Origin of the sequence: Streptomyces sp., from assembly GCF_036524955.1 — a bacterium.
In the GTDB taxonomy this organism is placed as follows: Bacteria; Actinomycetota; Actinomycetes; order Streptomycetales; family Streptomycetaceae; genus Actinacidiphila.
Genome location: NZ_DATDBG010000140.1, coordinates 1 through 52,533 on the forward strand (window position 1 = coordinate 1; position 52,533 = coordinate 52,533).

The window sequence follows — 52,533 nt, forward strand, 5'->3', positions numbered from 1 at the left end:
GGGCTGACGCCCGAGCTCCTGGAGTGGGCGGCCGAGGAACGAGGCCACCCGCACAAGGAGCGAGCAGGAAGACCGACCGAAAACGCCACAGGGCTGACGCCCGAGCTCCTGGAGTGGGCGGCCGAGGAACGAGGCCACCCGCACAAGGAGCGAGCAGGAAGACCGACCGAAAACGCCACAGGGCGCTGTCTGCGACCCGCGTGGGGTGACCGCGCGGGTCCGTGACCCGCGCAGCCGCCTCCCGCAGCAGGACGGCGCGCCCCGGAACCCCCGCCCTCACAGCACCCGCCCGCCGTCAGTCCTCCCGCCGCACCTCGAACAGCAGCGCCTGCTCCGGGTTGAGCGTCGGCATCGGCACCCCGGCCACCGCGAGCACCGTCCCCGGCAGCGTCACCCAGCCGTCGACGGCCGCGGCGAACCAGGCCGGGCCGCCGTTCTGGTGGAAGGAGGGCAGGCCGAGTTCGGTGCGGACCCGCACCCGGTAGGTCCCCTCCGCCGCGAGACCGGGAAGCCGTACCCGCCCCGACTGGGCCTCGGTCGAGGTGGCCACCCGAGCCCAGCAGTAGAGCGCGGCCGTGCCGTCGTAACCGACCACGCCGTGCAGCAGCGTCGCGTCACCGGCCAGGTCGGCGCGTACGGTTCGGCCGCCGTGCAGCAGCGGACGCAGCTCCCGGTACAAAGCGGTCCAGGCGGTGAGCCGGGCCAGCTCCTCCGGCGTGCACCGGGTGATGTCCTGCTCAATGCCCGGGTGGCCGAAGAGCGCGGTGGCCAGCCGGAAGGTGTCGGTGCTGCGCCGCGCGGTGGTGTGGCTGGGCGAGGCGCCGACGTGGGCGCCGACGAGCTCCGGCGGCAGCAGTTGGCCGGTCCAGCGCTGGATGGACTGGCGCTCCACCGGGTCGTTGCAGTCCGAGGCCCACACCCGGTCGGTCCTGGCGAGGATGCCGAGGTCGATCCGCCCGCCGCCGCTGGCGCAGCTCTCGATCTCCAGTCCGGGATGCCGCTCCTTCAGCGCGTCCAGCAGCCGGTACACCGCTTCCACCTGGGCACGTGCCACGGGCCGGTCGGAGGCACCGCGCACCGCCTCGTGCAGTTCCCGGTTGTGGTCCCATTTGAGGTAGTCGATGGCGTACTTCTCGACCAGCGTGTCCAGGGCGCGGAGCAGGTAGTCCGACACGTCGGGGTTGGCCACGTCCAGGACGTGCTGGTGGCGGGCGGCGGGGCCGAGGCCGCCGGCCGGGCCGAGCACCCACTCGGGGTGCTTGCGGGCCAGGTCGGAGTCGAGGTTGATCATCTCCGGCTCGAACCACAGGCCGAACTCCATGCCCAGCGACCGCACATGGTCCACGAGCGGGGTGAGCCCGCCGGGCCACACCTCCGGGTCGACCGTCCAGTCGCCGAGCCCGGCGTGGTCGGAGCGGCGTCCGTTGAACCAGCCGTCGTCCAGCACGAACCGCTCGACGCCGACCTCGGCGGCCCGGTCGACGAGCCGCAGCAGCCGGTCGAGGTCGTGGTCGAAGTACACCGCCTCCCAGCTGTTGAGGATCACCGGGCGGGGCCGGCGCGGATGCGTCGGCCGGTCCCGCAACAGCGTGTGGAACCGGTCGGCGAGCCCGTCGAGGCCCTCGCCGGACCAGGCGAAGTAGCAGACGGGCGTGCGGTAGCTGTCGCCGGGAGCGAGCCGGACCTCACCGGCCCGCAGCAGGTCTCCGCCGCCGAGCACCGAGGCGTGGGTGCCAGCGCCCTCGGGCAACCGCTCGACCAGGTAGCGCTGATCACCGCTCCACCCGACGTGCAGCCCCCACACCTCGCCCTCGCGGAACCCGAAGCCGGGCACGCCGACGGCGACCAGATACGGCGAGTCCAGCCCCGGCTTCCCGCGGCGGACCTCGCGGCTGTGGGTGCCGTACCGCAGCGGACCGCGCTGCGGGGAGCGCTCGCGGCTCCACTTGCCGGTGAAGTCGAGGATCTCCCCCGCCCGGCGGGGCAGCGGCAGCAGCGTGGTGACCTGCGCGAGGTCGTACGGCGCCGGGTCCGCCTCGGCCTGGCGGGTGATCTCGGTCCGCACGCCGAGCACGCCGGACGGCTCCAGCGTGTAGGTGACGGTCACATCGAGTCCGGCCGCGCCCTCGGTGAGGGAGACGGACAGTTCGCCGCCTTCGGCGTCCTGGCGGTACGAGGTGCCGGTCGTGGTCAGCCGCGGCGCGCTGGTGGTGCCGTCGAGATGGCCGTGGTGGGCGGGAGTGCCGGACCAGCCGTCGGCCTCGGTGGGCCAGATGGTGAAGGTGCGCGGAACGTCGAGCGAGTTGTTGAGCAGGGCGGGCTCGGCGGTCAGGCTCAGGGCGGCGCGGTCCGCGTCGGACAGTTCCCCGAGGTCCGCTCCCCAGTGGAGGACTCTGGGCACCGGCTCGGTGAGTTCCACGACGAAGCAGGTGCCGGCCGCGCGCAGGGAGACGATCCGCGGGGTGTCAGGCATACGGGGTCCTTTCCTCTTGTCCCGCCCGCCGGACGAGGGTCGGTGCCGCGGGGGCTCGTCCGGCGGGCAGGATGTTGTTGTCGGATGTGTCGTGTTCGATTATCGGTCGCCGATGGTCGCTGGGGCAGCCCTTCGGGGCATGGCCGTGCCCTCGCTCCGCACCGAGGACGGGAAGAATGTACCGGTCTGCCGTCATCGCGGTTTCGCGGGACTCGGCGCAGCGCGCTCGCCCGCCTTCGACGAAGGCACCGGTCGGGCGGCGCCTGCCCGACCGCGAAGCCGGGACGGCGATGGCGGAGCAGGGTGCACGCGGGGAGCGGCGGACCGGCCTGGAGCACGCGCGTGCCGGCTGGGCGCGGCGGGTTCCGGGGCGGCGGGGCCGGTTCCGGGGCGGACGTGCGGCTCGGGCGGTTCACCGGGGACACCCCCGTTCCTGGACGGCGCGAGCCAGTACGCGTACGGGCGGCAGACCCACCTCAGCGTCGGCGTGGTCGCAGGCCGGATGCGGCGGCTTCCGACTGGAGGCCCCCGAGGGCGTGCGCTTCCTGCTCAGGCCTCAGCTGCTCACCGCCGAGGCGGCGGCCCGCCTCGATGCGCAACCGCCGCAGCGCGGGGACGAGGTGGAGGCGGTCCGGACCGAAACGGGGGTACGAGGGCCGGCGGCCGGGCGCGGAAAACGGCTGGGCGCGGATGTGGCGGACGGGTACGGTTCCCGGCGTGAGCCGATCTTCACAGAGCGCAGCCGGACCCGTCACCGCCGACGACCTCGACCTCGCGGTACGCCTCTCGGTCGACGCGTTGGGCCGGGCGCCGGACGCGGGGTGGGACGGTAACGCCGGCTCGCTGGAGTGGACCTGCTGGGAGACGGTGGAGCACCTGGCCGACGACCTGTTCGCGTACGCCGTCCAGCTCGGTCCCCGCAGACCGCCGCTGACCGGCGAGGTGCCCTTCGTCTGGGAGAGCCGCAGGACCGGCGGCCCCGCCAACGCCGTGCACGCGGACCGGGCGGCGGGCCCCGCCGGCCTGCTTCAGGTGCTGGAGACGTGCGGCGCGCTGCTGGTCGCGATGGTACGGACGACCCCGCCGGACGTCCGCGCGTACCACGGCTTCGGCGTCTCCGACCCCGAGGGCTTCGCCGCGATGGGCCTCGTGGAGACCCTGGTGCACACCCACGACCTGGCCGCCGGGCTGGGCCTGGCCTGGACCCCACCGGCCGATCTGTGCGCCCGCGCGCTGGCCCGCCTCTTCCCGGACGTCCCGGCCGGCACCGGCCCCTGGCCCACCCTGCTGTGGGCCACCGGCCGCGCCGGGCTGCCGGGCCGTCACCGGCTGGAGACATGGCGCTGGGACGGCACCCCGCGCCGGTGAGCGACCAGGCTTCGCGGGGCTCCCGCGTCCCTGCCGCCTCACCCGGGCAGCGCCCGCGCCGCGCGCGGGTCGAGCAGCCCGGCCAGCAGGTCGCCCTGCTCGACCACCCGCCCGGGCACGTCCGCGACGGTGAAGACCAGTTGCTCCGGATCGCGGGCGGCGGCCACCTCGTCCCAGGAGACCGGTGCCGAGACGGTCGGCAGGTCGCGGGCGCGGACGGTGTAGGGAGCCGCCGTCGTCTTCTTCGCCGAGTTCTGCGACCAGTCGATGAAGACGCGTCCGGTGCGGTCGGCCCTGGTCATCCGGGAGATCACCCGGTCGGGGTGGCGGCCCTCCAGCTCCTGCGCGACGCGCTTGGCGTAGTCGCTGGCCGCGTGCGGGCTCGCGTCGAGCAGCGCGGCGAACAGGTGCAGGCCCTTGGAGCCGCTGGTCTTCGCCCAGGTCTCGATGCCGTCCTCGGCGAGCCGTTCGCGCAGCAGCAGCGCGACCCGGCAGCAGTCGATCACCGTGCGGTCCTCGCCGGGGTCCAGGTCGATCACCAGCCGGTCGGCGGCCTCCATCGCGCCCGCCCGCCACTGCGGGGTGTGGAGCTCCACGCAGGCGAGATTGCCCGCCCACATCAGCGTGGCGAGATCGTTGACCTGCACCTGCTCCATGAACTCGCCGCTCTTCCTGAGCGTCTCGGCGACGGTCACCCATTCGGGTGTGCCGGCGGGCGGCCGTTTCTGGAAGAAACGCTGGCCGTCCACGCCGTCGGGGGTGCGGACGAAGCTCACCGGCCGGCCGCGGGTGTACGGCAGCAGGACGTCGGCCACGCTCGCGTAGTAGTGCAGCATCTCGGCCTTGGTGGTACCGGTGCGCGGCCAGAGCACCCGGTCGAGGTGGCTGAGCTTCAGCCGGCGGCCCTCGATCTCGGTGATCGGCATACGATAAAAGTCTCATAGGCAGACAAAAAGGACACGTCATGCGCAGCGTCTGGTCGGGGAACCTCGCTTTCGGCCTGGTCTCCATCCCCGTCAAACTCGGAGCCGCCGTCTCCAGCCACAAGATCGGCTTCCGCCAGGTCCACCTGCCCGACCTGGGCCGCGTCCGCTACCAGAAGACCTGCGAGGTGGACCACAAGGTCCTGTCGGCCTCCGACATCGGGCGCGCCTACGAGACCCCGGACGACCAGTTGGTGCCGCTCTCCGACGACGAGCTCCAGGCACTGCCGCTGCCCACCGCCAAGACCATCGAGGTGCACGGCTTCCTCGACACGGCCACGGTCGACTCCATGCAGCTCGACACGCCCTACTTCCTCGCGCCCTCCTCCCCCGCGGCGAACAAGCCGTACGTCCTGATGCGCGAGGCGCTCTCCCGCTCGGGCAAGGCCGCGGTCGGCAAGTTCGCCATGCGCAACTCCGAGCATCTCGCGCTGATCACGTCGCGCGACGACGTACTCGTGCTCCAGACGCTGCGCTGGCCGGACGAGCTGAACTCCGCCGCGGAGGCGGCTCCCAAGGGCCGCGTCAACATCAGCGACAACGAGCTGCGCCTCGCCGACACCCTCATCGACGCGCTCGGCGAGGCCGACCTCTCCGCCTTCCACGACGAGTACGCCCAGGCGGTCGAAGCGCTGGTCACCGCCAAACTCGAGGGCGCGGAACTCCCGCCCGCCGGCGAGGAGGCGGCGGGCGGCCAGGTCGTCGACCTCATGTCCGCACTCGCCGCCTCCGTCGAGGCTGCGAAGAGCGGCGCGGCGCCCGAGGGACAGGCGCCCTCGGAGGACGCCACCGTCACCCGGCTCCGGCCCACGGGCCGGAAGACGGCCGCGAAGAAGACAGCGAACGGTCAGGGCGCGGACCGGAAGAAGGCGCCTGCGAAGAAGGCAGCGGCGTCCGCGAAGTCCGCCACGTCCGGTTCCACACCCTCGAAGCCGTCGACGCCGAAGTCGTCCGCGCCGAAGTCGGACGTTTCGGCGCCCGAGCCCGCGGCACCGGAGTCCGCGGCGAGCAAGAAGACCGGGGCGAAGAAGACACCCGCGAAGAAGACAGCGGCCAAGAAGACGGCCTCGAAGCGCCGGGCCGGCTGACCGGCGGCCGGGGGCCGGCGTTTTCTGAACGGCGTGTGAAGCCTACGCCCGCCGAGGGCCGCGAACCGGGATGATCCGGGATCTTCCGCCGATGCGTTCATTGACACGTGCCGACGCCGCTGCCAGCGTTACGTGCCAGGCCCGGCCGACTCCGGCCGCCGTGACGAGGCCGTGTCCACCTCCCTGGTCAACCCGCCCGGGCTGCCGCTGACCAACTCCTGGCCGGGACCGGACCGCCCGCGGGGATTTTCGGCGGGCGGTCCCCGGTTGTCCTTGTCGGTCGCGACGACGTCGGTCGCGACGATCAGTACGGGTACCGAACGGAGAACACCGCGACCATGTCGACCAGCCTTCAGCCCCCGCCCGAGCCCAGTGGCCCGGGCACGGCGGAGCCGCACGTCCTGGACAATGCCACGTGGGCCGCGCTGACCGGCCCGCACCGGCATCTCGCCGAGATCGTCGGGGCCGCGGCCCGGTACCAGCAGGACGTCTCACCGTTCGTGGCGTTGGCCGACGCGGAGGACCCGCGGTCGTGGGCGGACCTGGCCGCCCTCGTGGGGCCGGGGAACTCCTTCGCCCTGGCAGGGGTGCCGACGCTGCCCGAGGGATGGGCGACCGGCCAGACCGGGCAGGGCGTGCAGCTCGTGGCGACGAAGTTGCGGGACGAGCCGGACCCGGAGGCCGAACCGCTCGGCCCGGCCGACGTGCCGGAGATGCTGGACCTCGTGGCGCGGGCCCAGCCGGGACCGTTCCTGCCGCGCACGATCGAACTCGGCGCGTACTACGGCATCCGGCGGGCCGGAAAGCTGGTCGCGATGGCCGGTGAGCGGCTGCGCCCGCCCGGCTGGACGGAGATCAGCGCGGTCTGCACCGACGCCGAGCACCGGGGGCGCGGCCTGGCGACCCGGTTGGTCCGTCATGCCGCCGCCGAAATCCGGGAGCGCGGCGACACCCCGTTCCTGCACGCGGCGGCGTCCAACACCGGCGCGATCCGGCTGTACGAGTCGATGGGCTTCACCCTGCGCCGTGGCACCCTCTTCCACTTCCTGCGCGTCCCGGGCGGCATTGCGCGGGGCGCGGACGCGGGCTAGCGTCACAGGCCGAGGGACTGGTGCGGTGCGGACCTGGGGGGGGTGACAGCGGTGTGTGCGACGCGCGAGGCAGCGCATCCAGGAAACCACGGCGCAGCGCCTGTCGTCGGCCCCACCGCGTTACGCACGCTCACACCCCGCGGTCCGCGCGTCCGCCTCCACCGGCGCCAGCACATCGATCTCCAGCGGGTGGCGGGCGCGCTCTGTCGCCGCTGACCCGGTTCTCTCCCGCGACCCGACCCCGCCCCGCACGCGCCGACGCCGCTCGGCGTACGTCCCGCTCGTACGGGCCCGCGGTCGTGTCCGCCTCCGGTCGACCGAGAAAGGCGCCCCTCGTATGTCCGCATCCCCGCCCCCGCTGCATCTGGCCGTCGCGCTGAACGACGCCGGCTGGCACCCCGCCGCCTGGCGGGAGCCCGGCGCCCGGCCGCGCGAGCTGTTCACCGCCGCCTACTGGACCGACGCCGTGCAGGAGGCCGAGCGCGGCCTGCTCGACTTCGTGACGTTCGAGGACTCCCTCGCGCTCCAGTCCGCCGACCCCTCCTTTCCGGACGACCGCACCGATCAGGTCCGGGGCCGGCTGGACGCGGTCCTGGTCGCGGCCCGGGTCGCCCCGCTGACCCGGCGGATCGGGCTGGTCCCGACGCTGGTCGCCACCCACACCGAGCCGTTCCACCTCTCCAAGGCGATCGCCACCTTGGACTATGTGAGCACCGGCCGCGCCGGGTTGCGGGTCCAGGTGGCCGCGCAGCCGTACGTGGCCGCGCACTTCGGCCGCCGCGAACTGCCGCCGTTCCGCTTCGAGGACTGGCACGAGCCGCGGGTGCAGGAGTCGGTCGCCGAGCTGTTCCAGGAGGCCGCCGACTACGTGGAGGTGGTCCGCCGCCTCTGGGACAGTTGGGAGGACGGTGCGGAGATCCGGGACGTGGCCACCGGCCGGTTCGTGGACCGCGCCAAGCTGCACTACGCCGACTTCCAGGGGCGGCACTTCAGCGTCAAGGGGCCTTCGATCACGCCCCGTCCGCCGCAGGGCCAGCCCCTGGTGACCGCGCTCGCGCACGGCAGCGTCGCGTACCGGCTGGTGGCGGGTTCGGCGGACGTCGGCTTCGTGACCCCGCAGGACGCCGGGCAGGCGGCGGAGATCGTCGCCGGGATCCGGGGCGGGCAGGCGGCGGCCGGGCGCGCCGGCGAGACCGTGCACGTCTTCGGCGATCTGCTGGTCTTCCTCGGTGAGAGCGCTGCCGCCGCGCGAGCCCGCCGGGAGCGGCTGGACGCGCTGCTGGACGCGCCGTACGCCGGCGACGCCCCGGTCTTCGCCGGCACCCCGGCCCAACTGGCCGATCTGCTGCTGGAGTTGCGGGAGGGCGGCCTCACCGGGTTCCGGCTGCGTCCGGCCGACGCCGACCACGACCTGCGGGCGATCGTCCGGGGGCTGGTGCCGGAGTTGCAGGACCGCGGGGCGTTCCGCCGCCGCTACGAGGCCGCGACGCTGCGCGGTCTGCTGGGTCTCCCCCGGCCCGCCAACCGCTACGCCCGTGCGGGCGCCTGAAGGAAGGACCGGACACCGCCATGAGCAGCACGCCCAAGCAGATCCATCTCGCGGCCCACTTCCCCGGCGTCAACAACACCACCGTGTGGAGCGACCCGGCGGCCGGCAGCCATATCGAGTTCAGCTCTTTCAGCCACTTCGCGCGCACCGCGGAGCGCGCCAAGTTCGACTTCCTGTTCCTCGCCGAGGGGCTGCGGCTGCGCGAACAGGGCGGGCAGATCTACGACCTGGACGTGATGGGCCGCCCCGACACGTTCACGGTGCTCGCCGCGCTGGCCGCGGTCACCGACCGGATCGGGCTGACCGGCACCATCAACTCCACGTTCAACGAGCCCTACGAGGTGGCCCGGCAGTTCGCCAGCCTGGACCATCTGTCCGGGGGCCGGGCGGCCTGGAACGTCGTCACGTCCTGGGACGCGTTCACCGGCGAGAACTTCCGGCGCGGCGGCTTCCTCGCGCAGGGCGACCGCTACTCGCGGGCCGAGGCGTTCCTGGGCACCGCACGGGAGTTGGCCGACTCCTGGCGCGGCGACGACATCGTGGCCGACAAGGAGTCGGGACGCTTCCTCGCCGATCCGGCGGCGGGCGCCTTCCGGCACAAGGACGAGCACTTCGACATCGCGGGCCGGTTCAACGTGCCGCGCAGCCCGCAGGGCCGGCCGGTGATCTTCCAGGCGGGCGACTCGGAGGAGGGCCGCGAGTTCGCGGCCGCCTCGGCGGACGCCATCTTCAGCCGGTACGCCACGCTGGAGGCCGGGCAGGCCTTCTACCAGGACGTGAAGGGCCGCCTCACCCGGCACGGCCGTACCCGCGACGAGTTGCTGATCCTGCCCGCCGCCACCTTCGTACTCGGCGACACCGACGCGGAGGCCCGGGAGCGGGCGCGGGAGGTACGCCGGGCCCAGGTCAGCGGGCAGACCGCGATCAAGCTGCTGGAACAGGTGTGGAACCGGGACCTGTCCGGGTACGACCCGGACGGCCCGCTGCCCGAGGTGGACCCCGATCCCGGGGAGCACACCCTCGCACAGGGCCGGGCGAGCGTGCGCCAGTTCCGCGACCCGCTGGCCACCGCCCGTGAGTGGCGGGCGCTCGCGGAGGCGGAGGGGCTGTCCATCCGCGAGCTGATGATCCGCAACGGTGCCCGGCAGACCTTCGTCGGTTCACCGTCGACCGTGGCCCGCGCCATCGACGACGTCGTCCAGGCCGACGCCGCCGACGGCTTCATCCTCGTCCCGCACATCACACCCGGCGGCCTGGACGCCTTCGCGGACACTGTGGTGCCGCTGCTCCAGGAACGCGGGGTGTTCCGGCAGGAGTACGAGGGTCCGACCCTCCGCGACCACCTGGGCCTGCGCCGCCCGACGCCCGGAGCGGTGAGCGGAGCGCCGGACCCGTGGACAGCGTGAGGACGAACGCCGGCGGGCGGCAGCGGCCGTCGGCGGCCAGGTGGACCTCGGTCGTCAGCCCCGGGTCCGCGAACGGAACCCGTCGGCTCATCCCGCGAGCCCCCGCGCCGCCGCCCTCCGTACGGCGTGCACCGGCGCGGGCCCCGGCACTCAGTCCCGGAACGTCTCCAGCAGCCGCAGCCAGATCTCGCTGATCGTCGGGTACGCGGGGACGGCGTGCCAGAGCCGTTCGACCGGCACCTCCCCCGCGACCGCGACGGTGGCGGAGTACAGCAGCTCGCCGGTGCCCGGGCCGGCGAAGGTGACGCCGATCAGGTGCCCGCGGTCGAGGTCCACGATCATCCGGGCCTGGCCGCGGTAGCCGTCCGCGTACAGGCTCGCGCCCGCGACCTGCGCGAGGTCGTAGTCGACCACCCTGGTCCGGCGGCCCGCCTGCTCGGCTTCCCGGGCGGTCAGGCCGACCGAGCCGACCTCCGGGTCGGTGAAGACGACCTGCGGGACGGCGAAGCTGTCCGCAGTGGCGACGTGCGCACCCCAGGGGCGGTCGTCCAGCGGCTCGCCCGTGGCCCGGGCGGCGATCACCGCACCGGCGATCCGGCCCTGGTACTTGCCCTGGTGGGTGAGGAGGGCGCGGCGGTTGACGTCGCCGACCGCGTACAGCCAGCCGTCGGCGACGTCCGTCGCCCGGCAGGTGTCGTCCACCCGCAGCCAGTCGCCGGGGGTGAGTCCGACGGTCTCCAGGCCGAGGTCGTCGGTGTGCGGGGCGCGGCCGGTGGCGAACAGGATCTCGTCGCAGGCCAGTTCGTCCCCGCCGTCGAGGCCCACCCGCACCTCGCCGCCCTCGCGGGCGACCGAGGCCACGGACACCCCGAACCGCAGGTCGACCCCGGCCTCCGCCAGCGTCTCGGCGACCAGTTCGCCCGCGAACGGCTCCATCCGCGGCAGCAGCCCCTGCCCCCGTACGAGCATCGTCACCCGCGCGCCCAGGGCCTGCCACACGGTGGCCATCTCGACCGCCACCACTCCGCCGCCGACCACCGCCAGCCGCCCGGGGACCTCCTTGGCGCTGGTGGCTTCCCGGCTGGTCCACGGCTTCACCTCGGCCAGGCCCGGCAGGTCGGGCAGGGCCGCGGTGGTGCCGGTGCAGACGGCGACCGCGTGCCGGGCGGTGAGCCGTACAGTCCCACCGTCCGGGGTCCGCACGGTCACCTGCCGGGGACCGTCGAGCCGTCCGTGGCCCCGTACCAGATCGACGCCCACCGACGTCAGCCAGCCGACCTGGCCGTCGTCCTTCCAGTGCGAGGTGAACTCGTCGCGGCGGGCGAGGACGGCCTCGGCGTCCAGCGGTCCCGCCACCGCCTGGCTCGCGCCGGCTACCCGGCGCGCGTCGGCGCGGGCGATGACCGGTCGCAGCAGCGCCTTGCTCGGCATGCACGCCCAGTACGAGCACTCGCCGCCGACGAGTTCGCTCTCCACGACGACCGTGCTGAGCCCGGCGGCCCGGGTGCGGTCGGCCACGTTCTCACCGACCGGTCCCGCTCCGATGACCACCACGTCGTAGGTGCGGGGTGCGTCGTTCATGGTGGCTCCTGTGCTGCTGTCGCGATCGGGCGGGGGTCCGTGGCGGCCCGGACGCGTCTGTCCCCGCCCCCCGTCCCTGATTCGGACCGAGGTCACGCGGATGCCGCGACGGGCGCCCGGCGTCATCGTAACGACCGCGTCTGACGGAAGGAGTTCGCGGTCGGCACGGTCCGTGTGGCGTGCGGAAGCCGGCCGGCCGGGTGCGGGAACCGCCGCCGGGCCCGACCCGTCACCGGCGACGTAAGATCACGTCAGGGCGCCGAGGGGCGTCGCAGGAGGTGACCCGTGGGTGAACTCGTTCTGGTCCGGCACGGCGAGACCCAGTGGACCGTGACCGGGCGGCACACCAGCCGCACCGATCTGCCGCTCACCCCGAACGGCGAGGAGCAGGCGCGCGCTCTGGTGCCGCTGCTGACCGGCCTGCACATCGCGTACGCGCTGACCAGCCCGCTGGAACGGGCCCGGCAGACGGCGAAACTGGCCGGTCTCGGCAACGCGCTGGTCGATTCCGACCTGCGCGAGTGGGACTACGGCGGATACGAGGGCGTGACCACTCACGACATCCGCCGCGAGCGCCCGGACTGGGATCTGTGGACGGACGGGGTGGTACCCGGCCCCGACGGCCGTCCCGGGGAGACCGCGGCGGAGGTCGGCGCGCGGGCCGACCGGGTACTCGCGCGGATCGGGGCGGCGTTGGCCGACAACGGGAGCGGCGACGTGGTCCTCGTCGCCCACGGGCACTTCCTGCGGGTGCTGACCGCCCGGCGGCTCGGCCTGCCGCCCGCGGACGGCGCCCTCTTCCAGCTCGCGACCGGTACGGTCAGCCGCCTCGGCCTGGAGCACGGGCGGCCGGTGCTGACCGAGTGGAACCGGCTGCCGTAGGCGGCGGTGAGGGGCAGGTCCCCGGCCCGCGCGGCTCCCCAGCCGTGCCGGTGCTCGCCGGTACGGGGCCTGAGCCGGTACGGGCTCTGAGCCGGTACAGGCCCTGAGCCGGTACGGGGTCCTGCCTCGTGGCGGTGCTCGGCCGGTACCGGTCCTCACCCGGACGGATCTCCACATGAGGCGGTGCGGGCAGCGCTGCGCGGAGACTGGGGCCACGGCTTCCAGGAAAGGACGCGGCATGGCGTTCCCGTACCGCAAGGATCTCGGGCTGCTCGCCCTGCGACTCGGCGTCGGCTCGGTGCTCGTCGCGCACGGCTCGCAAAAGCTCTTCGGCTGGTTCGGCGGCGGCGGGTTGGACGGCACGGCCCAGGCGATGGAGCAGATGGGGTTCCGGCCCGGGCGTCAGGCCGCGCTCGCCTCCGGCCTCGGCGAGACAGGCAGCGGGCTGCTGCTCGGCCTCGGCCTGGCCACCCCCGCCGCGGGCGCCGCGGCGGCCGGCGGTATGGCCGCCGCGGTCTCGGTGCACGCCCCGGCCGGGTTCTTCGCCGAGTCCGGTGGCTTCGAGCACCCGGCCTTCGTCGGCTGCACCGCCGCCGCGCTGGGCCTGGCGGGCCCCGGCCGCTTCTCCCTCGACCACCTCACCGGCCATGTCCTGGACCGCCCCTGGATCATGGCCGCCGCTTTCACCTCGGCGGGCACCGCGGCGTACCTGGTGATCAGCGCCCGGATGCGGGCGGTGCGGGAGGCCGAGCAGAGTTCCTGAGCGGACTCCGCGCGAAGACCGCCACGCGGTTCCGCACCGATTCCGCACCGGACGGGCCTTCCCGCCCTGAACCCCGCCCCGCCGCCCCGCACCCCGTGACCGCGCTCCTCCCACCGCGTTCCGGTGGCGTCCGACTCCGTTTCGTTCCTCCGCTTCCCGGGCCGAAGGCGCATGGTGGGGGGCGGGAGGGGTAGGTCGCAGCGAAGAACGTGGTCGCCCCCCAACGTGCGGGGACTGTCGAGGGAGCGCGCATGACGGCGGCGGCCGAAAGGCAGAAGGAGGCGGGTCTTTCGTCCCCGTGGGTGCGTGGCACAGCGGCGGCGGCGGCCGGCGCGCTGCCCGCGCTGGCCTTTCCCGCGCCGTCGTGGTGGTGGTTCGCGTATGTCGCGCTCGTGCCGTGGATGCTGCTGGCCCGGTCGGCCCCGACCGCACGGCGGGCCGCGCTGGACGGATGGTTCGGCGGCGCGGGGTTCATGCTGGCGGTGCACCACTGGCTGATCCCGAACCTGCATGTGTTCATCGTGATCCTCGCCCTGCTGCTGGGCGCGCTGTGGGCCCCGTGGGGCTGGCTGACGCGGCGGCTGCTCGGCGACGGCGCCGGGATGCGGCAGGCCGCGGCGGCAGCCGTGCTGCTGCCGGCCGGCTGGCTGATGGTGGAACTGGTGCGCTCCTGGCAGGGGCTCGGCGGTCCGTGGGGCCTGCTCGGCGCCAGCCAGTGGCAGGTGGGACCGGCGCTGCGGCTGGTCTCCGTGGGCGGGGTGTGGCTGGTCAGCCTGCTCGTGGTGCTGGTGAACACCGTCGTGACGACGCTGGTCGCGGTGCCGTCCGTGCGCCGTACCGCGATCATTGCCCTTACCGCGGCGGGCGTGGTCACCACCGGGGTGTACCTGTGGGCGCCGCGCCCCCAGCAGTCCGGCTCGGTGCGTATCGCGGTCGTGCAGCCGGGCGTCGTCGCCACCGGCGACGCCCGCTTCGAGCGGGAGGTCCAGCTCACCCGGCAGCTCACCGGCACCCGTCCCGACCTCGTGGTCTGGGGCGAGAGCAGCATCGGCGTCGATCTGGCGACCCGCCCCGACATGGCGAACCGCCTTGCCGCCCTCTCCCGGGAGGTCGGCGCGGACATCCTGGTGAACGTGGACGCCGGCCGTGCCGACGGCACCGGCATCTCGAAGACCTCGGAGCTGATCGGGCCGGACGGCGTGACCGGGCCGACGTACGACAAGATGCGCCTGGTCCCGTTCGGCGAGTACATCCCGCTGCGGCCGCTGCTCGGCTGGGCCACCTCGGTCGGCAAGGCGGCCGACCGGAACCGCAGGCCCGGCACCCGGCGGGTGGTGATGGACACCGGCACCCTGCGGTTCGGCCCGCTGGTCTGCTTCGAGTCCGCGTTCCCGGACATGAGCCGCCGACTGTCCGGCGACGGCGCGCAGGTGCTGATCGCGCAGTCCGCCACCTCGACCTTCCAGGGCAGTTGGGCGCCGGCGCAGCACGCCTCGCTCGCCGCGCTGCGGGCCGCCGAGGACTGGCGGCCGATGGTGCACGCCACGCTCACCGGGATCAGCGCGGTGTACGACGCGGACGGCCGCGCGGTAGGCCACCGGGTCGGCACCGGGGACAGCGCCTCCGCGGTCTACGAGGTGCCGCTGGCCGCCGGTGTCAGCCCGTACGTGCGCTTCGGCGACTGGGTGCCGCGGCTGGCGCTGCTGCTGGTGCTCGTTGCCGGGGCGTACGAGGTGGTCCGGGTGGTCAGGCTGCGGCGCCCTGCCCCCGCACGTCCGTGAGCACGCGCTCGCACAGCTCGTGGGTGAGCAGGGCGTCGCGGGCGTCGAGGAACCGGCCGGCGCGTACGGCGTCGAGGAAGGCCAGGGTGATCTGCTCGATGCCACGCTGCCGGGCGACGGGCACCCAGTCACCGCGGCGGCGCACGGTGGGCTGGCCCTTGTGGTCGACGACCTCCGCGAGGTTGAGCACCTGGCGGCGGGAGTCGCCGCCGCTGACGTCGAGGCTCTCCTCGGCGGAACCGCTCATCCGGTTCATCGACCCGACAGCGGTGAACCCGTCGCCGCTCAGGTGCAGCACGACGTGGTGCAGCAGCCCGCCGCGCACCCGGGCGGAGACCCGCAGGTCCTCCACCGGTCCGGGCACAAGGAACCGCAGGGTGTCCACGACATGGATGAAGTCGTCGAAGATCGCCTCGCGCGGGTCGTCGGCGAGCCCGATCCGGTTCTTCTGCATGAGGATCACGTCGCGCGGGTGGTCCGCGCACTGCGCGTAGCCCGGCGCGTAACGCCGGTTGAAGCCGGCCATCAGCGTCACGCGCCGCTCCTCGGCGAGCGTCACCAGTTCCCGGGCGCCGTCGGCGTCGCGCGCCAGCGGCTTGTCGACGTACGACGGGACGCCCGACTCGATCAGCCGCCGCGCGATGGCCAGGTGATGCTCGGTGGGCGCGTGCACGAACGCGGCGTCGAGGCCCTGGTCGAGCAGCGCGTCCAGCGAGGTGTGCCGGTGCGGGAGGCGGTACGCGTCCCCGGTCCGCCGGAGCGTCGCGGGGGTGCGGGTGTGCAGGTGCAGTTCGAGACCCGGCTGCGCGGTGAGCACCGGCAGGTACGCCTTCTGCGCGATGTCGCCGAGCCCGATGACGCCGATCTTCATCGGGGCGCTGCCGGATCCCATGCGTGCTCCTGTCCTGACCGCTGCCGGTGGTCTGCCCGTACGGTGCTTTCCGCAGCATACGGGCAGGTGGGCGGGGCCGGCAGCGGGGCACCGCGGGGGCCTGTCCGACACATCCCGCCTGCCCCGCGGTGCCCGGCACGCACGCTCGCCGCGTTGTCGGGATCGTCGGAGCAGGCCCGCTTCGCCCACTGCGCCCACTGTTACGCCCGCTACGAGGCCGGTCCTCCGCCGTGCGACCGCACGCACCGGACACCGCGAGCCCCGCCCCGTGGGCGGACGGCGCCCTGCGTCAGACCGGCCCTAGGCGGCGCGTTCCCCGAGGTCCGGGATGCGCCAGTCGATCGGATCGTGCCCCTGGGCCTTGAGCGCCTCGTCGATCCGGCTGAACGGGCGGCTGCCGAGGAAGAGCTTGGCCGACAGCGGTGACGGGTGGGCACCCTCGACCACGGTGTGCCGGGTGGTGTCGATCAGCGGCAGCTTCTTGCGGGCGTAGTTCCCCCAGAGCACGAAGACCGCCGGGTCGGTCCTGGCCGACACCGCCCTTATCACCGCGTCGGTGAACTTCTCCCAGCCCTTGCCCTTGTGTGAGTTGGCCTCGCCCTCCCGGACGGTGAGCACCGCGTTGAGCAGCAGCACGCCCTGTGCGGCCCAGGGCATCAGGTAGCCGTTGTCCGGCACCGGGTAGCCCAGGTCGTCCCGCAGCTCCCTGAAGATGTTCCGCAGCGAGGGCGGGGTCTTCACCCCGGGTCGCACGGAGAAGCACAGACCGTGACCCTGCCCCTCGCCGTGATAGGGGTCCTGGCCCAGGATCAGCACCTTCACCCGGTCGAACGAGGTGGCGTCCAGGGCGGCGAACACCTGGTCGTGCGGCGGGAAGACGCGGTGCTCCCGCCGCTCGGCCTCGACGAAGGCGGTGAGCTGCTGGAAGTAGGGCTTGTCCAACTCCTCGCCGAGCGCGGTCTCCCAGGAGTCGGGCAGCATGCTGGGCACGTCAGGAACCTCCGGTAAGCGATCCGTTACTGTCTCAGAACGTACCGCCTCCCACTGACAACCCGGTCCGTCGTGCCCCCGTCACTGCTTCCCGGCGTGCAGGAACAGCCCTCCGTCCATGACGAGGTTCTGGCCGGTGATCCAGGCGGCCTGGTCGGAGAGGAGGAAGGCGGCGGCACCGCCGATGTCCTCCGGCACCCCGAGCCGCCCCAGCGGGTACCCCGCCGCCGCCTCCTCCTCGCGCCCCTCGTAGAGCGCGGCGGCGAACCGGGTCTTCACCACGGCCGGCGAGATGGCGTTGACCCGTACGCCCGGGGCCATCTCGGCGGCGAGCTGCACGGTGAGGTTGGCCATGGCGGCCTTGCTCATCCCGTAGGCGCCGATGAAGGGTGACGGGGCGAGACCGGCGATGGAGGCGATGTTGACGATCGCGCCGCCGTTCTCCCGCTGCCACGCCTTCCAGGTCCGCTGGGCGAAGCCGAGGGCTGAGACGACGTTGGTCTCGTAGACCTTGCGGACCACGCCGAGGTCGACGTCGGCGAGCAGGCCGTACACCGGGTTGGTGCCGGCGTTGTTGACCAGGAAGTCGATCCGGCCGAACGCCTCCATGGCGCGTTCCACGGCGACGGCCTGGTGGGCCTCGTCGTGGGCCTTCCCGGCCACGCCGATCGCGCGGTCGGCGCCGAGCCGTTCCACCGCCTCCTTGAGCGCGTCCTCGTTGCGTCCGGTGACGCAGACGCGGTCACCGCGGGCGACCAGCGCCTCGGCTATGGCGTAACCGATGCCGCGGCTGGCGCCGGTGACGAGGGCGACGCGTCCGCTGTCCTGGGGCTGGGTCATGAGTGCGGGACCTCTCCGCTGGTCGGTTGCTGGTCGGTCGAGCCGGTCTGTCGAGTTGGCCGGTCGAGTGCGGCCGGTCGAGTGCGGCCGGTCGAGTGCGGCCGGTCAGTCGAGCGGTCCGCCGGCCACGTACATGACCTGGCCGGAGACGAAGCCGGCCTGGTCGCCGGTGAAGAAGGCGATGGCGTTGGCGACGTCGTCGGGCCGGCCGACGCGCTGGACGGGGATCTGGGTGGCGGCGGCGGTCTGGAAGTCCTCGAAGCCCATGCCGACGCGGGCGGCGGTGGCGGCGGTCATGTCGGTGACGATGAAGCCGGGCGCGACCGCGTTGGCGGTGACGCCGAACTTGCCGAGTTCGATGGCGAGGGTCTTGGTGAAGCCCTGGAGTCCGGCCTTGGCGGCCGAGTAGTTGACCTGTCCGCGGTTGCCGAGCGCGGACGACGAGGAGAGGTTGACGACCCGGCCGAAGCCCGCGTCCACCATGTGCTTCTGGACCGCGCGGGTCATCAGGAAGGCGCCGCGCAGGTGCACGCCCATCACCGTGTCCCAGTCGGCGGCGCTCATCTTGAACAGCAGGTTGTCCCGAAGCACGCCGGCGTTGTTCACCAGGATGGTGGGCGGACCGAGCTCCTCGGCCACCTTGGCGACGGCGGCCTCCACCTGTGCCTCGTCGGACACGTCGGCGCCGACCGCGACGGCCTTGCCGCCGGCCGCGCCGATGGTCTCGACGGTGTCCTTGCAGGCGCTCTCGTCGAGGTCGAGTACGGCGACGGCGCGGCCCTCGGCGGCCAGCCGGACCGCGGTGGCGGCGCCGATCCCGCGGGCGGCCCCGGTGACGATCGCTACGCGCTGCTCGGTGGTGGACATCTTTGTCTCCTCAGCCGTGGTACGGCCGCGCACACTCCCGTTGCATGAGCGACCGCTTAGTAGGTCCCGTAGCCGAAACCGTAGGAGCGTCGTGACCCTGTGTCAACGTCGCCACGGGTGGGTGTGGCTCGGCGCCGGCTCCGCCTCACCTGACCAGCAGCGCCAGCAGCCGGTCCGCCTCCTTGTCCGGGTCCGCGGTCAGCCCGGTGTGGATCGGCCCGGGCTGGACGACGGTGCTGCGGGGTGCGGTCAGCCAGCGGAAGCGGCGGCCCGGGTCGTCGGCCGCGGCCTGCCCCGCCCGCTCGCCGCCCGCGCACATGCCCTGGTACCCGCGCAGGGCCGCCCGTACGCCGTCCACGTCCACGTCCGGGTCGAGGCAGCGCAACCGGACCTCGTCCAGATGGATCCGGGCGCCCACGTAGCCGCGCGCCCGGCAGTAGACCAGCACGCCGGCGTTGATCATCTCGCCGCGCTCGATCCGCGGCACGACGCGCACCAGCGCGTACTCGAAGACATCGCGGCCGTTCACCGGGCGTTCTTCCCTTCGCCGCTGGCGCCCTCGGTGCCGCTGCTCACGGCGCTCCCGCCGGAGGCGCTCTTCTGCTGGGTGTTCTTCCCCTCCACCCAGGTACGCAGCCAGGGCGGCGGCGGCTGTTTCGCCTCCTGCCTCGGCGCGAGGGTGATCCGCCGGTGGATGTCTGCGGCCCGGGCGCCCAGCAGCTCGCGGTACGCGCGGCGTACGTCGTCGGGTGCGTCGAAGCCGGGCTCGTCCACCAGCCACTCGTCGGGGACCAGTCCGGTGACCTCCGCCAGCAGCCCGTCGGTCACCAGGGGCGCCAACTCGGCCGCGGCGACGGCGGGATCGGGTGAGAAGCGGGCCAGTGCGTGGCCGGCGGCGTCGTACGGCTTGGCCGAAGCGGCGGCGGCCGACTTCCAGTTGTGGTGCCAGATGAGGGAGGCGCCGTGGTCGATCAGCCACCAGTTCCGGTGCCAGACCAGCATGTTGGGGTTGCGCCACGACCGGTCGACGTTGCCGATGAGAGCGTCGAACCAGACGATACGGCTCGCCTCCGCGGTGTCCACCGGGAAGACCAGCGGATCGAACCCGAGGGAGCCGGGCAGGAAGTCCATCCCGAGGTTGAGCCCGCCGCTCGCCTTGAGCAGGTCCTGGATCTCCTGATCGGGCTCCCCGAGCCCGATGACCGGATCGAAGTCGAACCGCACCAGTTCGGGCACCCGCAGCCCGAGCCGCCTGCCCAACTCGCCGGAGATCACCTCGGCCACCAGCGCCTTGCGGCCCTGGGCGGCGCCGATGAACTTCACCACGTACGTACCGAGGTCGTCGGCCTCGACCACGCCGGGCACCGAGCCGCCCTCACGCAGCGGCGTCACATACCGGATACCCGTCACTTCTCTCAGCATCCCCCCAGGCTAACGGGGTGGAGACTGCCCGTATGGACAAGATCACTTCTCCGCTGCCCTTTCCGCGCCGGCTCGCCCGCACCCAGCGCTTCACGCTCGGCGTGCCCCACGCCTTCACCCTCGCACCGGACGGCGAGACCGTGCTGTTCCTGCGCACCCGCGGGCCCGAAAACCGTATCGGCTGCCTGTGACAGTCGGACGGCGACGGCGACCGGCTGCTCGTCGACCCCTCCACGCTGCCTGCGGCGCAGGGCGAGGTCCCCGAGGCCGAGCTGACCCGCCGCGAACGGGCCCGGACACGCGCCGGCGGCATCGTCGGTGGTGGCCGCGCACACCCTGCGGGTGTCGGCGGCGCTGTTCGCAGCGGGGCGCCCGCACCGGGTGCTGCAGCTGTCGGGCGTCACCCACGCGCCGACCGACGAGGTTGTGGTCGAAGGGCTGCTGCGGCACCCGTTGGACTTCCTGCGGGAGGCGTTGAACACATCGCGGCGTTGATCCGTATGAACCGTCACGCGTGAGAACACGTCGCCGGGCGAGGGTGCGTCGCCGTCGCCCGGCTCCGCCAGTGGACAGGATCAGATCATGGCCGAAACCTCCCGCTTCCCCGTCCCCCCCACCCGCCGCGGCGTCGTGGCCGCCGCGGGCGGGGCGGGCCTCGCCGCCGTTCTCACCGCCTGCGGCAGTTCGGACTCCGGCACGAACGACGGGGCCACGCCGACCACGGCGGCGCCCACCACCGCGGGGTCCCCCAGCGCCTCCCCCACCACGTCGGCGCCCGCGGGCGGCGGCACCGCGCTGGCGAAGACCTCGGAGATCCCGGTGGGCGGCGGGAAGATCTTCGCCGACCAGAAGGTGGTCGTCACCCAGCCGGAGGCCGGGACGTTCAAGGCTTTCTCCGCGATCTGCACGCACCGGGGCTGCGCGGTCACCGGCGTGTCCGGCGGCACCATCGTCTGCCCGTGTCACGGCAGCGCGTTCAAGGTGGCGGACGGCAGCGTGGCCCAGGGCCCGGCCACCTCGCCGCTGGCGGAGAAGCAGGTGACCGTGTCGGGGGACGAGGTCATGCTGGCCTGAGCGGGGCGCGGGCGGCGGAGCCTGGAGCCGGGTGGGGCGGGGCGGCCGGCCGGCCCCGCATCCGGTCGGCCGACTCCTGGAGCGCGTCGACCGCCGCCCTGATCGCGGGGCGGCGGTCCGCGTCCTCCCGCCAGACCGCGTAGACATGGCGGCGCATGGTGTGGCGTACCGGCACGATCCGCACGCCGTAGGGCATCGGGTCGCGGCCCAGGCGGGGGGCCACGGCCACGCCGAAGCCCGCCGCGACCAGCGTGAGCACCGTGGCGTGCTCCTCGGCGTGGTGGGCGATGCGCGGCTCGATGCCCTTGCCGCGCAGGGTGAACAGCAGCCACTCGTGGCAGAAGCCGCCGTCCGGCCAGGCGATCCACTCGTCGTCGGCCAGCTCCTCCAGGTCGATCCACGGCCGGCCCTCCAGGCGGTGACCGGTCGGCACCGCGACGTCCACGATGTCGTCGAAGAGCGCGGCCTTGGCGAGCCCCCCGGGCAGTGAGAGCGGCTTGTTGTACCAGTCCAGGACCACGGCCAGGTCGATGTCGCCTCGGCTCAGCCGGGCCAGTGCGTCGTCCGGCTCCATCTCGTGGACCGAGGTGCGCAGTTGGGGGTGCTGACGGCGCAGTTCGTGCAGCGCCTCGGGGAACAGTCCACGGACCGCGGTGGGGAAGGCGCCGGCCCGCAACTCGCCGACGGCGGCCCCGCGGTGCGCCTCCAGGTCGGCGTGGGCCAGCTCGATCAGGGAGAGAATCCGCTCCGCGTGCCCGGACAGCAGCCTTCCGGCGTCGGTGAGCCGCACGCCCCGGCCGTTCTTGGCCAGCAATGCCTGCCCGATCTCCCGCTCCAGCTTCGTCATCTGCTGCGACACGGCGGAGGTGGTCACGCTCAGCACGTCGGCGGCGGCACTGACCGAGCCGTAGGCGTCGATGGCGTGCAGGATACGGAGGCGTTCCAGGCTCAACATGTTAGCAATTCTACGTCGTCGATGTAATAAATCTCGCTTGTTCTACGAGATCGGAGCCGCCAGAGTGGGGCCATGAGCGCACCCGTGGAGAGCCGTAGTCGTAGTCGTGGGCGTAGTGGTCGGAGTCCTGGCCGTAGCCGGAGCGATACCGTCGTCACCGTCGTCACCGCACCCGTCCCTTCTGTTTCCGCCGTGCGCCGTCTGGCCGACTGGCGGCTCCGCTTCGTCGCGCTGGGCCTGGTGTGGGGCTTCAGCTTTCTGTTCATGAAGGTGGGCAACGAGGCGTTCGCGCCGCTCCAGGTCACGCTCGGCCGGATGGTGTTCGGCACCGCGGTGCTGGCCACGGCGGTCGCGGTGAAGCGGGAGCGGCTGCCGCGCGACCGGCGGACCTGGATGCACCTGGCCGTCGCGTCCTTCCTGCTGAACTCGCTGCCGTTCACGCTCTTCGCCACCGCCGAGCAGACCATCCCGTCGACGCTCGCCGGGATGTGCAACGCGGCCACCCCACTCTTCTCGATGCTGGTCTCGCTGGTCGCGCTCTCCGAGGACCGGCCGTCGCGGCAGCGCTTCGCCGGTGTCGGCATCGGCTTCGCCGGGGTGCTCACCGTGCTCGGCGCCTGGCAGGGCTTCTCCGGACAGGAGCCGAAGGGCACCCTGATGGCGCTGACGGCGTCGGTCAGTTACGCGGTCGGCTGGGCCTACGTCCGGCGGACGCTGTCCCACCGCGGCGGTTCCCACCTGGCGATGTCCGCGAGCCAGCTGATGCTGGGCACCCTGCAACTCGTCCTGGTCACACCGTTCTTCACCTCGATACCGAGCTCGTATCCGGCGAAGTCGGTGCTGTCGGTGCTGGCGCTGGGCGCCCTGGGCACGGGGATCGCCTTCCTCATCCAGTACGGCCTGGTCGCCGAGAAGGGTCCGACGATCGGGGCGATGGTCACCTACCTGATACCGATCGTGGCCACCGCCGCCGGAGTGCTGCTGCTCGGCGAGTCGCTGAGCTGGTACGAGCCGGTCGGGGCGGTGGTGATACTGGTCGGGGCGGCGCTCACCCAGCGGCGGCCGAGGACGGCGCGTCAGGAGTAGCACCGCCTGCGGGGACGAGGGCTCGGTCGGAGCGGGCAGCGGAAGCCGGCCGGGCGGTCCGGGCGGGGCGGGGCGTGGGGGTTCGGCCCGGGCGGTTCAGTCGAACCGGCCCGTTCCCGCCGGGCGCAGCACGCCCGCGACCGCGTCGGCCAGCGGTTCGATGTCGTCGGAGGCGAGCGGTGAGACGGTGAGCCGCACTCCGGGGGCCGAGCGCAGCCGGAAGCGGGCGCCGGGCGCCACCGCCCATCCCCGCTGCAACAGGCCGGCCACCGCGCCGGTCTCGTCGCTGACCGGTACCCACACGTTCATGCCGCTGCGGCCGTGTGCGGTGACGCCGCGCCCGGCCAGGGCCCGCACCAGTGCGTCGCGCCGTTCGCCGTACGCGCGTGCGGTCGCGGCCGCGTCGACAGCTCCGCTCTCCCAGAGGTGGACGACGGTCCGTTGCAGGAGGTGGCTGACCCAGCCGGCGCCCAGGCGGTACCGGCCGCGTATCCGGTCCACGGTCACCGCGTCGCCGGTGTAGAGGGCAAGCCGCAGGTCGGGGCCGTACGCCTTGGCGGTGGAGCGCACGAGCGCCCAGCGGTCGGTGGCGCCCGACAGGCAGTGCAGCGGCAGGTCGGCCAGGCCGTGCACATGGTCGTCGTCGATGACCAGCACATGGCGGTGGCCGGCGAGCAGGCCGCGCAGCTCCCGTGCGCGGGCCGCGGACATCACCGCGCCCGTGGGGTTCTGGCCTCGGTCGGTGACGACCAGGGCGCGTACTCCCGCTGCCAGCGCGCGAGCCACCTCCGGCACCAGCGGTCCCTCGTCGTCCAGGGCGACCGGGACCGTGCGCAGGCCCATCGCCGGCACGAGGTCGAGCAGGCTGCCCCAGCCCGGGTCCTCGACGGCCACCGCGTCGCCCGGCCGCAGATGGGCGGCGAGTACGCGCTCGATCGCGTCGAGGGAGCCGGAGGTCAGGCCGACCGGGCCGTCGGGCACCCCGTCCGCGTCCAGCGCGGCCCGGGCCAGCCGGCTCAACTCCGGATCCACCGGCGGCCCCCCGTAGAGCGCGGGCCCGCGCGCATGGTGTGCGGCGGCAGCGGCGAGCGCGTCGCCCAGCGGGGGCAGCAGCGCGGGATCGGGGTTGCCGGTGGAGATGTCGCGTACGCCGGACGGCACGTCGATGCGGATCGCGTCGCGCGGGGCGGTGGCCGGGCGGGACCGGACACGACTGCCGCGGCGGCCCGCGGTCTCGATCACCCCCCGGTCGCGCAGCAGCCGGTACGCGGCGGCCACCGTGTTCGGATTGACGTCGAGTTCCGCAGCCAGTTCGCGCAGCGGCGGCAGCGCCTCACCGGGGGGCAGCGCACCCGTGCCCACCGCGCTCTCGATGTCGGCGGCGATTGCCGATGCGCCCCGACCAGTGATCCGATACTCTCCTAGCACAAACAATATTATGCACTAGTTCAAAGGATTGCGCCCATGTCCTCCACGCCGGCTGCCTATCAGCCCACACCGCGGAGCATCCCGACCCGCTCGCGCGAGCGCGCGTCGTACGACCGCGAGGTGGTGCACGCCATCCTCGACGAGGGCTACGTCTGCCATCTCGGATTCGTCCGCGACGGCGCGCCCGTGGTGCTGCCCACCCTCTACGCCCGGTCCGGAGAGCGGCTGTACGTGCACGGTTCGACCGGTTCACGTCCGCTCCGCGGTGCGGGCGCCGGGCTCGCGGTGTGCCTGACCGTGACGCACCTGGACGGTCTCGTGCTGGCCAGGTCGGCGTTCCACCACTCGATCAACTACCGCTCGGTCGTGGTGCACGGAACCGCGTACCAGGTCACCGACCCCGGGGAGCGCGCGCTGGCGCTGGACGCGATCGTGGAACAGGCGGTGCCGGGCCGGGCCGCCGACTCGCGCCCGGCCGACGCCAAGGAGCTGGCCGCCACCGCGGTGATACGGCTGGACCTGCAGGAGGTGTCCGCCAAGATCCGCACCGGCGGCCCCACCGACGAGCCCGCCGACATCACACTCCCCTACTGGTCCGGCGTCGTCCCGGTCACCCGTACCTACGCCGCCCCGATCGCGGCGGACGACCTGGACCCGACCATTCCCGTGCCTGCCTACCTCTCGCCGGCCGGGCCGCGCGGCGCCTGACCGCCGCCCGGCACGGCCCCGCGACGGCCCCGGCCCGTCAGTGACCCGTGCGCGGTCCCGGACGTGCGTCCTCCCATGCGAGGGCGGCCACCGCGGCGAGGAGGACGAGGATTTCCAGGACGGTGGGGACGGCGAGGTGCTCGCCCAGGAGGAGGGCGCCGGCGGGCCCCCGTCGGCAGACCGCAGCCGGCAAACCGCAGTCGCGACCACGGCGCGTCCTGGCCTGCGGCAGTGTCGTGGTCGCGCGCGGTTCGCCGCGCCCCCGACCGGGCACGCCACCGTGCGGTACGCACGGACCCGCGCCCCTACCCCGCTCGCGAGCCGCCGTGCGTCCCCACTGCCTGCTCCATGTCCCCGTCCGGCACGGGCCCGGGCACCAGCCCCGGCGCCCGGTGCGGCGATCGGTCCGGCACGGTCGCCGGAGCCGCCGAACCGGAAGCCCGCGCCGACGAAGCATGCGCCGTCACCGTCTGCGCCACGAACGCCCCCGCCAGCACCAGCGCCCCACCCAGCACCTGCGCGCCGCCCAGGTGCTGCTCGAGCAGGAACCACGCCAGCGCCGTGCCGATCACCGCCTCCGTACAGGCGACGACCCCGGCGACCTGCGGGGTGAGCCGGCGTACGGTGATCACGCCGGCCAGGTAGGCGACGACGGTCGAGACCAGCACGAGCCAGCCGATCAGCAGCACCGCGGGGACCTCGCGTTCGCCGAGCGCGGCCTGCTGGGTCACGCTCGGCCAGGCAATGGTCCACGGCCGGGCGAAGACGGTGAGGACGAGGGTGCCGATGAGCAGGCCGTACGCGATCACCGCGATCGGCTCGGGTGCGTCGTCGTCCCGCGTGCCGTGGTCGGCGAGGACGAAGTACGCGACCTGGCAGCAGGCCGCGCCGAACGCGAAGAGCAGGCCGAGCGGGTCGAACGCCGGCCCGGACCAGATCTCGACGACACAGGCCATGCCGGTGACGGCGAGCAGCGCGCCGGCCACCGCGGCCCGGCTGACCGGCCTCCGCTGCACGAACCGCACCCAGCCCAGCAGCAGCGTGGGCCCGAGGAACTCCACCAGGATGGCGACGCCCACGGGTATGCGCGCGATGGCCACGAAGTACAGCGCCTGGCAGCCCGCGATGCCGAGCATCCCGAAGCCGATCACCAGGCCGGGCCGCAGCCGCGGCAGCCCGCGGTGCCGCAGAGCGACGGGCAGCAGGATGAGCGCGGCGCCCGCGGTCCGCAGCCAGGCCACGTGCATCGGTTCGAGACCGGCTTCGATCAGCGGCTTGGCCGCCACGCCCGAACCGCCGAACGCGAAGGCCGACAGCAGGGCGAGCCCGAGATCCGCGTTCCTCCGCCGAGATACGTGCATCAGGTCATGATGTCAGTCCGCGACAGGAGCGTCATCCGGACAGCGGCTGACATCCGGCGGCCGGCAGCACTCGCGTCACGGGATAGGCCCCGTCCCGGCGGGACGCGTCATGGCCACAGCAGGGCCCGGTGCCAGCCGTCGCCGTCGCGCGCGTACCGCACCCGTACGTGGAAGCGCGCGGGGTCCGCCTGGAAGAACTCCGCCTCCCGCGCCCGCAGCCGGTAGACGATGTGCGTCGCGGGTATCCGGTCCGGTTCCGCCGCGACCAGGTCCCGGGCGGCGCGGCGCTCGCGCTCGTACTCTTCCGGACCGGTCAGCGGTTGGCTCATCCGCCCGGTGAACCCGGCCACCCGGGACGCCTCGCCTCGACCGAGGAAGTCCCGCCGGGTCGCCCCGTCGCCGAGTACGGTCACCGGTCCGGCCATCCGGATCTGCCGGCCGTGGGCGGGCCAGTACCAGGTGAGCGCGGCCCTCGGGTTGGCCGCGAGATCCCCGCTCTTGGGACTGGCGGAGTCGGACGCGAAGTCGTACGCGCAGGCGGCGCTGTCGATGCCGCGCAGCATCAGCACCCGCGCGGTCGGCGTACCGTCGGCGTCCGCCGTGCTGAGCGTCATGACGTGCGGCTCGGGCACGCCATCGGCGAGGGCCGCGTCCAGCCAGCGGGCGAACAGCTCACCGGGCGTGTCGGGCGCGTCCTCCGGGTCGAACCGCGGCAGCGGCCCGGCCAGCACGGGCGCGGCCCGCATCCGGGCGAGCAGCGCCTCGTCGGCCAGGGAGCCCGTACCGCCGCTTTCCTCGTCCTTCTCACGCATGCTGCCAGCGTCTCACCCGGGCGCGGCCCTGCGGGAACCGCCCCGGCCCCACTCCGGCACGCCGCCGGCCGGAACGCGCCGGGCCGCGGACGGGAAGTTCCCCGCCCGTCCCGGCGTCCGGCCCAGGAACGGCGACCCTGGAACGGCGACCCTGGAAGGACGGCCCATCAGCGCACTGCGGGGTCTGCTCGACGCCGGCCCGGCCGGGACCAGGAAGCCGGCCGAGCCCCCGCATCGTGCCGACCCGCCTGCTGGTACGCGGATCGAGCCCGCCCGGGACGTGAGGCCCCGGCCGGCTCGTGACGGCCCGGCTCCGGCGGTTCCCGGGGGGCGAGGGTACGGTCGCCCGGCTGCCGCCGGGTGCCGGTCCGCGTCGGCGGGTGCCGCCGGCGGTACCTTCCGGCTCAGTCCCGCTCGACGTCCTCGTCGGCGAGGATCAGATAGAGCTTCTTGCGGGCGTCGTTGACCACGGAGAGCGCCTTCTCACGCTGCTCGGGGGTCCCGGTGGCCCACACCTGGCGGAACGCTTCGACGAGGCCGCCGCCCGCCCGCCGGATCTCGTTGAGGGCGTCCCAGTCGACGCCCCGGCCGGCGTCCTCCCACGGGGCCTCGAGGCCCGCGTCGGCTTCCGTACGGCCCTCGTCGGTGAGCGTGAAGAGCTTCTTGCCGCCTCCGTTGGCACTGCTGATCAGGCCTTCGTCCTCCAGCAGCTGAAGCGTCGGGTAGACCGAGCCGGGGCTCGGCCGCCAGGCGCCGCCGCTGCGGTCGGCGATCTCCTGGATCATCTCGTAGCCGTGCATCGGGCGGTCCTTCAGCAGCGCCAGGATCGACGCCCGCACATCGCCACGCCGGGCCCGGCCGCGCGGTCCGCCGCGCCCCCGGCCGCCGGGCCCGAAGTGCCCGCCGCCGAAGGGCGGTCCGAACGGCCCGAACGCCGCCCGCCACGGATCGCGCTCGCCCCAGCCGTGGGGTCCGGGGCCGCATGGCCCGTGTCCGTGTCCTGCGGAACGCATGATGTCGCTCCTTCCATCGTTCCATCGTTGATCGTTCGCGATGCTTCAACGATATATCGGAAGCGAGCGGTCGGCAAGGCCTCCGGAGAGGGGGCGGGTGTCCTGTCTCGTGCGAATTGGCCCCTACCTCAGGTGATCTGGTCCGATTCGCTCGTCGTCTCAGGTGATCTGGCCCGTTGAGGCTGCTCATGTCACGCGAGACCTCACCCAGCACGCCGGGGAACCCCGGGATTTCGGTGAACGGCACGCGCCAATATGGTGGGCCGATGACATCGATCAAGACGTTCCAAGTCACCTTCGACTGCGCAGAACCCGAGCGCCTCGCTCGATTCTGGTGCGAGGTGCTGGGGTACGTCGTACCGGCGCCGCCGGAGGGGTTCGTCACTTGGGATGACTTCAAGGGCTCGCAGCCACCTGAGCAGCGGGATTCTTGGTTCGCCTGCGTTGATCCCTCAGGTGTGGGCCCGCGGCTGTACTTCCAGCGCGTCCCCGAGGGGAAGGCCGCCAAGAACCGGGTGCATCTTGATGTGCGGGTCGGCACCGGACTCGTGGGTGAAGAGCGCCTCGCCGCACTTGAGGCCGAATGCGCACGGCTGGTCCCGCTTGGCGCGGTACACGTGCAAACGCTGTACGACGGCAACGATGCGTGCATCCCGATGCTGGACATCGAGGGCAACGAGTTCTGTCTCGACTGAGGGCCGCGAACGTGTCCTCGTTCTGTCCCCATGGGCCGAGACGAAGGACCGCCCCCGACCTGTCAGGGCGCTGTGGCGCCGATCGCCGGATCAGGCACTCGGGACGGGTGAGCCAGCCGGCCCGTTCGACAGATCACGACACGTTCGATGAGACGGTCAACGCCTCATCGCCGTACGCGCGCGACAGCGCTTCCACACCCCAGCCCGAAGGCCGAGCGGGTGCTCAACCTTCGGTGAGACTGACGGGCACCTGTTCACCTTCGCTGAGATTCACGGAATCTTCGTCGAGACAGGTCAGCGGGCGCGCCCACGGGGCCGGCTCCGGTGGTGCGGTCAGCCCCGCGGGCCGGCCAGCCAGGCGTTCGCCGCCTCGACCCGGCCGCAGACCCGGAGCTTGGGGTAGGCGTGCTCCAGGTGCTTGTCGACGGTGCGGGGGCTGATCGCCAGGCGGTGGGCGATCTGCTCGTTGGTCAGGCCGCGGGCGAGCAGGCTGAGCACGGCGGCCTCGCGGCGGGTGACCCTGGCCTGGGCGGGCGAGGGCCGTCGCGGCGGCGACGGCGACGGGGCGAGCCGGTCCAGTGCGCGGCCGAGCCGGGCTCGCAGCATGGCGGCGGTCTCCACGTCGGCGTCCCGGAAGTCACCGCCGTCGCGGTTGACGCACACGCAGATCCGCCGGGGCACTCCGCCCGCGTAGCCGGCCGGAAAGGCCATGGCGAGCTGGTGCTCCGCGCGCAGCGGCCGGTACACCTCGCCGTAGACGACCAGCCGGTGGAAGGCGGCACGGCTCTGCAGGTCGGAACGCCGGACCGGCGTGCCGGACCCCGTCGTGGTGTGCCGCACCAGCGGATCGGCCCCGGCACCCCGCGCGAACGCGTCCAGCCGCTCCTGGTCCACCAGGTCTGCCGGCAGCGTCCGGGGCATCGCGAACGAGCCGACGGGTCCCACGTGCGGCGCCCACACGACGCTGTCGCCCGGCATGGCCCGCAGCAGCAACGGCAACAGCGCCGGCACGAGTTCGCCCTCGTCGACGGCGTCGATCAGCAGGTCGAACACGGCGAGCACGCGACGTAGTGCGGCCTCTCCGGCCGTAGTCATACGACCAGCCTGGTCAGGACGTCCCGACCGGGTCAAGGGCCGGGCGACTCACATGCGGGCCGTCGTCCCGCCGGAGGGACGGGTCAACGCCAGGGACCCGAGCCCTGTCGGCGGGAGTGCGGTCGACAGCGGGCGGGGGCGCCCGGGGAACGGAAAGCGGGTTTGGTGGGAGCACATCGCCCCCGAAGCCGATCGCAGGTCATCGCGCCAGCGCGTAGACGCGGTTGACCGGCGTCTCCGCCGCGAGGGTCCAGTGGTGGAGGCCCGCCTTGTGGGCGATACGGCGTATCACGTCCTCGCCGGCGTGGTTGCCCAGAGCTTCGGGGCCGTGCTGGGCGAGGGCGGAAGGGAGGCAGACGGCGACCGACGAGGCGGTCATTCCGCGTCCGACCGGGTTGATGTTCTCCCCGGGGTTGGACGAAAGGTTCGGCTCGACGAGCACGCACGTGCCGTCCTCGGCCAGCGCCTCCCGGGTACGGGCCAGGGCGCCGCCCGGGTCGCCGATGTCGTGCAGGCAGTCGAAGAAGGTGATCAGGTCGTAGCCCTCGCCGGGGAAGTCCTGCGCGGTCGCCACGTCGAACTCGACCCGGTCGCTGAGCCCCTGCTCGGCGGCGAGCCCCCGGGCCGCCTCGATCGACGGCCGGTGGAAGTCGAAGCCGTGGAAGCGGGAAGCCGGGAACGCCTGCGCCATGAGCAGCGTGGAGTGCCCGTAGCCGCACCCCACGTCGGCGACCTCCGCGCCCCGCCGCAGCTTCGCCGCCACATCGTCCATCGAGGCCAGCCACTCGGGGACCAGCGAGGCCGCGTAACCGGTGCCGAAGAACTTCGCGGTGCCTTCGAAAAGCGCCGGGTTGTGGTCGGCCCAGCCCAGCCCCTCACCGGTACGGAAGTTCTCCATGAGCTGGTTCTCGGTGCGGTAGAGCGCCTGGAGCATGGTGAACAGCCCGGCCGCGTACGTCGGCACGGCGGGGTCGGCCAGCACCGCCGCGTGCTCGTCGCTCAGTTCGTAGGTGTCGGTGTCGGCGTCGTACGCGACGTACTCGCCCGCCACCTGGGCAGCAAGCCACTCGCGCAGGTACCGCTCGTTCAGCCCGGTCCTCGCGGCCAGCCGCTCGGAGGTCATCGGTCCGGCCCCGGCCATCGCCGTGTAGATGCCGAGCCGGTCGCCGATCGAGGTGCACAGCCCGGACATCGCGGCGGCACCGTCGGTGATGACCTGTTCCAGGAATTCCATCACCTTTTCCTCGTCGGCCGGACGGGCCTGCCCGCCGCCCTTCCCGTCGGCCTCCAGGGCCGCCGCCGACGCCTCACGGCCGGTGCGCCGGTCGTCGCCCACGGCCTTGCCGTGCTGGGGTCCGGCAGCCGCTGCCATGGCGCTCACCTCCTCGTTCGCCCTCCCGCACCCTCACTGCAGCAGGGCGGGCGCGACCGGGCAATACGCACTTCCCCGTACGGCGCGGGGGCCGTACGCAAGAGGCCGGACGGGTGACGGCGGACCTAGAATTCGTAGAGCAAGGAGGTGCGTGATGCGCAAGGTAGCCGATTGCCGTGAATTCCCGAGCGAGAGCAATTGCACGCTCACTATTTCCGGTGAAGAGGAGGAAGTGGTCCGGGCCGCCGCGGAGCACGCCGCGTCCGTACACGGCCACACCGACAGCCCGGAGCTGCGTGACCAGATCCGGGGCACGCTGAAGGACGAGGTCCCGCAGCACGCCTGACCGAACGGCCTGCCCGTGTCGCCGCCCGCCGCGGGCGGCGACAGGCATGTCTCAGCCCCCTCCACGTCCCGGCCCCCTCCACGTCCCGGCCTTCGCCACGTCCCGGCCTTCGCCTACGCTCACCACATGCGGATCCGAATCGTCGACGCGTTCACCGACCACCCCTTCGCCGGCAACCCCGCCGGCGTACTGCTGCTCGACGCGGACGCCTTCCCCGCGGACGACTGGCTCCTGCAGGTCGCGGGGGAACTGAACCTCTCCGAGACCGCGTTCGCCCACCCGCTGGCCGGTGCGGCAGACGCGGACTGGGCGCTGCGGTGGTTCACGCCCATGACCGAGGTCGGGCTGTGCGGGCACGCCACGTTGGCGACCGCGCACGTGATGCGGACCACCGGAGCTGCCCGGGGCACGATCCGGTTCCGCACCAGGGCGGGTACGCTCTCCGCCACCGCCGACGGCGACGGCACGATCACCATGGACTTCCCCGTGGCGCCGCTCACCGCGGCGAGGGCCCCCGACGGCCTCGCGCAGGCGCTCGGCGCGCAGCCGCTGACCGTGCTGGACGCCGGGCCCGACTGCGGGTGCCTGCTGGTCGAGGTCGCCGACGAGGCGGCCGTACGGGGTCTCGCGCCCGACTTCGCCGCGCTGGTCCGGGTGACACGGCTCGGGGTGGTCGCCACCGCCGCGGCCGAGGACTCTTCGCGGGGGTACGACTTCGTCTCGCGCGCCTTCTACCCGGCGGCCGGAATCGACGAGGACCCGGTGACCGGCAGCGCGCACACCGCGCTTGCCCCGTTCTGGTCGGCGCGACTCGGCCGGGACGCCCTCACCGGCCTGCAGGTCTCCGCCCGTACCGGCGTGGTCGTCATGCGGCTGCGCGGCGACCGGGTACTGCTCACCGGCACCGCGGTCACCGTCGTCGACGGCGAGCTGCACGCCGTGCCGTGATCAGCCGGTGGGCAGCCAGCCGACCTTCCCCGCCAGCAGCGCGTATCCGACGAAGGCCACCGCGTCGATGAGCGAGTGCGCCGCCACCAGCGGGCCCACCCGGCCCCACCGGCGGTAGAGCAGCACGAAGACGACGCCCATCGCCATGTTGCCGAAGAAGCCGCCGAGGCCCTGGTAGAGGTGGTACGAGCCGCGCAGCAGCGCGCTTGCGGCGAGCGCGGCGTTCGGCGTCCAGCCCAACTGGCCGAGCCGGCGCAGCAGGTAGCCGACCACGATCACCTCTTCGAGTACCGCGTTCTGCACGGCGGAGGCGAGCAGGACCGGGATCTTCCACCACACGTCCGGCAGTGCCTCCGGCACCACGGTGAGATTGAAGCCCGCAGTCCGCGCGCCGAGGTAGAAGGCGAGCCCGGTGCCGCCGATGGCGGCCGCGACCAGCGCGCCCCGGGCCAGGTCGCGGCGCGGACGGGTCAGGTCGAACCCGATGGCGGGCATGCCGACGCGTTCGCGCGCCAGCAGGTGCGCGACGAGCGCCACCGGTACGAGCGCGCTCGCGATGAAGAACGCCTGCCAGGCCAGGTCGAGCCAGGGCCGGTGCGGCGCGTACGAGCCGACGAGGGTGGCCGCCTGGTTCTTCAGCGCCCCCGGCTTGGTGACCGATCCGAGGAAGTCGATGAACGCCGACACCCCGCTGGCACCGAGTGACAGCCCGAGGACGATCAGCGTCTCGCTGCGCAGCGTGCGCGCCTCCTCGCCCGTCCCCGCCTCGTACGACTGCGTGTGCACGCGGCCCTCCCATGCTCGTCCCGCTCCGGCGCCGACCGCGCACGATGACGGTCTCCCGGAAACGATACGAAGATCGCGCCGCGCGACCCGCAGCCGCCCCCTCCCGGTACAGCGTGAGGCCGGGCGCCCGGCAGGCGCCCGGCCTCACAACGGTGTCGATCACCCGCCGGTCAGCCCACCGGCCAGGTGTGCACGGGCGCCCCGTCGTGCATGTGCTCGCGGTAGCGCTGGGTCATCGCGGCGAGGGCGGCACGGCGCTCCAGGCCGCGTTCCAGGTGGCGGTGGAAGACGGCGGACTGCCATTCCGCGCCGTTGGTGCGGCGGCGGCAGCGTTCTTCGACGATGCCGAGGTAGCGGTCGCGGTCGACCGGGTCGATGCCCCACGCGTCGAGGCCGGCCGCGGCGAGCGGCAGCAGCTCGTCCCTGATCAGGTCGGCCGCGGGCACCTCGGCCAGGGTGCCGCCACGGCCCCGCGGCCAGTGCAGGACGGCGCCGATGCCGTCCCGGCAGGCCGCGTCGAAGTTGGCCGCGGCAGCGCCGAACGGCAGCCGTTGCCAGATCGGGCGGGGCGCCTCGGCCAGTGTGCGGACCAGTCCGTAGTAGAAGGCGGCGTTGGCCAGGACGTCGGCGACGGTGGGCCCGGCGGGCATCACCCGGTTCTCGACCCGCAGGTGCGGCACGCCGTCCACGACCTGGTAGACCGGGCGGTTCCAGCGGTAGATGGTGCCGTTGTGCAGCGTCAGCTCGCGGAGCTGCGGCACTCTCCCGTCGTCCAGCACCCGCAGCGGGTCCTCGTCGTCGCAGATCGGCAGCAGCCCGGGGAAGTACCGCACGTTCTCGGCGAACAGGTCGGCCGCCGAGTCGATCCACCGCTCGCCGAACCAGGTCAGCGGCCGTACCCCCTGTGCCCGGAGCTCCTGCGGGCGGGTGTCGGTGGCCTGCTGGAAGAGCACAGGGCGGGTCTCGCGCCACAGCTCCTTGCCGAACAGGAACGGCGAGTTGGCGCCGACCGCGACCTGCGGCCCGGACACCGCCTGCGCGGCGTTCCACACCGCGGCGAACCGGCCGGGCGTCACCTGGAGGTGCATCTGGGTGGAGGTGGCGGCGGCCTCCGGGGCGATGGACGCGGAGGTGTAGGCGAGGTGCTCGACACCCTTGATGTCCACCGTGATGTCCTCGCCGCGCATCGCGAGGATGCGGTCGTTGAGCAGTGTGTAGCGGTCGGCGCGGGAGAGGTTGGCGGAGACCAGGTCCTGCGCCTCCAGGGTGGGCAGAATTCCCACCATCACGATGTGCGCGCCCACTTCGCCGGCCCTGCGGTCGGCATAGCCGAGGCCGGTGCGCAGTTCCTCGGCCAGCCGGTCGAGTACGCGTCCGGCGAGCCGGTGCGGCGCGATATTCACTTCAATGTTGAACTGAGCGAGTTCGGTCTGGAAATCCCGGCTCGCGATGCGCTCCAGCACCTCTTCGTTCATCATGCGGGGCAATCCGTTGGAATCCGTTAGATTCAGTTCGATCTCCAGACCGATGAGATTGCGCGGCCGATCAAAACGCTTCTCCGCCAACAGCCGCTCCAGCCCCGCCAGACACTGGTGGAGCTTCCGCCGGTACATCCGGCGGTCGGCCAGGTCGAACTCCCCGGCGACGACCTTCTCCCCCATCGAGTGTCCCTCCTCGCGTTGTCCTCACCGGAGGATGCCCACCAAAATGATCGATAACGCCACGAGGGATCAAACCGGCACGGTAGGCTTGCGGTAGCGGTCCCGCACCGCATGTTCCAGCGGCACATTCCACTGCCACGGAGCCTTGTGAACTCGGCGTGAATAACACCGATGAGTTCAAGCCGACCATGGCGGGCAGATAAATGCACCCGCCCGGCGGCCATCCTGCGGGAATGCCGTGGAGGGGCCCGCCGAGGAAGGCAAATTCTCGCCTTGTGCGTAATACGGGCAGCGACTAGACGAAACACAGAGCGAACACGGGTCGTATAAACTCCGCGCACAAGGCAAAGCATCCGCCGTCGCCGGACCGTGCCTGAGCAGGAATCCCTCCCTCACACACCCGTTCTGATCTTGTCGTCCGCGCACACCTCCTCGCACCTCTGTGTCTCCCAGTTGTGGCTCCAAGTGAGAGGCGACATCATGCCGCTGCTTGTCCCCCCAGCACCCTCCCCCGCTCTGTTGAGCGTCCTGGCGGCGCTCAGTTCGCCCACCGCGGTCCGGGAAGCCCGGACGCCCGCGCTGCGCACCGCCCAAGGGCCGCTGGACGCCGAACACCCGTTGCCTGTCCATCTCTTCGTACCGGCTACGGTCCCCGGCGGGCTGCCGCAGGCTCGGCTGACCGGTTGGCGGTTCCACATCCGGGCGGGCGCCGGGGTGGCCGCCGCGGGCGAGACCGTGCTGACACCGGACGGGTGGGTGTTCTCCCGCTTCTCCGAGGGTCCGTTCCTGGCTTCCACCGAACGGGCGCTGCGACAGGCCGACACCCTGCCGAACACCTACCAGCCGCACTTGCTGTCGGTGCCCGGCCTGTACATGCTGGCGCTGTGGCTGCACTGCCGGCCCCGGGCGGACGCGGCCACCGCCCAGCCCGACCCGTCGGACCTGCTGGTACCGCTGGCGCCCGCGCCGCCCGGGATCACCTCGCACCGGGTGCACCGGTTGGTGGATCTGGCGCCGGTGCTGAGCGTACGGCTCGCGCCGCCGCCGCTGCTGGGGTCCCCCGCCTGACCGGCGGCTGATCGTGGAGGTGCCCCCTCGCCCTCGCGGGCCGGGGGCACCTCCGTGCCCGGAACCGCCCGGGCGGGTGACGCGTCTTCGTCCTTCGAGTACCGGCTGCGCGAAATCCCTGCGGATTCACGTCAGCAGAGCAACACTGGGACCGGCCGCACCACGAACGGGGGAACGGAGTTGAACAAGACAGGCAGCGCGACCGACCGGACCACTCACTCCTCCCAGCGAAAGACACCATCGACCATGTGCGAGCACAAGCCGCAATGCCCGACCGCAGAATGCCCTGACCGCGAGGCCGCCTACGCCGTGGCCCGCCACCCGGAGCAGGGCTGGAGCCTGCTGTGCAACGGGGTACTGCTCTTCGACGACACCGGAGAGCTGCTGCCCGACGGGCAGATCATCGCACCGCACCGCCCGCTGGGCGCCGGGCAGATCACCGCCGCGGCCTGACGCCCGCACCGTCAGCCGCACTCCCGTACCAAGCCGGTTCCCGCTGCCGAGGGAACCGGCTTCGCCGGCCCGGGCGCCGGAACGCGGTCGCCGCACCGGGTCAGTCCTCCCTACCTTGTTGATCGGGATGAGCGAGCCATTCGTAGGGTTGGCTCACCCAGGGGGTCCGGGTGTGGCTTTCAGTCCTCTGCCGTCGGTGGCTTCGCACGATTCGCCGCCCGGCCCCCACGACGACTCGGCTGCTCATTAGGAATTGCGGCACTGATCGCTCAGTAGGGACTCGACAGCGAGGTCGTCCGTGGTACCTGTACGCAAACGACCTGCGGAGAAGCACGTGACAGCGATCTGGGCCGGCATCGATGCCGGGAAGACCCACCACCACTGCGTGGTGATCGACGACACCGGCAAACGGCTGCTGTCGCGTCGCGTCGCCAACGACGAGACGGAACTGCTGAAGCTCCTCGGCGACGTCCTCGCACTCGGCGAAGTGACCGCCTGGGGCATCGACCTGGCTGACGGCGGAGCCGCCCTGCTGATCGCGGTCCTGGTCAACCACGGCCAGCACCTGCTCTACATCCCCGGCAGGGCCGTCAACCGCGCTTCCGAGGGCTACCGCGGCGACGGCAAGACCGACGCCAAGGACGCCGCGATCATCGCCGACCAGGCCCGTGTCCGCCACGATCTGACGCCCCTGCGGCCGGGCGAGGAGCTGGTCACCGAGCTGAAAGTCCTCACCGGCCACCGCCGCGACCTCAGCGACGACCGGACCCGGGCCATCAACCGGCTCCGCGGCCACCTCACCGGAATCTTCCCCGGCCTGGAACGCGAACTCGACCTCGGCAACGTCGGTCCTCTGGTGCTGCTGACCGGCTACCAGACCCCGGCCGCCATCCGCCGCACCGGCACGAACCGCCTGACCACCTGGCTGCGCAACCGCAAAGTCCGCGGCGCCGACCAGCTCGCCGCCAAGGCCGTCCAGGCCGCCGAAGGCCAGAACACAGCCGTTCCGGGCGAGAAGATCACCGCGCAGGTCGTGCACACCCTCGCCAGGGAGGTGATGGCCCTCAACGCGAAGATCACCGAGACCGACAAGCTCATCGAGGGCCGGTTTCGCCAGCACCGGCACGCCGAAGTGATCGCCAGCATGCCCGGCATCGGCCCCCTGCTCGGTGCCGAGTTCCTCGCCGCCACCGGCGGCGACATGGACGCCTTCGACAACGCCGACCGCCTTGCCGGGTTCGCCGGCGTCGCTCCCGCTCCCCGTGACTCAGGCAAGATCAGCGGCAACCTCCACCGCCCCAAGCGATACAGCCGGCGCCTCCAGCGCGTCTTCTACACCTCCGCGCTGATCAGCATCCGCTGCTGCGACGAATCCCGCCGCTTCTACGACCGCAAGCGCGCCGAGGGCAAGCGGCACACCCAGGCAGTCCTCGCTCTCGCCCGACGCCGCGTCAACGTCCTGTGGGCCCTGCTGCGTGACGGACGGTGCTACGACCCCATACCGCCCGTCACGCCCGCCGCTTGACAACTCCATTAGGAATCGTACGCGTCCGGCGGCGGGCACGAGCAGACCAGGTTGCGGTCGCCGTAGGCCCCGTCGATGCGGCTGACCGGCGGCCAGTACTTGTCGGCCGCGACCACCCCGCCGGGGAAGACCGCCTCCTCGCGGCTGTACGGATGGGCCCAGTCGCCACCGAGCGCCGCCGCGGTGTGCGGCGCGTTCCGCAGCGGGTTGTCCTCGGCGGGCCACTCGCCGGAGGCGACCCGGTCTGTCTCGCCGCGGATCGCGATCATCGCCTCGCAGAAACGGTCCAGCTCGGCGAGGTCCTCGCTCTCGGTCGGCTCGATCATCAGGGTGCCGGCCACCGGGAACGACATGGTCGGCGCGTGGAAGCCGTAGTCGATCAGCCGCTTGGCGATGTCGTCGACGGTGACCCCGGTCTCCTTGGTGAGCGGGCGCAGATCGATGATGCACTCGTGCGCGACCAGGCCGCCGGGCCCGGTGTAGAGCACCGGGAAGTGCGGTTCGAGCCGCTTGGCCACGTAGTTCGCACTGAGCACGGCGATCTGTGTGGCGCGCTTGAGCCCGTCGGCGCCCATCAGCCGGACGTACGTCCAGGAGATCGGCAGGATGCCTGCCGAGCCCCAGGGCGCCGCCGACACCGGTCCGACACCGGTCTTCGGGCCCGCGGCCGGCTGGAGCGGGTGGTTGGGGAGGTACGGTGCCAGGTGCGCGCGGACCGCGACCGGGCCGACACCGGGGCCGCCGCCGCCGTGCGGGATGCAGAACGTCTTGTGCAGGTTCAGGTGCGACACGTCGGCGCCGAACTTTCCGGGACGGGCGAGGCCGACCAGCGCGTTGAGGTTCGCACCGTCCACGTAGACCTGGCCGCCCGCGGCGTGCACGGCGGCGCAGATGTCGGTGATGTTGTCCTCGAAGACACCGTGCGTGGAGGGGTAGGTGACCATCAGGACCGCGAGCCGGTCGCGGTGCTGCTCGATCTTGGCGTGCAGGTCGGCGACGTCCACGTCACCGTCCTCACCGGTCTTCACCACGACGACCTGCATGCCCGCCATCACGGCGCTGGCCGCGTTGGTGCCGTGCGCGGAGGACGGGATGAGGCAGACCGTACGGTCGGTGTCGCCGTTGGCGCGGTGGTACGCGCGTACCGCCAGGAGTCCGGCGAGCTCGCCCTGCGAGCCGGCGTTCGGCTGGAGGCTCACCGTGTCGTAGCCGGTGACCTCGGCGAGCTGGTCCTCCAGGCCGCGGATCAGGGCGAGGTAGCCGTCGGCCTGGTCGATCGGCGCGAACGGGTGCAGCGCGCCGAACTCGGGCCAGGTGACCGGCTCCATCTCGGTCGTGCCGTTGAGCTTCATCGTGCAGGAGCCCAGCGGGATCATGCCGCGGTCCAGCGCGTAGTCGCGGTCGGCGAGCCGCCGCAGGTAACGCAGCATCGCGGTCTCGCTGCGGTGCTGGTGGAAGACCGGGTGGGTCAGATACGGCTCGGTGCGCAGCAGGGCGGTGGGCAGCGCGTCCCCGGTGACCGCGTCCAGCGCGTCGAGGTCGGCGGAGACACCGAAGGCGGCCAGTACGGCGGCGAGCCGGCCGCGAGTGGTGGTCTCGTCGCAGGCGATGCCCACCTGGTCGGCGTCGGTGAGCCGCAGGTTGACACCGGCCTGGCGGGCTGCGGCGACGATCCCCGCGGCCCGCCCCGGCACCCGTACGGTCAGCGTGTCGAAGAATTCGTCGTGCACGACCTCGGCGCCGCCCGCGCGCAGGCCCGAGGCCAGGATCGCGGCATAGCGGTGGGCGCGGCGGGCGATCTGCGCGAGCCCGTCGGGGCCGTGGTAGACGGCGTACATCGCGGCCATCACGGCGAGCAGGACCTGCGCGGTGCAGATGTTGCTGGTGGCCTTCTCCCGGCGGATGTGCTGCTCGCGGGTCTGCAGGGCCAACCGGTACGCAGGGCGGCCGTCGGCGTCCACCGAGACCCCGACGAGGCGTCCGGGCAGGCTACGGGCGTAGGCGTCGCGTACGGCCAGGTATCCCGCGTGCGGTCCGCCGAAGCCCATCGGGACGCCGAACCGCTGCGTGGTGCCGACCGCGATGTCCGCGCCGAGCGCACCGGGCGAGGTGAGGACGGTGAGCGCCAGCAGGTCGGCGGCCACCGTGACGACCGCGCCCAGTTCGTGCGCGCGCTCGACGACCGGCCGCAGGTCCCGTACCGCACCGGAGGCGCCCGGGTACTGCACCAGCACGCCGAACACGCCGCGCTCGGCGATCTCGTCCGGGATGCCGTCGGTCAGGTCGGCCACGACGACCTCGACGCCGGTCGGCTCGGCGCGCGTCCGGAGCACCGCGGTGGTCTGCGGGAAGGTGTCGGAGTCCACCAGGAAGACGCCTTCCTTGACCTTGCCGACCCGGCGGGACAGCGCCATCGCCTCAGCCGCGGCGGTGCCCTCGTCCAGCAGCGACGCCCCGGAGGTGGGCAGCCCGGTGAGGTCGGCGACGACGGTCTGGAAGTTCAGCAGCGCCTCCAGGCGGCCCTGCGAGATCTCCGGCTGGTACGGCGTGTAGGCCGTGTACCAGGCGGGGTTCTCCAGCACGTTGCGCAGGATGACCGGCGGGGTGAAGGTGCCGTAGTAGCCGAGGCCGATCATGGGGACGAGCACCTGATTGCGGTCGGCGAGGGCACGCAGTTCGGCGAGGGCTTCGGCCTCGGTGCGGGCGGAGGGCAGGCCCAGCGCCTCGGCGCTCCTGATGGCGCCGGGCACGGCCGCGTCGGTCAACTCGTCCAGCGAGCCGTAACCGACCTGGGCGAGCATCTTGGCCTGCGCCTCGGTGTCCGGACCGATGTGGCGGTGCGCGAAGGGCACGCCGGCTTCCAGTTCGGCGAGGGAAATACGGCGATCAGTCATCTGCGGAGGCCTCCTGGTCTGCCACGACCTTCGGGGATGCCGCGGTGCGGGCACCCGTACGGCCTCCCCCTCTGTCATCAGAACCTGAGAGCTTCGCCGCCCGGCGGGGGCGGCTTTCACCGTCGGTGAGGACACGTCCCGGAGGCTGCGGTGCTTCCGAGGCAGGCCCTGCTTTCCAGAGTGACCTCACCCATGCGGTACGGGGTGCCTGAGAGATTCCGGGGAGGGTTTGCTCCTTCGGCGCCTCCGCCGCGCCCCTTGGGGCGCTCTCGGAGGACTCTCCCGCATGGGGTCTACAGCCATCGCCCAGCCTACCAGCGCGCCCTCGACCCCGGTCGGCGCGCCGGTCCGGGGGTCCGCCGCCCACGATGTGACTTTTGGTGGAAGTCAGCACAATTGAGGTAGTGGAGTGAGGAAGTGGAGCTGATGGCAGTCGGCATCAGCCGACGTTGGTTGGAGGGACCGTGCAGACCGACATCGATCCGCGCAGCCTGATCGGCCGTCGCGCCTTCGACCGCGACGGTACGAGGATCGGCACGGTGGACGAGGTGTACCTCGACGACGCGACCGGCACGCCCGAGTGGGCGGCGGTCCGGACCGGGCTGTTCACCCGGGACGCGTTCGTGCCGCTGGAGCCGAGCGAGCTGGTGGACGACGAGCTGCGGGTGCCGTTCAAGAAGGCGCTGATCAGGGACGCGCCGGATTTCGGGGTGGGCCGTCATCTCTCGCCGGAGCAGGAACTCCAGCTCTACCACCACTACGGTATGGAGGTGCCGCGGTCCGGGACGGACCGGACGGAGGCGCCCGGCCAGGACTTCGGGGAGCTGGCGAGCGGCGACTGAGGGGCGGAAGCGCCGGGATCGTCGGTGTCGTCGGGTCGTCCCGGGGCCGGCCCGCCGCCGCGCGCGGCGGGCACCAGCGGCAGCGGGTCGCTGCGGGAGAGAGCGGGGTCGAGCACGGCGAAGGTGCGCACCCGGCCCGGCGCGGAGTCGGAGGGCACCTCGAAGCGGACGGTGACCCGCCCCACGCCGCTCCCTTGCACCCACCCGGCCCCGTACTCCTCGTGCGTGACGTCCTGACCCGGCAGCCACCGACGGGACCGCTCGGGTGCCGGCGGCGGCACGGCGGGCAGTTCACCGGGGGCGGCCTCGCCGGGCTCGCGCTCTGCGGCGCTCTGCGCGAACAGGTCCTCCTGGGTGAAGTCCGCGAGCCCGGCGACGCCCACCCCGAGCAGCCGTACTCCCCCGGTGGTGTCCACGCTCTCCATCAGCCGGCGGGCGGTCTCCCGTACGACGGAGGGGTCGTCGGTCGGCGCGCGCAGCGTCTCGGAGCGGGTCAGCGTGGAGAAGTCGTACCGCCGCACCTTGACCACCACGGTGCGGCCCGAGCGGCCCGCGCCCCGCAGCCGCTGGACGCAGCGGTCGGCGAGCCGGTCGATCTCGTACCGCAGGCGCCCGCGGTCGGTGAGGTCGCTGTCGAAGGTGTCCTCGACGGAGACGGACTTCACGTCCCGGTCGGCGACCACCGGGCGGTTGTCGAGGCCGGCGGCCATGGCGTGCAAGGAGACGCCGTGCGCCTTGCCGAGCAGCCGCACCAGTTCGTGCTCTCCGGCGTGCGCGATCTCGGCGACCGTGACGATGCCGGCCTTGCGCAGGTGTTCGGCGGTGGCCGGTCCGACGCCCCACAGGGCGCGGACCGGCAGCGGGTCGAGCAGAGCCCGTTCGGTGCCCGGCTCGACCACCACCAGGCCGTCCGGTTTGGCCTTCTCCGAGGCGATCTTCGCCAGCAGCTTGGACCCGGCGAGACCCACCGAGGCGGTGAGCCCGGTGGCGGCCCGGATGTCGGCGCGCAGGCGCACGGCGGTCGCGCGCGGGTCCTCGTCCCGGCCGCCGGCCTCCAGGTCGACGAACGCCTCGTCCAGGCTGAGCGGCTCCACCAGCGGCGAGAGCGCGCCGAGCAGGGCCATCACGGTGTCGCTGACCTGCCGGTAGACGGCGAAGCGCGGTACCAGGTAGGCGGCGTTGGGGCAGAGCCGGCGGGCGTGGGCCATCGCCATCGCGGAGTGGACGCCGTGCACGCGTGCCTCGTAGGACGCGGTCGCGACGACGCCGCGGGGACCGAGGCCGCCGACCACTACCGGCTTGCCCCGCAGGCTCGGCTTGGCCGCCTGCTCGACCGCGGCGAAGAACGCGTCCATGTCCAGATGGAGGATGGTCGGCGCGCTTCTCACGCTTCTGATGGTGCCGCACGGCACCGACGTTCACCGTACGTCCGTACGGCGCGGCGGCCGTGATCGCCGCAGCGGACGTGGGCCGCAAGCGTGAGCCGTACACGTATACGCCACCGGCGCCGGGACGCGCGCGCTCAGACCGCTCTGTTGCGCCGCCGGGCCAGCTCGTCGGCGGGGTTGTGGCCGACCAGGGTCTCGCCGGTGTCGACCCGCTCGCCGTGCATCAGGGAGAGCGAGCTCTCCACGTCCCGCCAGACCACGCCGACGGCGATGCCGAAGACCCCCTGCCCCCCCTGGAGCAGGTCCACCACCTCGTCGGGCGAGGTGCATTCGTACACGGTGGCGCCGTCGCTCATCAGTGTCATCCGGGCCAGCTCGGCGGGGCCCACCGATCGCAGGTGCTGTACGGCCGTCCTGATGTTCTGCAGCGACACGCCGGTGTCCAGCAGCCGCTTCACTATCTTCAGGACGACGACGTCACGGAAGCTGTAGAGCCGCTGGGTGCCCGAACCGTACGCGGGGCGGACGCTCGGCTCGACCAGGCCGGTACGGGCCCAGTAGTCGAGCTGGCGGTAGGTGATGCCGGTCGCCGCGCACGCGGTGGGGCCCCGGTAGCCGATCTGCTGGTTCTGCCCGTCCAGTCCGTCCTGCCCGTCCAGTCCGTCCTGCCCGTCCGCGGGCGGTCCGCCGCCCGCGTCGGCAGCGGTGCGGGCCAGTGCCCCCCGGGTCGGATACGGGCCGCCGGTCGCCAGACCGTCGCCGGTGCTTCTCACGCCGCCCTCCGTCCCTTCACATCCCGTGGCCGCGCGCACGTGCCACGGGACTTTCCACCCCGACGGTAGGGAGTCGCCAGGGGTGCGTCAACGATCGCCACACTCGCCACGCCGAGTGATATTCACCCCAGGAGTGGTTTGATTCGACCGCAGGGCGGGAACGGCTCGTTGAATGCCCCATCGGGGGCAACTTTGCATGTTCGGTCCGGCCGCCCGGCACCCGACGCGCGCTCTGCCCGGCCGACCGCCGTCACTGGTTGCTGGTGCCGAAGTCCTCCGGCGAGATCTGGTCGAGGAACTCGCGGAACTTCTCCACCTCGTCCTCCTGCTCGTCCGGGATCGCGATCCCCGCGTCGTCCAGCACCCCGTCACTGCCGTAGATCGGCGTGCCGGTGCGCAGGGCGAGCGCTATGGCGTCGGACGGGCGGGCGCTGACCTCGACCCCGCTGGCGAACACCAGCTCCGCGTAGAACACGCCGTCCCGCAGGTCGGTGATACGCACCTCGGTCAGGGTCTGTCCCACCGCTTCGAGGACATCCTTGAAGAGGTCATGGGTGAGCGGTCGCGCCGGCGTCATGCCCTGCTGCGCGAAGGCGATGGCCGTGGCCTCCCCTGGCCCGATCCAGATGGGCAGGTACCGGTCGCCTCCCACTTCACGCAGGAGCACGATCGGTTGGTTGGAAGGCATTTCGACCCGGACACCCACAACGTCGAGCTCGTTCACACAGCAACCCTAGGCCGTGTCCGGCGGGTTTGGGTAGTCGGGCACGGCGCGGCGCGGTCACCTGCGGGTTTCGAACAGTCGGAAGTCCGCGTGCGAACGGCCCGAGGCGTTGTCCGAACAGGACCGGGTCCGTCTCCGGGAGGTCTGCCGCCGCGTCGGCCCGGGCCCGGGCCCTGTCTCAGCGCAGGCGCACCCGCAGCGCCGACTGCACCATCGCGGCGTGCAGCCGTACGGACAGGGAGGCCAGCTCGCGTGCGGTGACCTCGGCGTGGGCGCGGGTCTGCGGGTTGCGGTGCTTGCGCAGCGGCGCCACGATCTGCTCCACCAGGCCCGCCTCGCGGTCCGCGGCGGCCTTCACCGCCCGCAGGTGCCGCGGTTCGAGGCCGAACCGGCCGAGATCCACGATCAGCCGTCCGATGCCCACCGTCTCGGCGTCGTAGCCGCCGTCCCCGCCCACCTCCACCAGGCCGTACGACTCCCACTGGTCGAGTTCGGCCTCGCCGGCCCCGGTGGCGGCCAGCAGTTCCGCGCGTCCGAGTCTGAGGTGCGAGGGACCCCCGGGGTCGGCCGACGGCTCCAGGAGGGCCTCCAGGGAGCCGTCCAGCCCCTCCCGGGACTCCGCGGGCCCGGGCAGCGCGACCTGCTCACCGCGGTCCAGGGCGTCCAGGTGCTCCCTGATCACCCGCAGCGGCAGATAGTGGTCACGCTGCACCCGCAGCACGTACGCCAGCCGCTCCACGTCCTTGGCGCCGAACTTCCGGTACCCCGAGGGCGTGCGCTGCGGCTCCACCAGCCCCTCGGCCTCCAGGAAACGGATCTTGGAGATGGTGACCTCGGGGAACTCGTCCCGCAGCCTGCTGAGCACCGCACCGATACTCAGCAGGGCGCCGTCGCTGCCGGCGGTGCCGCCCGGGGCTCCGCCCCCACCGGCACCGCCCGACGTTCTCGGCATGAACACCTCCCCTGGGGGTCCCCCCGGACGGAGTCTGGGGGGAGGGTCAGATGCCCCGCTGGCTCGAGTAGAAGACCAACCGGTACTTGCCGATCTGCACCTCGTCGCCGTTGGACAGCCGGACCGAGTCGATCCGCTCCCGGTTGACGTAGGTGCCGTTGAGGCTGCCCACGTCGGAGACGGCGAAGCCGCCGTCCGGCCCGCGCCGGAACTCGACGTGGCGGCGCGAGACGGTCACGTCGTCCAGGAAGATGTCGCTCTGCGGGTGACGGCCGGCCGTGGTCAGGCCGCCGTCGAGCAGGAACCGGCTGCCGGAGTTCGGCCCGCGTCGTACCACCAGCAGGGCGGAGCCGATCGGCAGCGCGTCCACGGCGGCCTGCGCCTCCGGGGAGAGCGACGGCATCGGCGTCTGCCCGGTCGCCTCCGCGTCGTACGCCTCCAGCCCGGAGATCGAGATGGTGGACGTGGTCTCCGACGCACGCTCGCGGGGCACGCCGGCCCCGCGCAGGGGCGCGCCGCAGTTGGAGCAGAAGCGGCTGGCTTCCGCGTTGGTGTGACCGCACCTGCCGCATACCTGCAAGCCGAACCCTCCACCCGTGGTTGAGGTTGATGGTTCTCCGAAACCTATGCTCGCCGCGGATGCGGGGTCAACAGGCGCCACGCCGGGACCTGCGGAAAAGTCGCGGCCCGGGGCCTGCGGCCCGTTCCGGAACAGGGGGCGCTCCGCCCCCTGGACGCCTTCGTCGGGCGCGTGCCGTGGGGCACGGTGGCGGGCCGTCGCCGGGTCACCCGACTGGCGCGCGCTCTTGCCGAACAACTTCCCAAACAACTTCACGGGCGTTTCCCCTTGAAAGAAGCAGACCCGCCCGTGGGGCAGGACGAACCCTCGCTACACACAGTTTCCACCACAACGCACCCCACCGATGCCCCGACCCCCCGCCTCACTGGGATGACCGAGCGTAGTCAGGCTGCTGCGGGGGTCGCAAGGCGTCCACGACGATCTTCTGCGACCGGACCACATCGGCCGTGGCCTGCTCCTTCTCCAGCGTCTGCACCACCCCGCCGGGAATGTTCAGCGCCGGCTCCAGATCCTGCGGATTGCCGATGACCTTGAACGCATAGGGCTCCGCCAGTTCGCGCCCGTCGATCAGTACCCCGTCCGTACCCTGCGTGAAGTACGTGTCGGCGACAACCCGGACGTCATTGATCTGGATCGCCTCGGCACCGGCCGCCCGCAGCTCCTGGAGCGCGTCGAGCAGCGTGTCCGCCTCGACCCCGCCGTGCGGGTCGGTGATGGTGAGCGTGATCCCCGGGCCCTGCGCGGCGGTCGTACCGGCCAGCACGCCCAGCTCCCGCGCCTTCTGACGGGTCTGCTTCAACGCCTCGGCGGCCTGGTTCGAGCTGGACTCCAGCTCGGAACGCTGGCTCTCCAGGCCCCGCTTCTCGTCCTCCAGGCGCTGGCTGCGGTTGTCCAGCTCGGTGAGGATACGCACCAGGTCCTCCTGGCGGGCACCGCGCAGCGTGCCGCTGTCGCTGGTCGAGCGCACCTGGATGGCCAGCCCCAGGCCCAGCACGAACAGCAGCAGCGCCACGATGAGCTGCGCCCGCGACAGCCGCGGCGGCCACAGCCCGGCCATCAGCCGCTGCCGTCCGGTCGCCGTCGCGCCGCGCGCGGGCCGGTGCGCGGGCTCCTCGCCGGGGGCTCCGGCCGCTTTCCCGGCGCCGTCGCCGGTGCGGGCCCCGGTCCGGTCGGCATCGGCACGGCCGTCGCCCCGGGCGTCGTCGGTACGGTCCTGTGGCACGTCTGCGCCGGGGGCCCGCGTACGGTCCTCGGGCGGCGGCTCGCTCTTCTCGCCGGGCTGGTGGTTCTCGTCACTCATTCGATCGTCACGCCCGGAAGACATGGCGGCGGATCGCCGCCGCGTTGGAGAAGATCCGGATGCCGAGGACGACCACGACGCCGGTGGACAGCTGCGCGCCCACACCGAGCTTGTCGCCGAGGAAGACGATCAGGGCGGCGACGACCACGTTGGACAGGAAGGAGACCACGAAGACCTTGTCGTCGAAGATCCCGTCGAGCATCGCCCGCAGGCCGCCGAACACGGCGTCGAGCGCGGCGACCACGGCGATCGGGAGATACGGCTCGACCCCCGAGGGCACCACGGGGCGGACCACGAGTCCGACCACGACTCCCACGACGAGGCCCAGTACGGCGATCACTTCGAACCCTTCCCATCGACGGCGGCGCCCGCCTTCGGATTGCCGGCGACCGGCGTGGCGTACCGCACGATCAGACTGGGCGCGGCGGCCAGCCGGAGGTCGTCCTGGACGCTGATGCTGGACCGGATCCCGTAGTTCTCCTGCAGTACGTGCAGGTACAGGCCGTCCGCGCTGTCCTGGAATGCCGTGCTCAACCGCTTCCCGTCCCCGATCGCCAGCACCGTGTACGGCGGCGCCAGCGGCTTGTTGTCGACCAGTATGGCGTCACCGGCGGCGCGGATCGCCGACAGTTGGGTCAGCCGCTGCCCGTTCACGGTGATCGCCTCGGCGCCCGACGACCACAGCCCGTTGACCACGCGCTGCATGTCGCGGTCGCGGACCCGTCCGGTGTCGGAGAAGCCGCTGCTGGCCCGCGGGCCGCCGCTGTCGCCTCCCGATGCCGCCTTGGCGTCGTCCACCACCAGCTTCACGCCGGGACCGTGCACGGGCGTGGCCGCCGCGAGCAGTTCCAGCAGCCGGTTCTCGCCGCCGCCGTGGTGCTGGAGGGCGGCCTGCTGCTCGGCGGAGACCGTGTCCCGCAGCGCGTCGACGTCCTTCTGGAGGGCGTCGGCGCTCCTGGTCTCGGTCTGGATCCGGTCGATCAGCTTCTGGCGCTCCTTGGCCTCGGTGGGCGCCGACACCTGGGCCTGGGCCGCGCCCAGGGTGACTACGACCGCGGCGAGCACCAGCCCGGCCGCCAGCCCCAGCTTTCCGCTGAGTGTCCTGGGCAGCCGGGAGGTGCCGACCTCGCCACTGCGGGCGGCGGCCTCCGCGTAGCCGTCGTCAAGACTGTGCTCCATGACGTTGGTGAGCAGCGACATGGAGAAGTCCGGGCGCCGCTGAGCAGCCCCCGGCACGGGGCTGCTCCGATCGGGTCGCTGCTGCGGCATGCCGCACATCGTCGCACGTCGGGGCCCTCACACTCGAATGGCCCCCTCCTGACGCGCCACTCGCGCGCGGGATCACCGCCCCGCGCTCTCCACGACCTCCGACCACTCGTCGAGCAGGGCCTGGGCGGAGGCGTCGTCGGGCCCCTCCGCCCACAGGTGGGTGACGGCTTCCGCGGGATCGGGCAGCACCATGACCCAGCGCCCGTCGGACTCCACGACCCGCACTCCGTCCGTGGTGTCCACCGACCGCTCGCCGGCCTCCTCGACCACCCGGCGCATCACCGAGCCCTTGACCGCCCACGGCGTGGGCACGTCCCGCTTCAGGACGTGGGCGCGCGGGATACGGGCGTCGATCTGGCTGAGGGTGAGCTGCGTGCGCGCCACCAGTCCGATCAGCCGTACGAAGGCCGCGGCGCCGTCGAAGACGCTGCTGAACTCGGGCACGATGAAACCGCCGCGCCCGTCGCCGCCGAAGATCGTGCCCTCTTCCCGGCCCACCCGGGTGAGGTCGTCGGGCGAGGTGGTGGTCCAGGTGACCTGGGTGCCGTGGTATGCGGCCACCTGTTCGCCGATGCGGGTCGTGGTCACCGGGAGCGCCACCCGGCCGCTGCGCCGCTCGGCCGCGACCAGGTCGAGCATGACGAGCAGCGCCCGGTCGTCCTCGACGATGCGGCCGCGCTCGTCCACCAGGGACAACCGCTCGCCGACGGGATCGAAGCGCACGCCGAACGCGGCCCGGGCCGACGAGACGATCTCGCCGAGCCGTGTCAGCCCGGCCCGGCGGCTCTCCTCGGTCTCGGTGGGACGGCCCTCGTCCAGGCCGGGGTTGATGGTGAGCGCGTCCACCCCGAGCCGGCCGAGGAGGCTGGGCAGTACGAGGCCCGCACTGCCGTTCGCCGCGTCCACGACCACTTTCAGGCCCGAGTCGGCGATTCCGGAGATGTCGACGGCCCGCAGCAGAGCGCCGGTGTAGGAGTCGAAGACGGTGGCCGGGAAGGTCAGGTCGCCGATCTCACCGGGAAACGCCCGGCGGTACTCCTGGCGGGCGAAGACGCGGTCCAGCTTGCGCTGCCCGCCGGCCGACAGGTCCGCGCCGCGCTCGTCGAAGAACATGATGTCGAGCGAGTCCGGGTGGCCGGGCGTGGTCCTGATCATGATGCCGCCGGCGCTGCCGCGTGCGGTCTGCTGGCGCGCCACGGGCATGGGCACGTTCTCCAGGTCCCGTACGTCGATAGCGCTGGCCTGCAACGCCGAGATGACCGCCCGCTTGAGCGCACGGGCACCACGGGAGTGGTCGCGGGCGGTGGTGACCGTGGCGCCCTTCTTGAGCGTCGTGGCGTACGCGCCCGCCAGCCGCACGGCCAGCTCCGGTGTGATCTCCACGTTCAGAATCCCGGAGACGCCTCGGGCGCCGAACAGATGTGCCTGACCGCGGGATTCCCAGATGACGGAGGTGTTGACGAAGGCGCCGGCCTCGATCGTCTTGAACGGGTAGACCCGTACGTTGCCGGCGATGATCGATTCCTCGCCGATCAGGCACTCGTCACCGATAACGGCACCGTCGTCGATCCGCGCGGCCCGCATCACATCGGTGTTCTTGCCGATGACACAACCACGGAGGTTGGTGCCCTGCCCGACGTAGACATTGTCCGCTATGACGGCTTTGTGCAGGAATGCGCCCGTTTTCACTACGACGTTGGAGCCGATGACGCTGTGCTCGCGGATCTCGGCGCCGGCTTCGACCTTCGCGTAATCACCGATGTAAAGGGGCCCGCGCAGTATGGCGTCGGCGTGCACCTCGGCGCCCTCGGCGACCCAGACGCCCGGCGATATCTCGAAGCCGTCGATGTCGACATCGACCTTGCCCTCGAGGACATCGGCCTGCGCCTTCACATAGCTTTCGTGGGTGCCGACGTCCTCCCAGTACCCTTCGGCGATGAAGCCGTAGACCGGCTTGCCCTCCTTCATCAGTTGCGGGAAGACGTCCCCCGACCAGTCGACGGGCACATCCGGCTCGACGTAGTCGAAGACCTCGGGCTCCATGACGTAAATGCCGGTGTTCACCGTGTCGGAGAACACCTGACCCCAGGTCGGCTTCTCCAGGAAGCGCTCGACCCGGCCCTCGTCGTCCACGATGGTGATACCGAACTCCAGCGGGTTGGGCACCCGGGTCAGGCACACCGTCACCAGTGCGCCCTTCTCCTTGTGGAATTCGATCAGCTCGGTCAGGTCGAAATCGGTGAGGGCATCGCCCGAGATCACCAGGAATGAGTCGTCCTTCAACGCCTCTTCGGCGTTCTTGACGCTTCCGGCCGTCCCCAGCGGCTTTTCCTCGTTCGCATAGGTAAGTTCCATCCCGAATTCCTCGCCGTCCCCGAAGTAATTCTTCACCAGGGAGGCGAGGAACTGGACGGTGACCACCGTCTCAGTGAGGCCATGGCGCTTGAGCAGCGTCAGCACGTGCTGCATGATCGGTCGGTTGACCACGGGCAGCAACGGTTTGGGCATACTCGACGTCATTGGGCGAAGGCGGGTACCTTCGCCGCCGGCCATAACAACCGCCTTCATGTCGGTAACGTCCTCCTCGTGACTCAGTCAGCCATGGTGTCCGCCCTGACGAGTCGCCGGACCTGCACCACGTAGAGGATCCCTGCCCACCAGTACAGGGTTGTACCCCAACCTGCGAACGCCCAGCCGAAAACAGACGCCAGGGTCGCGAGCCACCCGCTGCCGTCGCTGAGCAGCAGCAGCGGAAAGGCGTACATGAGGTTGAAGGTAGCCGCTTTCCCGATGAAGTTCACCTGGGGTGGGCCGTAGCGGTGCCTCCGCAGAATCAGCAGCATCAGGGCCATCATCGCTTCACGTGCCAGCAGCAGCCCGGTGATCCACAGCGGGAGGATCCCCCGCCAGGTGAGCCCCACCAGCGTGGACAGTACATACAGACGGTCCGCGGCCGGGTCCAGGATCCGGCCGAGGCTGCTGATCTGATTCCACCTCCGGGCCAGCTTCCCGTCCAGGTAGTCACTCACGCCACTGAAGGCGAGTACGAGCAACGCCCACCCGTCGACCTTCGGTCCGCCGAACTCGGGCCACAGAATCAGCCACAGGAACACCGGCACACCGACCAGGCGGGCCATACTCAGGATGTTCGGGATCGTGAAGATCCGATCCGTTTGCACCCGCGTCTCCTGGACCTCCACCGGGTCCCCTCCTGCTGTATGTACCGTGCGGACGTTGCGGGCCGACTCTACCCCAACGCAAAAAAGGTCTGGCCTCGGATCCCGTCCAGGATCCGAGGCCAGACCTCTATCAATATTTGTTCGGCGGTGTCCTACTCTCCCACAGGGTCCCCCCTGCAGTACCATCGGCGCTGAAAGGCTTAGCTTCCGGGTTCGGAATGTAACCGGGCGTTTCCCTAACGCTATGACCACCGAAACACCATGAAACAC

Annotated in this window: 50 protein-coding genes, 1 rRNA gene and 1 riboswitch; of the genes, 21 read left to right on the forward strand and 30 right to left on the reverse strand. The window is 72.3% G+C overall.

Annotated elements, in window-relative coordinates; genetic code table 11:
- Window positions 1–295: 295 nt before the first annotated feature.
- Window positions 296–2,473 (reverse strand): alpha-galactosidase, encoded by a 2,178-nt coding sequence (locus VIW71_RS11210; protein ID WP_331621945.1) that lies wholly within the window; start codon window positions 2,471–2,473, stop codon window positions 296–298.
- Between the two features lie 690 nt (window positions 2,474–3,163).
- Between VIW71_RS11210 and VIW71_RS11215 the strand changes: the two genes are divergently transcribed.
- Entirely contained in the window at window positions 3,164–3,841 is a 678-nt protein-coding gene (locus VIW71_RS11215) for a maleylpyruvate isomerase N-terminal domain-containing protein (protein WP_331621946.1), read from the forward strand.
- A gap of 38 nt (window positions 3,842–3,879) precedes the next feature.
- Here VIW71_RS11215 and ligD read toward each other — a convergent pair whose 3' ends face one another.
- Window positions 3,880–4,767 (reverse strand): non-homologous end-joining DNA ligase, encoded by an 888-nt coding sequence (ligD, locus tag VIW71_RS11220; RefSeq protein WP_331621947.1) that lies wholly within the window; start codon window positions 4,765–4,767, stop codon window positions 3,880–3,882.
- Window positions 4,768–4,805: 38 nt separating this feature from the next.
- On the opposite strand from ligD, the gene VIW71_RS11225 reads away from it, so the two are divergent.
- The 5 genes from VIW71_RS11225 (at window position 4,806) to VIW71_RS11240 (ending at window position 9,958) form a co-directional block, all read left to right on the forward strand.
- A complete protein-coding gene (locus tag VIW71_RS11225) occupies window positions 4,806–5,912 on the forward strand; it encodes a Ku protein (protein ID WP_331621948.1) in 1,107 nt (368 codons plus the stop codon).
- 338 nt (window positions 5,913–6,250) lie between these two features.
- Window positions 6,251–7,003, forward strand: a complete 753-nt coding sequence (locus VIW71_RS11230) for a GNAT family N-acetyltransferase (RefSeq protein ID WP_331621949.1) — start codon at window positions 6,251–6,253, stop codon at window positions 7,001–7,003.
- Between the two features lie 51 nt (window positions 7,004–7,054).
- On the forward strand, window positions 7,055–7,219 hold the full coding sequence (locus tag VIW71_RS26545; RefSeq protein ID WP_414720727.1) for a putative leader peptide: 165 nt from the start codon (window positions 7,055–7,057) through the stop codon (window positions 7,217–7,219).
- A 121-nt stretch (window positions 7,220–7,340) separates the two neighbouring features.
- Window positions 7,341–8,552, forward strand: coding sequence for an LLM class flavin-dependent oxidoreductase (locus tag VIW71_RS11235; protein ID WP_331621950.1), 1,212 nt, complete (start codon window positions 7,341–7,343; stop codon window positions 8,550–8,552).
- Window positions 8,553–8,572: 20 nt separating this feature from the next.
- On the forward strand, window positions 8,573–9,958 hold the full coding sequence (locus VIW71_RS11240; protein ID WP_331621951.1) for an NtaA/DmoA family FMN-dependent monooxygenase: 1,386 nt from the start codon (window positions 8,573–8,575) through the stop codon (window positions 9,956–9,958).
- 150 nt (window positions 9,959–10,108) lie between these two features.
- Here the strand turns inward: VIW71_RS11240 and VIW71_RS11245 are convergent, their stop codons facing one another.
- Complete coding sequence (locus VIW71_RS11245) at window positions 10,109–11,539, reverse strand: dihydrolipoyl dehydrogenase family protein (RefSeq protein WP_331621952.1); 1,431 nt, start codon at window positions 11,537–11,539, stop codon at window positions 10,109–10,111.
- Between the two features lie 285 nt (window positions 11,540–11,824).
- Between VIW71_RS11245 and VIW71_RS11250 the strand changes: the two genes are divergently transcribed.
- The 3 genes from VIW71_RS11250 to lnt all read left to right on the forward strand — a co-directional run bounded on the left by VIW71_RS11250 (window position 11,825) and on the right by lnt (window position 14,965).
- Complete coding sequence (locus VIW71_RS11250; RefSeq protein WP_331621953.1) at window positions 11,825–12,421, forward strand: histidine phosphatase family protein; 597 nt, start codon at window positions 11,825–11,827, stop codon at window positions 12,419–12,421.
- Between the two features lie 238 nt (window positions 12,422–12,659).
- Complete coding sequence (locus tag VIW71_RS11255) at window positions 12,660–13,184, forward strand: DoxX family protein (RefSeq protein ID WP_331621954.1); 525 nt, start codon at window positions 12,660–12,662, stop codon at window positions 13,182–13,184.
- Between the two features lie 251 nt (window positions 13,185–13,435).
- Window positions 13,436–14,965, forward strand: coding sequence for an apolipoprotein N-acyltransferase (gene lnt / locus VIW71_RS11260; RefSeq protein WP_331621955.1), 1,530 nt, complete (start codon window positions 13,436–13,438; stop codon window positions 14,963–14,965).
- Here lnt and VIW71_RS11265 read toward each other — a convergent pair.
- From VIW71_RS11265 to VIW71_RS11290, 6 genes are all read right to left on the reverse strand, one after another.
- On the reverse strand, window positions 14,931–15,836 hold the full coding sequence (locus VIW71_RS11265; RefSeq protein WP_331621988.1) for a Gfo/Idh/MocA family protein: 906 nt from the start codon (window positions 15,834–15,836) through the stop codon (window positions 14,931–14,933). The genes lnt and VIW71_RS11265 overlap by 35 nt on opposite strands.
- A gap of 321 nt (window positions 15,837–16,157) precedes the next feature.
- Complete coding sequence (gene ung, locus VIW71_RS11270; protein ID WP_331621989.1) at window positions 16,158–16,838, reverse strand: uracil-DNA glycosylase; 681 nt, start codon at window positions 16,836–16,838, stop codon at window positions 16,158–16,160.
- Window positions 16,839–16,928: 90 nt separating this feature from the next.
- A complete protein-coding gene (locus tag VIW71_RS11275; protein ID WP_331621956.1) occupies window positions 16,929–17,687 on the reverse strand; it encodes an SDR family oxidoreductase in 759 nt (252 codons plus the stop codon).
- 105 nt (window positions 17,688–17,792) lie between these two features.
- A complete protein-coding gene (gene fabG / locus VIW71_RS11280; RefSeq protein ID WP_331621957.1) occupies window positions 17,793–18,554 on the reverse strand; it encodes a 3-oxoacyl-ACP reductase FabG in 762 nt (253 codons plus the stop codon).
- Window positions 18,555–18,699: 145 nt separating this feature from the next.
- Window positions 18,700–19,083 (reverse strand): DUF3037 domain-containing protein, encoded by a 384-nt coding sequence (locus VIW71_RS11285; RefSeq protein WP_331621958.1) that lies wholly within the window; start codon window positions 19,081–19,083, stop codon window positions 18,700–18,702.
- Window positions 19,080–19,976: a HipA family kinase gene (locus VIW71_RS11290; protein ID WP_331621959.1), complete on the reverse strand. Its 897-nt coding sequence runs from the start codon at window positions 19,974–19,976 to the stop codon at window positions 19,080–19,082. The genes VIW71_RS11285 and VIW71_RS11290 overlap by 4 nt, the downstream gene beginning before the upstream one ends.
- Window positions 19,977–20,008: 32 nt before the next feature.
- On the opposite strand from VIW71_RS11290, the gene VIW71_RS11295 reads away from it, so the two are divergent.
- The 3 genes from VIW71_RS11295 to VIW71_RS11305 all read left to right on the forward strand — a co-directional run bounded on the left by VIW71_RS11295 (window position 20,009) and on the right by VIW71_RS11305 (window position 21,050).
- Window positions 20,009–20,167, forward strand: a complete 159-nt coding sequence (locus tag VIW71_RS11295; RefSeq protein ID WP_331621960.1) for a hypothetical protein — start codon at window positions 20,009–20,011, stop codon at window positions 20,165–20,167.
- A gap of 130 nt (window positions 20,168–20,297) precedes the next feature.
- Entirely contained in the window at window positions 20,298–20,471 is a 174-nt protein-coding gene (locus tag VIW71_RS11300; RefSeq protein ID WP_331621961.1) for a hypothetical protein, read from the forward strand.
- Window positions 20,472–20,558: 87 nt separating this feature from the next.
- Window positions 20,559–21,050 carry a Rieske (2Fe-2S) protein gene (locus tag VIW71_RS11305; protein ID WP_331621962.1) on the forward strand — a complete coding sequence of 164 codons (492 nt, stop codon included), beginning with the start codon at window positions 20,559–20,561 and terminating at the stop codon, window positions 21,048–21,050.
- Here the strand turns inward: VIW71_RS11305 and VIW71_RS11310 are convergent.
- Window positions 21,037–22,005 (reverse strand): LysR family transcriptional regulator, encoded by a 969-nt coding sequence (locus VIW71_RS11310; protein WP_331621963.1) that lies wholly within the window; start codon window positions 22,003–22,005, stop codon window positions 21,037–21,039. The genes VIW71_RS11305 and VIW71_RS11310 overlap by 14 nt on opposite strands.
- A gap of 192 nt (window positions 22,006–22,197) precedes the next feature.
- Here VIW71_RS11310 and VIW71_RS11315 point away from each other — a divergent pair, with 192 nt between their 5' ends.
- Entirely contained in the window at window positions 22,198–23,091 is an 894-nt protein-coding gene (locus VIW71_RS11315; RefSeq protein WP_331621964.1) for a DMT family transporter, read from the forward strand.
- Window positions 23,092–23,187: 96 nt separating this feature from the next.
- Here VIW71_RS11315 and VIW71_RS11320 read toward each other — a convergent pair whose 3' ends face one another.
- On the reverse strand, window positions 23,188–24,519 hold the full coding sequence (locus tag VIW71_RS11320) for an aminotransferase class I/II-fold pyridoxal phosphate-dependent enzyme (protein ID WP_331621965.1): 1,332 nt from the start codon (window positions 24,517–24,519) through the stop codon (window positions 23,188–23,190).
- 36 nt (window positions 24,520–24,555) lie between these two features.
- On the opposite strand from VIW71_RS11320, the gene VIW71_RS11325 reads away from it, so the two are divergent.
- Complete coding sequence (locus VIW71_RS11325) at window positions 24,556–25,227, forward strand: pyridoxamine 5'-phosphate oxidase family protein (RefSeq protein WP_331621966.1); 672 nt, start codon at window positions 24,556–24,558, stop codon at window positions 25,225–25,227.
- Window positions 25,228–25,532: 305 nt separating this feature from the next.
- Here the strand turns inward: VIW71_RS11325 and VIW71_RS11330 are convergent, their stop codons facing one another.
- The 3 genes from VIW71_RS11330 to VIW71_RS11340 all read right to left on the reverse strand — a co-directional run bounded on the left by VIW71_RS11330 (window position 25,533) and on the right by VIW71_RS11340 (window position 28,413).
- Window positions 25,533–26,588: an EamA family transporter gene (locus VIW71_RS11330; RefSeq protein ID WP_331621967.1), complete on the reverse strand. Its 1,056-nt coding sequence runs from the start codon at window positions 26,586–26,588 to the stop codon at window positions 25,533–25,535.
- 107 nt (window positions 26,589–26,695) lie between these two features.
- The gene (locus VIW71_RS11335; protein ID WP_331621968.1) at window positions 26,696–27,400 is read right to left on the reverse strand and encodes a pyridoxine/pyridoxamine 5'-phosphate oxidase; all 705 of its coding nucleotides are present in this window, start codon (window positions 27,398–27,400) and stop codon (window positions 26,696–26,698) included.
- Between the two features lie 404 nt (window positions 27,401–27,804).
- Window positions 27,805–28,413: a PadR family transcriptional regulator gene (locus VIW71_RS11340; RefSeq protein ID WP_331621969.1), complete on the reverse strand. Its 609-nt coding sequence runs from the start codon at window positions 28,411–28,413 to the stop codon at window positions 27,805–27,807.
- 266 nt (window positions 28,414–28,679) lie between these two features.
- Between VIW71_RS11340 and VIW71_RS11345 the strand changes: the two genes are divergently transcribed.
- Complete coding sequence (locus VIW71_RS11345) at window positions 28,680–29,108, forward strand: VOC family protein (protein WP_331621970.1); 429 nt, start codon at window positions 28,680–28,682, stop codon at window positions 29,106–29,108.
- A 333-nt stretch (window positions 29,109–29,441) separates the two neighbouring features.
- Here VIW71_RS11345 and VIW71_RS11350 read toward each other — a convergent pair whose 3' ends face one another.
- Both VIW71_RS11350 and VIW71_RS11355 read right to left on the reverse strand, forming a co-directional pair.
- Window positions 29,442–30,203 carry a helix-turn-helix transcriptional regulator gene (locus tag VIW71_RS11350; RefSeq protein WP_331621971.1) on the reverse strand — a complete coding sequence of 254 codons (762 nt, stop codon included), beginning with the start codon at window positions 30,201–30,203 and terminating at the stop codon, window positions 29,442–29,444.
- Between the two features lie 199 nt (window positions 30,204–30,402).
- The gene (locus VIW71_RS11355) at window positions 30,403–31,437 is read right to left on the reverse strand and encodes a class I SAM-dependent methyltransferase (protein ID WP_331621990.1); all 1,035 of its coding nucleotides are present in this window, start codon (window positions 31,435–31,437) and stop codon (window positions 30,403–30,405) included.
- 292 nt (window positions 31,438–31,729) lie between these two features.
- Here VIW71_RS11355 and VIW71_RS11360 point away from each other — a divergent pair, with 292 nt between their 5' ends.
- Both VIW71_RS11360 and VIW71_RS11365 read left to right on the forward strand, forming a co-directional pair.
- Window positions 31,730–31,921, forward strand: a complete 192-nt coding sequence (locus VIW71_RS11360) for a DUF1059 domain-containing protein (protein WP_331621972.1) — start codon at window positions 31,730–31,732, stop codon at window positions 31,919–31,921.
- A gap of 126 nt (window positions 31,922–32,047) precedes the next feature.
- Window positions 32,048–32,869, forward strand: a complete 822-nt coding sequence (locus tag VIW71_RS11365; RefSeq protein ID WP_331621973.1) for a PhzF family phenazine biosynthesis protein — start codon at window positions 32,048–32,050, stop codon at window positions 32,867–32,869.
- Here VIW71_RS11365 and VIW71_RS11370 read toward each other — a convergent pair whose 3' ends face one another.
- The gene (locus VIW71_RS11370; RefSeq protein WP_331621974.1) at window positions 32,870–33,655 is read right to left on the reverse strand and encodes a CPBP family intramembrane glutamic endopeptidase; all 786 of its coding nucleotides are present in this window, start codon (window positions 33,653–33,655) and stop codon (window positions 32,870–32,872) included.
- Between the two features lie 170 nt (window positions 33,656–33,825).
- Window positions 33,826–35,316 (reverse strand): glutamate--cysteine ligase, encoded by a 1,491-nt coding sequence (locus VIW71_RS11375; RefSeq protein ID WP_331621975.1) that lies wholly within the window; start codon window positions 35,314–35,316, stop codon window positions 33,826–33,828.
- 480 nt (window positions 35,317–35,796) lie between these two features.
- Between VIW71_RS11375 and VIW71_RS11380 the strand changes: the two genes are divergently transcribed.
- The 3 genes from VIW71_RS11380 to VIW71_RS11390 all read left to right on the forward strand — a co-directional run bounded on the left by VIW71_RS11380 (window position 35,797) and on the right by VIW71_RS11390 (window position 38,362).
- Entirely contained in the window at window positions 35,797–36,384 is a 588-nt protein-coding gene (locus VIW71_RS11380) for a hypothetical protein (protein ID WP_331621976.1), read from the forward strand.
- Between the two features lie 246 nt (window positions 36,385–36,630).
- Window positions 36,631–36,837, forward strand: a complete 207-nt coding sequence (locus tag VIW71_RS11385; protein WP_331621977.1) for a DUF5999 family protein — start codon at window positions 36,631–36,633, stop codon at window positions 36,835–36,837.
- Window positions 36,838–37,171: 334 nt separating this feature from the next.
- Window positions 37,172–38,362 (forward strand): IS110 family transposase, encoded by a 1,191-nt coding sequence (locus VIW71_RS11390; RefSeq protein WP_331621978.1) that lies wholly within the window; start codon window positions 37,172–37,174, stop codon window positions 38,360–38,362.
- Window positions 38,363–38,370: 8 nt separating this feature from the next.
- Here VIW71_RS11390 and gcvP read toward each other — a convergent pair whose 3' ends face one another.
- Window positions 38,371–41,256 (reverse strand): aminomethyl-transferring glycine dehydrogenase, encoded by a 2,886-nt coding sequence (gene gcvP / locus VIW71_RS11395; protein WP_331621979.1) that lies wholly within the window; start codon window positions 41,254–41,256, stop codon window positions 38,371–38,373.
- Window positions 41,257–41,441: 185 nt separating this feature from the next.
- Window positions 41,442–41,551, reverse strand: a riboswitch (glycine riboswitch).
- 169 nt (window positions 41,552–41,720) lie between these two features.
- Between gcvP and VIW71_RS11400 the strand changes: the two genes are divergently transcribed.
- Window positions 41,721–42,098, forward strand: a complete 378-nt coding sequence (locus tag VIW71_RS11400; protein WP_331621980.1) for a PRC-barrel domain-containing protein — start codon at window positions 41,721–41,723, stop codon at window positions 42,096–42,098.
- On the opposite strand, the gene VIW71_RS11405 is transcribed toward VIW71_RS11400, so the two are convergent.
- The 11 genes from VIW71_RS11405 to rrf all read right to left on the reverse strand — a co-directional run bounded on the left by VIW71_RS11405 (window position 42,014) and on the right by rrf (window position 52,519).
- Window positions 42,014–43,486 carry a DNA polymerase IV gene (locus VIW71_RS11405; protein WP_331621981.1) on the reverse strand — a complete coding sequence of 491 codons (1,473 nt, stop codon included), beginning with the start codon at window positions 43,484–43,486 and terminating at the stop codon, window positions 42,014–42,016. The two genes, VIW71_RS11400 and VIW71_RS11405, sit on opposite strands and share 85 nt — an antisense overlap.
- Window positions 43,487–43,620: 134 nt before the next feature.
- Window positions 43,621–44,259: a MerR family transcriptional regulator gene (locus VIW71_RS11410; RefSeq protein WP_331621982.1), complete on the reverse strand. Its 639-nt coding sequence runs from the start codon at window positions 44,257–44,259 to the stop codon at window positions 43,621–43,623.
- Window positions 44,260–44,509: 250 nt separating this feature from the next.
- Complete coding sequence (locus VIW71_RS11415; protein ID WP_093716750.1) at window positions 44,510–44,983, reverse strand: bifunctional nuclease family protein; 474 nt, start codon at window positions 44,981–44,983, stop codon at window positions 44,510–44,512.
- Between the two features lie 178 nt (window positions 44,984–45,161).
- On the reverse strand, window positions 45,162–45,935 hold the full coding sequence (locus VIW71_RS11420) for a MerR family transcriptional regulator (RefSeq protein WP_331621983.1): 774 nt from the start codon (window positions 45,933–45,935) through the stop codon (window positions 45,162–45,164).
- Window positions 45,936–45,981: 46 nt separating this feature from the next.
- A complete protein-coding gene (locus VIW71_RS26550; protein WP_414720728.1) occupies window positions 45,982–46,812 on the reverse strand; it encodes an FHA domain-containing protein in 831 nt (276 codons plus the stop codon).
- 64 nt (window positions 46,813–46,876) lie between these two features.
- Window positions 46,877–47,815, reverse strand: coding sequence for a DUF881 domain-containing protein (locus tag VIW71_RS11435; protein WP_331621984.1), 939 nt, complete (start codon window positions 47,813–47,815; stop codon window positions 46,877–46,879).
- A 7-nt stretch (window positions 47,816–47,822) separates the two neighbouring features.
- A complete protein-coding gene (locus tag VIW71_RS11440; RefSeq protein ID WP_202237672.1) occupies window positions 47,823–48,155 on the reverse strand; it encodes a small basic family protein in 333 nt (110 codons plus the stop codon).
- Window positions 48,152–49,093, reverse strand: a complete 942-nt coding sequence (locus VIW71_RS11445) for a DUF881 domain-containing protein (RefSeq protein WP_331621985.1) — start codon at window positions 49,091–49,093, stop codon at window positions 48,152–48,154. Before VIW71_RS11445 ends, VIW71_RS11440 begins: the two co-directional genes overlap by 4 nt.
- A 63-nt stretch (window positions 49,094–49,156) precedes the next feature.
- Window positions 49,157–51,652, reverse strand: coding sequence for a mannose-1-phosphate guanyltransferase (locus tag VIW71_RS11450; protein ID WP_331621986.1), 2,496 nt, complete (start codon window positions 51,650–51,652; stop codon window positions 49,157–49,159).
- Window positions 51,653–51,675: 23 nt separating this feature from the next.
- Window positions 51,676–52,284: a CDP-alcohol phosphatidyltransferase family protein gene (locus tag VIW71_RS11455; protein WP_331621987.1), complete on the reverse strand. Its 609-nt coding sequence runs from the start codon at window positions 52,282–52,284 to the stop codon at window positions 51,676–51,678.
- A gap of 118 nt (window positions 52,285–52,402) precedes the next feature.
- Window positions 52,403–52,519 (reverse strand): 5S ribosomal RNA (rrf, locus tag VIW71_RS11460).
- Window positions 52,520–52,533: the final 14 nt, after the last annotated feature.

What these genes read in the sequence shown, in the direction of transcription:
- VIW71_RS11215 (WP_331621946.1), top strand. Translation starts at nt 3,164, where the DNA reads ATGTGGCGGACGGGTACGGTTCCCGGCGTGAGCCGATCTTCACAGAGC.
- VIW71_RS11245 (WP_331621952.1), bottom strand. Translation starts at nt 11,539, where the DNA reads ATGAACGACGCACCCCGCACCTACGACGTGGTGGTCATCGGAGCGGGA.
- VIW71_RS11375 (WP_331621975.1), bottom strand. Translation starts at nt 35,316, where the DNA reads ATGGGGGAGAAGGTCGTCGCCGGGGAGTTCGACCTGGCCGACCGCCGG.
- VIW71_RS11305 (WP_331621962.1), top strand. Translation starts at nt 20,559, where the DNA reads ATGGCCGAAACCTCCCGCTTCCCCGTCCCCCCCACCCGCCGCGGCGTC.
- VIW71_RS11210 (WP_331621945.1), bottom strand. Translation starts at nt 2,473, where the DNA reads ATGCCTGACACCCCGCGGATCGTCTCCCTGCGCGCGGCCGGCACCTGC.
- lnt (WP_331621955.1), top strand. Translation starts at nt 13,436, where the DNA reads ATGACGGCGGCGGCCGAAAGGCAGAAGGAGGCGGGTCTTTCGTCCCCG.
- VIW71_RS11350 (WP_331621971.1), bottom strand. Translation starts at nt 30,203, where the DNA reads ATGACTACGGCCGGAGAGGCCGCACTACGTCGCGTGCTCGCCGTGTTC.
- VIW71_RS11385 (WP_331621977.1), top strand. Translation starts at nt 36,631, where the DNA reads ATGTGCGAGCACAAGCCGCAATGCCCGACCGCAGAATGCCCTGACCGC.
- VIW71_RS11335 (WP_331621968.1), bottom strand. Translation starts at nt 27,400, where the DNA reads ATGCGTGAGAAGGACGAGGAAAGCGGCGGTACGGGCTCCCTGGCCGAC.
- gcvP (WP_331621979.1), bottom strand. Translation starts at nt 41,256, where the DNA reads ATGACTGATCGCCGTATTTCCCTCGCCGAACTGGAAGCCGGCGTGCCC.
- VIW71_RS11255 (WP_331621954.1), top strand. Translation starts at nt 12,660, where the DNA reads ATGGCGTTCCCGTACCGCAAGGATCTCGGGCTGCTCGCCCTGCGACTC.
- VIW71_RS11290 (WP_331621959.1), bottom strand. Translation starts at nt 19,976, where the DNA reads ATGCTGAGAGAAGTGACGGGTATCCGGTATGTGACGCCGCTGCGTGAG.
- ung (WP_331621989.1), bottom strand. Translation starts at nt 16,838, where the DNA reads ATGCTGCCCGACTCCTGGGAGACCGCGCTCGGCGAGGAGTTGGACAAG.
- VIW71_RS11265 (WP_331621988.1), bottom strand. Translation starts at nt 15,836, where the DNA reads ATGAAGATCGGCGTCATCGGGCTCGGCGACATCGCGCAGAAGGCGTAC.
- VIW71_RS11380 (WP_331621976.1), top strand. Translation starts at nt 35,797, where the DNA reads ATGCCGCTGCTTGTCCCCCCAGCACCCTCCCCCGCTCTGTTGAGCGTC.
- VIW71_RS11295 (WP_331621960.1), top strand. Translation starts at nt 20,009, where the DNA reads ATGGACAAGATCACTTCTCCGCTGCCCTTTCCGCGCCGGCTCGCCCGC.
- VIW71_RS11330 (WP_331621967.1), bottom strand. Translation starts at nt 26,588, where the DNA reads ATGCACGTATCTCGGCGGAGGAACGCGGATCTCGGGCTCGCCCTGCTG.
- VIW71_RS11325 (WP_331621966.1), top strand. Translation starts at nt 24,556, where the DNA reads ATGTCCTCCACGCCGGCTGCCTATCAGCCCACACCGCGGAGCATCCCG.
- VIW71_RS11310 (WP_331621963.1), bottom strand. Translation starts at nt 22,005, where the DNA reads ATGTTGAGCCTGGAACGCCTCCGTATCCTGCACGCCATCGACGCCTAC.
- VIW71_RS11240 (WP_331621951.1), top strand. Translation starts at nt 8,573, where the DNA reads ATGAGCAGCACGCCCAAGCAGATCCATCTCGCGGCCCACTTCCCCGGC.
- VIW71_RS11230 (WP_331621949.1), top strand. Translation starts at nt 6,251, where the DNA reads ATGTCGACCAGCCTTCAGCCCCCGCCCGAGCCCAGTGGCCCGGGCACG.
- fabG (WP_331621957.1), bottom strand. Translation starts at nt 18,554, where the DNA reads ATGTCCACCACCGAGCAGCGCGTAGCGATCGTCACCGGGGCCGCCCGC.
- VIW71_RS11275 (WP_331621956.1), bottom strand. Translation starts at nt 17,687, where the DNA reads ATGACCCAGCCCCAGGACAGCGGACGCGTCGCCCTCGTCACCGGCGCC.
- VIW71_RS11345 (WP_331621970.1), top strand. Translation starts at nt 28,680, where the DNA reads ATGACATCGATCAAGACGTTCCAAGTCACCTTCGACTGCGCAGAACCC.
- VIW71_RS11420 (WP_331621983.1), bottom strand. Translation starts at nt 45,935, where the DNA reads ATGCCGAGAACGTCGGGCGGTGCCGGTGGGGGCGGAGCCCCGGGCGGC.
- VIW71_RS11340 (WP_331621969.1), bottom strand. Translation starts at nt 28,413, where the DNA reads ATGCGTTCCGCAGGACACGGACACGGGCCATGCGGCCCCGGACCCCAC.
- VIW71_RS11235 (WP_331621950.1), top strand. Translation starts at nt 7,341, where the DNA reads ATGTCCGCATCCCCGCCCCCGCTGCATCTGGCCGTCGCGCTGAACGAC.
- VIW71_RS11355 (WP_331621990.1), bottom strand. Translation starts at nt 31,437, where the DNA reads ATGGAATTCCTGGAACAGGTCATCACCGACGGTGCCGCCGCGATGTCC.
- VIW71_RS11360 (WP_331621972.1), top strand. Translation starts at nt 31,730, where the DNA reads ATGCGCAAGGTAGCCGATTGCCGTGAATTCCCGAGCGAGAGCAATTGC.
- VIW71_RS11435 (WP_331621984.1), bottom strand. Translation starts at nt 47,815, where the DNA reads ATGAGTGACGAGAACCACCAGCCCGGCGAGAAGAGCGAGCCGCCGCCC.
- VIW71_RS11445 (WP_331621985.1), bottom strand. Translation starts at nt 49,093, where the DNA reads ATGTGCGGCATGCCGCAGCAGCGACCCGATCGGAGCAGCCCCGTGCCG.
- VIW71_RS11225 (WP_331621948.1), top strand. Translation starts at nt 4,806, where the DNA reads ATGCGCAGCGTCTGGTCGGGGAACCTCGCTTTCGGCCTGGTCTCCATC.
- VIW71_RS11365 (WP_331621973.1), top strand. Translation starts at nt 32,048, where the DNA reads ATGCGGATCCGAATCGTCGACGCGTTCACCGACCACCCCTTCGCCGGC.
- ligD (WP_331621947.1), bottom strand. Translation starts at nt 4,767, where the DNA reads ATGCCGATCACCGAGATCGAGGGCCGCCGGCTGAAGCTCAGCCACCTC.
- VIW71_RS11450 (WP_331621986.1), bottom strand. Translation starts at nt 51,652, where the DNA reads ATGAAGGCGGTTGTTATGGCCGGCGGCGAAGGTACCCGCCTTCGCCCA.